At 33.4% G+C, this 57,671-nt stretch carries 54 protein-coding genes and 7 pseudogenes (2 of these 61 only partly in view); 45 read left to right on the top strand and 16 right to left on the bottom strand.

The window, feature by feature from the left end; genetic code table 11:
• Both ACZ76X_RS03365 and ACZ76X_RS03360 read right to left on the bottom strand, forming a co-directional pair.
• Positions 1–924 carry the beginning of an FtsX-like permease family protein gene (locus tag ACZ76X_RS03365; RefSeq protein WP_479849531.1) on the bottom strand. It extends 1,053 nt beyond the left edge of the window, so only the first 924 of its 1,977 coding nucleotides appear in the window; its start codon is at positions 922–924; its stop codon lies off the left edge, out of view.
• Positions 925–947: 23 nt separating this feature from the next.
• Positions 948–1,703 (bottom strand): ABC transporter ATP-binding protein, encoded by a 756-nt coding sequence (locus ACZ76X_RS03360; RefSeq protein WP_479849530.1) that lies wholly within the window; start codon positions 1,701–1,703, stop codon positions 948–950.
• Between the two features lie 345 nt (positions 1,704–2,048).
• Here ACZ76X_RS03360 and ACZ76X_RS03355 point away from each other — a divergent pair, with 345 nt between their 5' ends.
• A complete protein-coding gene (locus tag ACZ76X_RS03355) occupies positions 2,049–3,044 on the top strand; it encodes a CgeB family protein (protein WP_479849529.1) in 996 nt (331 codons plus the stop codon).
• A gap of 319 nt (positions 3,045–3,363) precedes the next feature.
• Positions 3,364–3,489, top strand: a pseudogene (locus tag ACZ76X_RS03350) (alpha/beta hydrolase); the annotation flags it as partial.
• A 376-nt stretch (positions 3,490–3,865) separates the two neighbouring features.
• Here the strand turns inward: ACZ76X_RS03350 and ACZ76X_RS03345 are convergent.
• On the bottom strand, positions 3,866–5,512 hold the full coding sequence (locus ACZ76X_RS03345) for an ABC transporter substrate-binding protein (protein ID WP_479849528.1): 1,647 nt from the start codon (positions 5,510–5,512) through the stop codon (positions 3,866–3,868).
• 102 nt (positions 5,513–5,614) lie between these two features.
• Between ACZ76X_RS03345 and ACZ76X_RS03340 the strand changes: the two genes are divergently transcribed.
• The 6 genes from ACZ76X_RS03340 (at position 5,615) to menA (ending at position 11,655) form a co-directional block, all read left to right on the top strand.
• Positions 5,615–6,868, top strand: coding sequence for an MDR family MFS transporter (locus ACZ76X_RS03340; RefSeq protein ID WP_479849527.1), 1,254 nt, complete (start codon positions 5,615–5,617; stop codon positions 6,866–6,868).
• A 92-nt stretch (positions 6,869–6,960) separates the two neighbouring features.
• On the top strand, positions 6,961–8,115 hold the full coding sequence (locus tag ACZ76X_RS03335) for a 1-deoxy-D-xylulose-5-phosphate reductoisomerase (protein WP_479849526.1): 1,155 nt from the start codon (positions 6,961–6,963) through the stop codon (positions 8,113–8,115).
• Between the two features lie 219 nt (positions 8,116–8,334).
• Entirely contained in the window at positions 8,335–8,907 is a 573-nt protein-coding gene (locus ACZ76X_RS03330) for a histidine phosphatase family protein (RefSeq protein ID WP_479849525.1), read from the top strand.
• A gap of 187 nt (positions 8,908–9,094) precedes the next feature.
• A complete protein-coding gene (locus tag ACZ76X_RS03325; RefSeq protein ID WP_479849524.1) occupies positions 9,095–9,478 on the top strand; it encodes a hypothetical protein in 384 nt (127 codons plus the stop codon).
• A gap of 441 nt (positions 9,479–9,919) precedes the next feature.
• Positions 9,920–10,306: a hypothetical protein gene (locus tag ACZ76X_RS03320; protein ID WP_000135755.1), complete on the top strand. Its 387-nt coding sequence runs from the start codon at positions 9,920–9,922 to the stop codon at positions 10,304–10,306.
• Between the two features lie 437 nt (positions 10,307–10,743).
• Positions 10,744–11,655: a 1,4-dihydroxy-2-naphthoate polyprenyltransferase gene (gene menA, locus ACZ76X_RS03315; RefSeq protein ID WP_046959892.1), complete on the top strand. Its 912-nt coding sequence runs from the start codon at positions 10,744–10,746 to the stop codon at positions 11,653–11,655.
• A gap of 428 nt (positions 11,656–12,083) precedes the next feature.
• Here the strand turns inward: menA and ACZ76X_RS03310 are convergent, their stop codons facing one another.
• Complete coding sequence (locus ACZ76X_RS03310; RefSeq protein ID WP_000218931.1) at positions 12,084–12,284, bottom strand: DUF1657 domain-containing protein; 201 nt, start codon at positions 12,282–12,284, stop codon at positions 12,084–12,086.
• Between the two features lie 211 nt (positions 12,285–12,495).
• Here ACZ76X_RS03310 and ACZ76X_RS03305 point away from each other — a divergent pair, with 211 nt between their 5' ends.
• The gene (locus tag ACZ76X_RS03305; protein WP_479849523.1) at positions 12,496–13,722 is read left to right on the top strand and encodes a phospholipase D-like domain-containing protein; all 1,227 of its coding nucleotides are present in this window, start codon (positions 12,496–12,498) and stop codon (positions 13,720–13,722) included.
• Between the two features lie 369 nt (positions 13,723–14,091).
• On the opposite strand, the gene ACZ76X_RS03300 is transcribed toward ACZ76X_RS03305, so the two are convergent.
• Entirely contained in the window at positions 14,092–14,391 is a 300-nt protein-coding gene (locus tag ACZ76X_RS03300; RefSeq protein ID WP_001191994.1) for a hypothetical protein, read from the bottom strand.
• Positions 14,392–14,942: 551 nt separating this feature from the next.
• Here ACZ76X_RS03300 and ACZ76X_RS03295 point away from each other — a divergent pair.
• The 5 genes from ACZ76X_RS03295 (at position 14,943) to ACZ76X_RS03275 (ending at position 18,221) form a co-directional block, all read left to right on the top strand.
• The gene (locus ACZ76X_RS03295; protein WP_000957102.1) at positions 14,943–15,851 is read left to right on the top strand and encodes an acyl-ACP desaturase; all 909 of its coding nucleotides are present in this window, start codon (positions 14,943–14,945) and stop codon (positions 15,849–15,851) included.
• A 216-nt stretch (positions 15,852–16,067) separates the two neighbouring features.
• Positions 16,068–16,529, top strand: a complete 462-nt coding sequence (locus ACZ76X_RS03290; RefSeq protein ID WP_479849522.1) for a CarD family transcriptional regulator — start codon at positions 16,068–16,070, stop codon at positions 16,527–16,529.
• A gap of 544 nt (positions 16,530–17,073) precedes the next feature.
• Positions 17,074–17,220, top strand: a complete 147-nt coding sequence (locus ACZ76X_RS03285) for a BC1881 family protein (protein ID WP_000738548.1) — start codon at positions 17,074–17,076, stop codon at positions 17,218–17,220.
• Between the two features lie 295 nt (positions 17,221–17,515).
• Positions 17,516–17,749, top strand: coding sequence for a hypothetical protein (locus ACZ76X_RS03280; protein WP_000340034.1), 234 nt, complete (start codon positions 17,516–17,518; stop codon positions 17,747–17,749).
• A 238-nt stretch (positions 17,750–17,987) separates the two neighbouring features.
• Positions 17,988–18,221, top strand: a complete 234-nt coding sequence (locus tag ACZ76X_RS03275) for a YuzF family protein (RefSeq protein ID WP_000120818.1) — start codon at positions 17,988–17,990, stop codon at positions 18,219–18,221.
• Between the two features lie 67 nt (positions 18,222–18,288).
• On the opposite strand, the gene ACZ76X_RS03270 is transcribed toward ACZ76X_RS03275, so the two are convergent.
• Positions 18,289–18,564 (bottom strand): hypothetical protein, encoded by a 276-nt coding sequence (locus ACZ76X_RS03270; protein ID WP_001087713.1) that lies wholly within the window; start codon positions 18,562–18,564, stop codon positions 18,289–18,291.
• A gap of 270 nt (positions 18,565–18,834) precedes the next feature.
• Positions 18,835–19,153, bottom strand: a pseudogene (locus ACZ76X_RS03265) (IS4 family transposase); the annotation flags it as partial.
• Positions 19,154–19,389: 236 nt separating this feature from the next.
• On the opposite strand from ACZ76X_RS03265, the gene ACZ76X_RS03260 reads away from it, so the two are divergent.
• The 14 genes from ACZ76X_RS03260 to ACZ76X_RS03195 all read left to right on the top strand — a co-directional run bounded on the left by ACZ76X_RS03260 (position 19,390) and on the right by ACZ76X_RS03195 (position 36,283).
• The gene (locus tag ACZ76X_RS03260; protein WP_479849521.1) at positions 19,390–20,076 is read left to right on the top strand and encodes a response regulator transcription factor; all 687 of its coding nucleotides are present in this window, start codon (positions 19,390–19,392) and stop codon (positions 20,074–20,076) included.
• The gene (locus ACZ76X_RS03255) at positions 20,073–21,857 is read left to right on the top strand and encodes a sensor histidine kinase (protein WP_479849520.1); all 1,785 of its coding nucleotides are present in this window, start codon (positions 20,073–20,075) and stop codon (positions 21,855–21,857) included. Before ACZ76X_RS03260 ends, ACZ76X_RS03255 begins: the two co-directional genes overlap by 4 nt.
• A 126-nt stretch (positions 21,858–21,983) precedes the next feature.
• Entirely contained in the window at positions 21,984–22,664 is a 681-nt protein-coding gene (locus ACZ76X_RS03250) for an N-acetylmuramoyl-L-alanine amidase family protein (RefSeq protein WP_479849519.1), read from the top strand.
• A 296-nt stretch (positions 22,665–22,960) separates the two neighbouring features.
• A complete protein-coding gene (locus tag ACZ76X_RS03245) occupies positions 22,961–23,803 on the top strand; it encodes a polysaccharide deacetylase family protein (RefSeq protein WP_479849518.1) in 843 nt (280 codons plus the stop codon).
• A gap of 194 nt (positions 23,804–23,997) precedes the next feature.
• On the top strand, positions 23,998–24,582 hold the full coding sequence (locus ACZ76X_RS03240) for a TetR/AcrR family transcriptional regulator (RefSeq protein WP_061659179.1): 585 nt from the start codon (positions 23,998–24,000) through the stop codon (positions 24,580–24,582).
• 62 nt (positions 24,583–24,644) lie between these two features.
• A complete protein-coding gene (locus ACZ76X_RS03235; protein ID WP_479849517.1) occupies positions 24,645–25,838 on the top strand; it encodes a YhgE/Pip domain-containing protein in 1,194 nt (397 codons plus the stop codon).
• Positions 25,839–26,234: 396 nt separating this feature from the next.
• Positions 26,235–26,984: an SDR family NAD(P)-dependent oxidoreductase gene (locus ACZ76X_RS03230; protein WP_479849516.1), complete on the top strand. Its 750-nt coding sequence runs from the start codon at positions 26,235–26,237 to the stop codon at positions 26,982–26,984.
• Between the two features lie 688 nt (positions 26,985–27,672).
• A complete protein-coding gene (locus tag ACZ76X_RS03225) occupies positions 27,673–28,035 on the top strand; it encodes a Na-translocating system protein MpsC family protein (RefSeq protein ID WP_061659178.1) in 363 nt (120 codons plus the stop codon).
• A gap of 602 nt (positions 28,036–28,637) precedes the next feature.
• Positions 28,638–30,170: an NADH dehydrogenase subunit 5 gene (locus ACZ76X_RS03220; protein ID WP_479849515.1), complete on the top strand. Its 1,533-nt coding sequence runs from the start codon at positions 28,638–28,640 to the stop codon at positions 30,168–30,170.
• Positions 30,170–32,794 carry a DUF2309 domain-containing protein gene (locus ACZ76X_RS03215; RefSeq protein WP_479849514.1) on the top strand — a complete coding sequence of 875 codons (2,625 nt, stop codon included), beginning with the start codon at positions 30,170–30,172 and terminating at the stop codon, positions 32,792–32,794. The genes ACZ76X_RS03220 and ACZ76X_RS03215 overlap by 1 nt, the downstream gene beginning before the upstream one ends.
• Positions 32,795–32,873: 79 nt before the next feature.
• Positions 32,874–33,386 carry a carbonic anhydrase gene (locus ACZ76X_RS03210; RefSeq protein ID WP_479849513.1) on the top strand — a complete coding sequence of 171 codons (513 nt, stop codon included), beginning with the start codon at positions 32,874–32,876 and terminating at the stop codon, positions 33,384–33,386.
• 85 nt (positions 33,387–33,471) lie between these two features.
• Positions 33,472–34,902 (top strand): cryptochrome/photolyase family protein, encoded by a 1,431-nt coding sequence (locus tag ACZ76X_RS03205; protein ID WP_479849512.1) that lies wholly within the window; start codon positions 33,472–33,474, stop codon positions 34,900–34,902.
• A 111-nt stretch (positions 34,903–35,013) separates the two neighbouring features.
• Positions 35,014–35,469: a TspO/MBR family protein gene (locus ACZ76X_RS03200; protein WP_479849511.1), complete on the top strand. Its 456-nt coding sequence runs from the start codon at positions 35,014–35,016 to the stop codon at positions 35,467–35,469.
• A 103-nt stretch (positions 35,470–35,572) separates the two neighbouring features.
• Complete coding sequence (locus ACZ76X_RS03195) at positions 35,573–36,283, top strand: alpha/beta hydrolase (RefSeq protein WP_479849510.1); 711 nt, start codon at positions 35,573–35,575, stop codon at positions 36,281–36,283.
• Between the two features lie 101 nt (positions 36,284–36,384).
• Here ACZ76X_RS03195 and ACZ76X_RS03190 read toward each other — a convergent pair.
• Positions 36,385–36,459: pseudogene (locus ACZ76X_RS03190) on the bottom strand (YxeA family protein); the annotation flags it as partial.
• 501 nt (positions 36,460–36,960) lie between these two features.
• Between ACZ76X_RS03190 and ACZ76X_RS03185 the strand changes: the two are divergent.
• Entirely contained in the window at positions 36,961–37,251 is a 291-nt protein-coding gene (locus ACZ76X_RS03185) for a hypothetical protein (RefSeq protein WP_479849509.1), read from the top strand.
• A gap of 113 nt (positions 37,252–37,364) precedes the next feature.
• Positions 37,365–37,663 (top strand): annotated as a pseudogene (locus ACZ76X_RS03180) (alpha/beta hydrolase); the annotation flags it as partial.
• A 119-nt stretch (positions 37,664–37,782) separates the two neighbouring features.
• Here the strand turns inward: ACZ76X_RS03180 and ACZ76X_RS03175 are convergent.
• Entirely contained in the window at positions 37,783–37,938 is a 156-nt protein-coding gene (locus ACZ76X_RS03175) for an acyl dehydratase (RefSeq protein ID WP_479849508.1), read from the bottom strand.
• 119 nt (positions 37,939–38,057) lie between these two features.
• Between ACZ76X_RS03175 and ACZ76X_RS03170 the strand changes: the two genes are divergently transcribed.
• The 4 genes from ACZ76X_RS03170 (at position 38,058) to ACZ76X_RS03155 (ending at position 41,239) form a co-directional block, all read left to right on the top strand.
• Positions 38,058–38,444, top strand: a complete 387-nt coding sequence (locus ACZ76X_RS03170; RefSeq protein WP_479849507.1) for a YflT domain-containing protein — start codon at positions 38,058–38,060, stop codon at positions 38,442–38,444.
• A gap of 85 nt (positions 38,445–38,529) precedes the next feature.
• A complete protein-coding gene (locus ACZ76X_RS03165; RefSeq protein WP_479849506.1) occupies positions 38,530–38,931 on the top strand; it encodes a peptidase U61 in 402 nt (133 codons plus the stop codon).
• A 36-nt stretch (positions 38,932–38,967) separates the two neighbouring features.
• Complete coding sequence (locus tag ACZ76X_RS03160) at positions 38,968–39,993, top strand: ParM/StbA family protein (RefSeq protein ID WP_479849505.1); 1,026 nt, start codon at positions 38,968–38,970, stop codon at positions 39,991–39,993.
• A gap of 295 nt (positions 39,994–40,288) precedes the next feature.
• The gene (locus tag ACZ76X_RS03155) at positions 40,289–41,239 is read left to right on the top strand and encodes a magnesium transporter CorA family protein (RefSeq protein WP_479849504.1); all 951 of its coding nucleotides are present in this window, start codon (positions 40,289–40,291) and stop codon (positions 41,237–41,239) included.
• Positions 41,240–41,408: 169 nt separating this feature from the next.
• Here ACZ76X_RS03155 and ACZ76X_RS03150 read toward each other — a convergent pair whose 3' ends face one another.
• Together ACZ76X_RS03150 and ACZ76X_RS03145 are read right to left on the bottom strand one after the other, a co-directional pair.
• A complete protein-coding gene (locus tag ACZ76X_RS03150) occupies positions 41,409–41,792 on the bottom strand; it encodes a hypothetical protein (RefSeq protein WP_479849503.1) in 384 nt (127 codons plus the stop codon).
• A gap of 459 nt (positions 41,793–42,251) precedes the next feature.
• A complete protein-coding gene (locus ACZ76X_RS03145) occupies positions 42,252–42,560 on the bottom strand; it encodes a hypothetical protein (RefSeq protein WP_479849502.1) in 309 nt (102 codons plus the stop codon).
• Between the two features lie 433 nt (positions 42,561–42,993).
• Here ACZ76X_RS03145 and ACZ76X_RS03140 point away from each other — a divergent pair.
• From ACZ76X_RS03140 to ACZ76X_RS03120, 5 genes and pseudogenes are all read left to right on the top strand, one after another.
• A pseudogene (locus tag ACZ76X_RS03140) lies at positions 42,994–43,164 on the top strand (Holliday junction resolvase RecU); the annotation flags it as partial.
• A 307-nt stretch (positions 43,165–43,471) separates the two neighbouring features.
• Positions 43,472–43,906 carry a sodium:proton symporter gene (locus ACZ76X_RS03135; RefSeq protein WP_479849861.1) on the top strand — a complete coding sequence of 145 codons (435 nt, stop codon included), beginning with the start codon at positions 43,472–43,474 and terminating at the stop codon, positions 43,904–43,906.
• A gap of 238 nt (positions 43,907–44,144) precedes the next feature.
• Positions 44,145–44,846, top strand: coding sequence for a YrrS family protein (locus ACZ76X_RS03130; protein ID WP_479849501.1), 702 nt, complete (start codon positions 44,145–44,147; stop codon positions 44,844–44,846).
• Between the two features lie 144 nt (positions 44,847–44,990).
• A pseudogene (locus ACZ76X_RS03125) lies at positions 44,991–45,149 on the top strand (IS4 family transposase); the annotation flags it as partial.
• 321 nt (positions 45,150–45,470) lie between these two features.
• A complete protein-coding gene (locus tag ACZ76X_RS03120; RefSeq protein ID WP_000214796.1) occupies positions 45,471–45,770 on the top strand; it encodes an ArsR/SmtB family transcription factor in 300 nt (99 codons plus the stop codon).
• A 43-nt stretch (positions 45,771–45,813) separates the two neighbouring features.
• On the opposite strand, the gene ACZ76X_RS03115 is transcribed toward ACZ76X_RS03120, so the two are convergent.
• Positions 45,814–45,966 (bottom strand): DUF2187 family protein, encoded by a 153-nt coding sequence (locus ACZ76X_RS03115; RefSeq protein ID WP_142306283.1) that lies wholly within the window; start codon positions 45,964–45,966, stop codon positions 45,814–45,816.
• A gap of 172 nt (positions 45,967–46,138) precedes the next feature.
• Here ACZ76X_RS03115 and ACZ76X_RS03110 point away from each other — a divergent pair, with 172 nt between their 5' ends.
• From ACZ76X_RS03110 to ACZ76X_RS03100, 3 genes and pseudogenes are all read left to right on the top strand, one after another.
• Positions 46,139–46,381 carry a hypothetical protein gene (locus tag ACZ76X_RS03110; RefSeq protein ID WP_000332001.1) on the top strand — a complete coding sequence of 81 codons (243 nt, stop codon included), beginning with the start codon at positions 46,139–46,141 and terminating at the stop codon, positions 46,379–46,381.
• 511 nt (positions 46,382–46,892) lie between these two features.
• Positions 46,893–47,257, top strand: a pseudogene (locus ACZ76X_RS03105) (MarR family transcriptional regulator).
• 219 nt (positions 47,258–47,476) lie between these two features.
• Positions 47,477–48,355 (top strand): LysR family transcriptional regulator, encoded by an 879-nt coding sequence (locus tag ACZ76X_RS03100; RefSeq protein ID WP_479849500.1) that lies wholly within the window; start codon positions 47,477–47,479, stop codon positions 48,353–48,355.
• Positions 48,356–48,676: 321 nt separating this feature from the next.
• On the opposite strand, the gene ACZ76X_RS03095 is transcribed toward ACZ76X_RS03100, so the two are convergent.
• The 4 genes from ACZ76X_RS03095 to ycaC form a co-directional block, all read right to left on the bottom strand.
• A complete protein-coding gene (locus ACZ76X_RS03095; RefSeq protein ID WP_479849499.1) occupies positions 48,677–50,512 on the bottom strand; it encodes an amidohydrolase in 1,836 nt (611 codons plus the stop codon).
• Between the two features lie 13 nt (positions 50,513–50,525).
• The gene (locus ACZ76X_RS03090) at positions 50,526–51,119 is read right to left on the bottom strand and encodes an antibiotic biosynthesis monooxygenase (protein WP_479849498.1); all 594 of its coding nucleotides are present in this window, start codon (positions 51,117–51,119) and stop codon (positions 50,526–50,528) included.
• Positions 51,116–51,760, bottom strand: coding sequence for a hydrolase (locus ACZ76X_RS03085; RefSeq protein ID WP_000067162.1), 645 nt, complete (start codon positions 51,758–51,760; stop codon positions 51,116–51,118). Before ACZ76X_RS03085 ends, ACZ76X_RS03090 begins: the two co-directional genes overlap by 4 nt.
• Before the next feature lie 179 nt (positions 51,761–51,939).
• Positions 51,940–52,584 (bottom strand): isochorismate family cysteine hydrolase YcaC, encoded by a 645-nt coding sequence (gene ycaC / locus ACZ76X_RS03080; RefSeq protein WP_479849497.1) that lies wholly within the window; start codon positions 52,582–52,584, stop codon positions 51,940–51,942.
• Between the two features lie 508 nt (positions 52,585–53,092).
• Here ycaC and ACZ76X_RS03075 point away from each other — a divergent pair.
• The 3 genes from ACZ76X_RS03075 to ACZ76X_RS03065 form a co-directional block, all read left to right on the top strand.
• Positions 53,093–53,929: an alpha/beta fold hydrolase gene (locus ACZ76X_RS03075; RefSeq protein WP_479849496.1), complete on the top strand. Its 837-nt coding sequence runs from the start codon at positions 53,093–53,095 to the stop codon at positions 53,927–53,929.
• 112 nt (positions 53,930–54,041) lie between these two features.
• The gene (locus tag ACZ76X_RS03070) at positions 54,042–55,682 is read left to right on the top strand and encodes a catalase (protein ID WP_479849495.1); all 1,641 of its coding nucleotides are present in this window, start codon (positions 54,042–54,044) and stop codon (positions 55,680–55,682) included.
• A 482-nt stretch (positions 55,683–56,164) separates the two neighbouring features.
• Positions 56,165–57,671: the 5' portion of a bifunctional metallophosphatase/5'-nucleotidase gene (locus ACZ76X_RS03065; protein WP_479849494.1), read on the top strand. It continues 83 nt past the right edge of the window; the window shows 1,507 of its 1,590 coding nt (coding positions 1–1,507); it begins with the start codon at positions 56,165–56,167; its stop codon lies off the right edge, out of view.

Below are 57,671 nucleotides of genomic sequence, written 5' to 3'. Positions count from 1 at the left end.
GAAAATAGCTAAAGTTCCAGCGGTTAATAAGGTTAACAAAATTAAAGTTTTTGCTTTTGAACGAATTTTAAATATAAAGTTTGGGGTGACGATAATATTGGATTCTTTATAAAACCATATTTTATTTTTCTTTAGCTTTTGAATCGCATATGGTAAAAATGAATGAATAAAGAAGATTGTCCCTAATATTACACTGAACATTGTTAAGAGAGCGATTGGTGAAAAGCCAATTGTTTTCCACAAGGATTGCACGCCTCGTGTAATATCGAGAGCTAAGAAATAGCCAATTAAAATTAAAAATAATCCTAGTAGTGAAAAAGCTGTATTAATTTTCACTTTATTTTCTTCCTTTTGTTCCATACGTACTAAAGTTAGTAAGGAACTTTTTCGAAGGATAATCCAATTTGATAAAGATAAAACGAAAAGAACAGCAAAGATAAAAATAAAGGTGAATAGTACTGCATCAAGGTTAATAAATGGTACTTTAGAAGTATCTATTTGTAATTTTAATATTTTAATTATCGCTCCTACAATTCCTTTATGAGAAATAGCACCAAAAATAATTCCTACAAATAGGGCAGCAAAGCAAATGATAATATTTTCAAAAGTTAACAGTGTTAGCATCGTTGATTTTCTATATCCTAAAAGGGAGTAAATGCCGAGTTCGTTCATTCTTTTTTTCATGAAAAATGTATTAGAGTATGACATATAGAATAGTACAAATGCCATAACAAAGATCGCCACCGTTTTTGACATTGTTTCTACTCTACCGTCAGACGAAATCTTTTCCATAACAATGTCGTTCATGGAAAAAGAGATAAAGGAGAAAAATACCATCAGTACAAAAGCTACTGAAATAAAATAGAATGAATAGAAGGAGAAGTTATTCTTTAAATTCTTTTTTGCGATTGTAAATAATCCCACAGTTCAATCTTCCTTTCATATTTCTAGTTATATCGATGTTCATCAATTTTAGAGATTTCTTTTAATATTTCTTCAAAAAATTCTTTTCGATTTTGTTTATTTCTCTTTAATTCTTTTATAATGTTCCCGTCTTTGAATATTAAAATTCTACTAGAAAAACTAGCTGCATAGGCATCATGAGTTACCATTAAAATTGTAGTTTGAAGCTCCTCGTTTACTTCTTTTAATTTTTGAAGTAGTTCTGTTGCAGAATTTGAATCTAATGCGCCTGTTGGCTCATCTGCAAATAAAATACTAGGCTGCTTCGCAAGGGCTCTTGCAGCTGCAACTCTTTGTTTTTGTCCACCCGACAGTTGACTAGGATACTTGCCTAATTGTTCAAATATTCCAAAGCGCCGTGCTAAACTTTCTATTGTTGATTCAATTTCCTTTGGTGATTTTTTTAACAGAGTAAGGGGAACCGCAATATTTTCCTTTACTGTTAAGCTATTAAGTAAAAAATACTCCTGAAAAATAAAACCTAAATAATCTTTCCTAAAATCAGCAGATTTATTATTGTTAAGTGTTTGGATGTTGAACCCGTTTATAAAAACATCGCCATCTGTAGGTGTGTCAATAGTGGATAAAATATTTAATAAAGTTGTTTTTCCAGATCCAGAGGCCCCCATGATACCTACAAATTCTCCCGCTTTAATATCAAATGACACTTTATTAAGTCCAGGTAATTGGTTTTTGTTATAAATCTTTGTTACATTCCTTGCAGATACTAATGCATTCATTTTATTTACTCCTTTTCATCTATTTATATATGAAGTGTATCTTTTGATATATATAGAAGCATGAGTAAAAAGCGCAATTTTGTATTACGAAATGGTGTAACTGATAATAAAAGGAGAAAAATAACTTTGTGTTTTCTTTTTTGAAGTTGTATAAGTAATAAAAAATTATAGATATATCATGATAGGGATATGCCTAAAAGAAGTATGGACGTTAGCCTGTGAAATGAGGGAAGTTCAACATAATGGACATATACGTTGCTTATACATGTAAAGTAAGATGTCATAAAATGAATAAAGACTTCTAATTTTCGTGCACTTTGATTATGTAGAAATAGGGGAGATGACATGAAAGACAATACGTCTAAGAAAATTTTATTTATTCAATCAGGCATTCCTTTTTATTACCCAATGATCGAAGAAGCAATTTTGCATAGTTTACAAAAGGTAAACAGTAATACAATTATGGTGAACCCAGAACGAGCGATAAAAACCGCATTAAAAATGAAACCGGATTTTATTTTGGTACTCGGTGGTTTAAACGAGGGAATTATTAGTGTCATGCCAGTACTAAAGAGTGCGGGTTTTACTACTGGGCTTTGGCTGACAGATGATCCGTATTATACGGATGTAACACAACATCTTGTGCCGCACTATGATTACATATTTACGCAAGATTTAAATTGTATCAAGTTTTATAGAGGATTAGGATGTAAGAATGTGTTTCATCTTCCGTTAGCAGCAAATCAAAATGTGTTTAAACCTTCTCAGAAAGAAGATACATATATGTATGATCTTAGTTTTATAGGTACAGCATTTGAAAATAGACTTACCTTTGTTGATTCCATTTCAGAATATTTGGCAGAAAAAAACACAAAAATTGTGGGGTTTGGTTGGGAGAAATTAAAAAATTATGAGAGATTAAAGGATAAAATACAACTCCTGCCACTTGCGAAGTATGAGGATGCGTTACAATTTTACGTATCGACTAAAATCAATATAAATTTACACCGTGCATCAAATGATCAGGAATTGAATTGTAATGCTGCAAATATCCAAGCCTATTCAGTAAATAATAGGACGTTTGAAATTAATGCCGTAGGTTCTTTTCAATTAACGGATATACGTCCGGATGTAGCAAAACATTACATACCCGGTGTTGAAATAGAAACTTTTAATAGTGCACGGGAGTTTATACAAAAAGCGGAGTATTATTTGGAACATGTACAAGAAAGAAAACAAATAGCAAAAAATGGACTGGATAGAACTTTGAGAAATCACACATATGATAAACGTATAGTGCAACTATTAAACTATATTCATTTCATAGGTGTGAAGATGTAGTCTAACCATTAACTTAAATGATCAGCGTTTCGTGCTTTCTAACTATCGTATTCTATAAAAATTATTTGCGAAAAAGGGATTTGAATAAATTTATCCCACTTTAATGGGCAGTAAGTCCCCACCTCAAAATGGAGCGAAAGCAAAGAAGTTAAGTGGGGGATCAACTGCCCATAAAAGTCCGATTGGTGAGGGCTAATAATCAGTGGGGGATGAAGAAAACCCCCACTGATTAAAGTTTCACTTTATAGAATTTATTTATTCTGAAAAAACAATTTTGCATGCAAACTAATTTATATCTAATAATTAGAGGAGAGTAAAAATGAATCACTTTTTTGTAGAATTTGGCGAATGTGAAGCGAGTGTTTGTGAATGGGGAGATAAAAGTAAACCTCAAATCATTTGTTTTCATGGTTTAGGAAGTACAAAATTAAGTTTTATACAGATACAGGGCACCTAATGCATTGGGATAGGCCAGAAGAGATTGCCGAGGATGTTTTACATTGGTTCAAATAAAGAAGGTCCGTTGTTCGCATTTGAGCAACGGATTTTCTTTTGAAAAATTGAATGTAGTTGTCATAACCAGTTCCTTGTAAATAAAGATAATAAAGCTAGCTATAAGTCCAGGAAAGTTTTTGGAGAAAAGTAAGCCTAATGCTCAAAACTGGCTCAGGGTTCTTGATATAAATGTGTGTATTCAGCTTCAACCGCGAGATGTAGTAGCCCCGTTATCATGAATAGTTTGTAAGTCTCCTAAATTGAAGTAACCAAGATTATGTAAACAAAAATCGCCTGCTTCTATTGGATTAGGTTTCTTGTGAATTTTAAATTAAAGGTCTTATCCAAAGTTGAGAAAAATCAACATAGCCAAAATATTTCATCTTAATATTCGTTAAATCTGATGAAAAAGGAATTTGACGTGTTTCATAGTATAAGGGAATCATAATAGAGGATTCTATCAGTTCTTTTTCAAGATTCTTATTTAATAAAGGCCACTCTTCAAAATGTGTATGTTTGTATTTAGATAGTTGGTTTCTTAGTGATTTATTTGTTTTTAAAACTTTAGCCAATGGTGAATATCTAGCTGTTAAAAAATAATAAAATGATATCTCTTGATTCATCTCGAATACTTCACCATGAATAAAAAGGTCGACTTGTTCATTAAGTTTTTCATCCCTAAGATAGTTTTCAAATGGAACCCATTTAACTTGAAAAGGTATATTTTCTTTTTCTAAGATATTCATTAACCATTTTGTGGTTGCTTCTGTATACTGAGTAGCTTTTATAATAAGTGGTTCTTTAAATTCAGGACGTTTTCTTTTTGGGATATTGATTTGGTGATCTATGTCTTTTAAACAGCTTTTAATATTTGGGATTTTTTGAGAATCATATTCATGAATATGATTTATATTGTTAGCGATAATAGAATGTAAGTAATTACGAACATCTATGTGCTGAATGGAAGAATCGCGCCAAGCATTCATAATTATAACGCCAAAACCGGAATTCCTTTCTACTTGAAAAGTAGAATTACATTTATGATGTTTGGAAGATTGATAAATAGTATCAAATTCCAGAGGGACTTGAATGAATTCTACTGTATCTAGCAAAGGTCTTTCTTGAAAATAATCATGAAATGCTATCAATGATGTTTTCTCCAGGCTATTCTCTCCTATATAAAAACCACCGTTTCCTATGATTTGACCGTTATTTTCTTTATAAATACTTGTATTTATCATACATAACATTTGTAAACAATAACTACACCCCTTTGGGTAATGGATATCAATAATTAGTGGTGATACAACTTCTATTTTTTCTATGGGTGCCCATAAGTCTTTATAGTATGTATGACTGCGTAATTTTGAGAGACATAATTTCACATCAGACGCTGTTAAGATGGAGCCATCATGAAATTTTATAGACTTTTTTAAATATAGTCTAAGCGTAGATGGAGTTAAATCCCAACTGTGAGCTATTTCAGGGAATATGTTCCCCTTTTCATCCATATAAACAAGTCGATTAAAAACATTCGCAACAATATGTGCACTATGTACATCGGCAGCCTCGAGCGGATGTGTTGTTAAAAGGGGCTTCCTTCTAGGAATAATTAATTTGTCATCTGAATTATGTATATAGCCAAATTTTGAATGAAACTTAGTCATTAAGCGTAGTTTACTGTTTGGAGACCAATTATATAGTAAATATTTACTACTTTTTTCAACAGGCTGTTGGTCCATAATTTTCATTACTTGTGACTCATAGATTTGTTCTACATTTTTCAACCATTGGAGAGAGGAGGGGTTTCCTCTACCTTTTCCAGGAATGAAAGTTAGCCAACCTTCATCCATCCATTTATGTAAGTAACGTACGGTTTGCTTTGTACTTAAATTTAAAAAATCTGCTAGGTCTTGTATTTTTATATTTCCAGAAGAAAATGATTGCCATAGATTCAGTAAAGTTTTATCCATTTTCCTATCTCCTTTTATAAGTGGACATGTTTTTCTGAAGGTGTCCATTTTTAATTTGATAAGTCTAGTTTAATATAACATTAGACAAGGGGAGGAGATACGATGAATTGGAAAGAATTTGAACAAAATATAAAAGTACGCTTAATTACATCATTTTTTAATCGTGCTGTTACATCAGCAGTAATGCCTTTTATGGCATTGTTTTTTGCTCAAGAAATAAATAAAGTATGGGCTGGTTTATTTTTAATCTTAACGGTTATGTTAAGTTTTTTTTCAAATTTAATTGGAGGTTACATTTCAGATCGATTTCAACGAAAGAAAATCTTATTGTTAACTTCTTTTTCTAGTACTTTGATGTTTTTATTCATGACTGTAAGCTTATATCCGACAGATAAGATGATTTGGTTATTTGCAATCGCTTATGTAGGTTTTATAATAACTAGCAGTCTTGGGCGTCCATCCATGCAGGCTATCATCATAGACTCAACTACACCGGAAAATCGAAAGGCTGTCTATACAATTGACTATTGGCTTATGAATCTTTCTATGGCAATTGGTGCAGCATTAGGTGGTTTTTTATACATTAATCATCAACAAGAGTTGTTTATACTACTGACTTGTGTTTCTGCTACAGTACCGATTGCTTATAAAATTTGGTTAGTTACAGAAGTTAAAGAGTGCTTAGAAAAAAGGCAGGAAAATATAGTACTTGATCTAATTCAAAATTATAAAATTGCTATTCAAGATAGAGCATTTTTAAGAGTCGTAATAGGGTCTACTTGCATATTTGCGGCAGAGTTTTCTTTAAACAGTTATATTGGTGTACGACTTTCAGAAACATTCAATCCAATAAACATTGGGAACTTTGAAATAGTAGGAGTGAGGATGCTAAGTATTCTTAACATACAAAATATGCTTTTAGTAGTATGTTTAACATTTATTATAAATAAATTTACAGATCATATAAGTGGGAAAAAGGCGTTACTTTTAGGTCTTGTGCTCTATGGGATAGGCTATGTGGCAGTAACATCTTCAAACACTTGGTACATACTAATTATTTTTAACTTTATTGCTACTGTTGGTGAACTTGTTTACTCACCAATCAGAAATGCAGAACAAGCTAATATGATTCCAGCTGACAAGAGAGGATCATATTCAGCCTTTGCGGGTCTATCAGATATTGGGGCGGACCTAATTGCAAGAATGACTATTATCGTCGGTGCATTCTTAATTCCTACGATGATGTCTGTTTATATTGGTATGATTGTAATAATAGGTGCATTTTTCCTATATAACGGTCTGTTTGTTAGAACTAGTAGTCAATCACAGGAAAGATTGAATAAAATTTCAATATAATATAATACCTAAAATGAAATATACACTATTCTTTCTATAGGATCGTAGGATAAGTGTGTAAAGAGGGATTATACAACTTTGGAGGAATTATCATGGTAAAATATATTTCGATTCTTGGTTCAACTGGCTCAATTGGTACGTCTGCATTAGATGTAGTCACTTCTCATCCGGAACATTTTAAAATTATTGGTTTAACAGCAAATCACAATATTGACCTTCTCGAACAACAAATACATACATTTCACCCTCAGATTGTAAGCGTAAGTACAAAAGATTTAGCAGATGCACTTCGGAAGCGAATTTCTACGGACACAAAAGTCACATATGGAACAGATGGATTAATTGAAGTTGCAACTTACCCTGATTCTAATCTTGTATTATCTTCAGTTGTCGGTGTCTCTGGTCTCCTTCCAACAATTGAAGCATTAAAAGCGAAAAAAGATATAGCAATTGCGAACAAAGAAACATTAGTTGCAGCAGGGCATATTGTGACAGATTTAGCGAAACGAAACGGCTGCCGCTTAATTCCAGTAGATAGTGAGCACTCTGCCATTTTTCAATGTTTAAATGGGGAAAATACTCAAGAAATTGAGAGGCTTATTGTTACTGCTTCAGGCGGTGCATTTCGAGATAAAACACGTGAGGAAATGGAAATCTTACAAGCTAAAGATGCCTTAAAGCATCCCAACTGGTTAATGGGAGCAAAACTAACCATTGATTCAGCTACATTAATGAACAAAGGCTTTGAAGTTATGGAAGCACGTTGGTTATTTGATATCCCGTATGAGAAAATTGATGTTTTAATTCATAAAGAAAGTGTTATTCATTCTTTAGTTGAATTTATAGACGGATCCATCATGGCACAGCTCGGTGCCCCTGACATGAGAATGCCAATTCAATATGCATTCCATTATCCAACTAGATTACAATCAAACTATAAAAAATTAAACCTACTAGAGATAGCTAGCCTACACTTTGAAAAACCAAATTTCAAAAAATTCCCTTGCTTACATTATGCGTATGAATCAGGAAAAATTGGTGGTACAACACCAGCTGTCTTAAATGCAGCAAATGAAATTGCAAATTCGCTATATTTACAAAATAAAATTTCATTTTTTGATATTGAAAAAACAATTTATTCTACTCTTGCAGCTCATCATAGCATTGCAAATCCAGATTTGAAAACAGTATTAGACGCCGATCGTTGGGCTCGTGAATATGCAAACGAATTATTAATTAGAAAATGAAATACGAGCTAGAACAGAACTCGTCTTTTTTAGCTCTCCATTTTATGTGTTCTTTTGTTTTCATACATTTACATTCACGGAATTGTAAAGAAATGTGTTTAAGATATCGCATGCAGAAGGATTTATAGTAATTATTAGTTATGCTCATTGGGAAAGTCCTTTTTAATTAATATAAGCTATATACGGAATAAAGAAACCTAAAAAAAATTGGAGGTAATTATGAAAACTTTCATATATATGGTTAGACACGGAGATTCACCAAAGTTTGGAAAAGAAGCAACAAGAGGATTAACCGAAAAAGGAAAATTAGATGTTCAACGAATAACAGATATATTACAAGGTGAGGGAATCGACGTTGTTATCTCGAGTCCATACAATCGTTCAATTCTAACTGTTCAGCAGTTAGCGAAGCAAATAGGACAAGAAGTTTTAGTATTTGAAGACTTAAAAGAGAGAATTTTTATTGCTGAAGAGGAACGAATGTCGGATAAAGAATTATTTCCTTTGATAGAAAAGTCATTTTTAGATCCCGACTTTGCTTTAACGGGAGGAGAGTCTAATGTCGACTGTCAGAAACATGCTATAAAAGTCTTAAAAGAATTATTAAACACCTATCGAGGACAAAAAGTAGTAGTAGGCACTCATGGAGCTATTATGACGTTGATGATGGGGTATTATGACAGTAAGTATGATTTGAATTTTTTACTACAGACATCAAAGCCAGATATATATAGAATGGAATTCAATGGACAGGAATTGGTGGAGGTTAAAAGATTGTGGGAAATTTCATAGATTGACTTTATTCATCCATAGCTTTTCCTAGTGATGTGTATTATAAGCAATAGGGTTACTGCGGTAACTCTTTTTCTTATGGCACTGACGGGGGACTGATTTCAACAATCTAAAAAATTCGGTTTCTTAGCGTACAAAATTCACGTTTTGTTCTTGCTATCCCGAGGTGAAATGGGAGGGAATGTTTTTGAACAGGATATCTTTAAAGCTATTTTTTAAATCAATCCTATTTCTTTTCATGTGCGGTATTGTTGTTTATTCTATATTTCAGATTATTTTTGTCTGGAGTGTTTCGACAGGATTAGGAAGGGATGATATAGTCGGATTTTCAGATAATAAGTATGTAATTGGACGTCCACCTGTTAGCTATAATTTATATAAAAAAGATAGTGGAAAAACTATATTAGATAATGTTATTGGTTATAAAAAGGGAAAAACTAAAAGCTATGTTCGAAATGAAGTTGAATTTGTAGTGATAGATGAGATACAGGGTAGCTATGAACTGTATAAAATAGAAAACGCTTCAGAAAAGGAGATAGCATGGCTGAAAGAAATGAAGAAATTAGAATAATAGAGACTATCTGAAAGGTAAAGAAGCACACTTGTTATTGTTAGATCTAAAAAATGGTTTAGGCTGATAACTGGGTTTTATTTTATGAAAAGAATTATTATTAAAATAAAGCATTAGGGGTTCAGTCCCATGCCCTCAAGCTAATATTTTGAAGTGTCCTCAAAACGAAAATGGGGAACTACCAATTTCTTAAGTTGATGGGCATGGGGTATCGCTAGCATTTGGGAAAAAATCAAGCTAAGCAAAAATAAAATAAGCCATCCGTTTGGACAGTTCATTTACATAATTCTCGTTAGCGGGAGTTATCAATAATTCATATATGATAAAACTCTTAATTTAGTAATTTGCGTAGTACAAGCCGTAACCAAATCTATTAATCTGACATACCATATGAAGGTAACTTTAAATTGATAAAAAAGTTGCAAAGGAGGTGAATATAAAGTGGCATCATTTGAAATTGGAGCAAGATCTCTTTTCAATTTTCGAAACCAACGTTTTTTCTTATTAGTTGAAGATGAAATTACAATTCCAGATAAAGGTGTAGAAATTGATCCAGTTAATATCTACGAAATTGACGAGCAAACTTTCAATCTTATCAGAGATGAAGGTGATACACCTGTAATTGTACCAAGTGATGAATTTCCAACTGTACCACCTGGATTTAAATTAGAACGAAAATGTATTTTTACAGTCGATAATGCATACTTTGTAATCTATGATTTAGAAGATGGAACTGATAACAACGTCCTATTAAGAATCAGTGCAGCTTTATTTAACTCATTGAAAAATTCCGGTGTTCGTGAATGTGTACCTCAAAATTTCATTTGAGAACATAATTTGATTAAACCTCAAATGGAATACCCTTTGAACAATTTAACCCTTAGTAGAAAACTACGAGGAGTTAAATTGTTATGTAAAAAGTTTTTTTAATTATTAGCAGTTTTTGGCGGTTCGGCAGGTACAATTGCTAGTCCAAGTCGAGCAACCTAAGAAAAGCAAATACCCCAAAACGAGAAAATTAGCATATTCAGGTGAAAATGTACAATTTTTTTGTTTTGGGGGTATTATGAAATTCTTAAGTTGATGGGCATGCAACTGTACCCCATATTAGAAAAAACGATATTTTGATGCAAAGTTATCGTGCAAGCAAGAGCATTAAAGTTCTATCGCCAATTCTTTTTTTGCTATAATGGATGCATGGCAGAAAACAGATAGAAAGAAACTGCTAGTAATTTATACTTAAAGTAGGGAGTTTGAACAAAGTTATGGGAACAGAAAAAGAAATTAGTTCCGCTAAATTAATATGGAAGATGACGCGCCCGCATACATTAACGGCGACGTTTTCTCCTGTAATTTTAGGGACAGTGGCATCACTTTATGTTGCCGAAATTGATTGGCTTTTATTTATTGCGATGATGGTTGCATGTTTAGCATTGCAAATCGCGACGAACTTATTTAATGAGTACTATGATTTTAAACGTGGATTAGATACCGCTGATTCTGTTGGTATCGGTGGGGGAATTGTCCGTCACGGATTGAAACCAAAAAATGTGTTAACAGTTGCACTTTTATTGTATGTAGTAGCAGCAATTATTGGATTTTATATTTGTATGAATAGTAGCTGGTGGTTAGTCGTTATTGGTTTAATTGGAATGGCGGTTGGCTATTTATATACGGGTGGTCCATTACCAATTGCGTACACTCCATTTGGAGAATTAGTATCTGGATTGTTGATGGGGACATGCTTTGTACTTATTGCTTTCTTTATTCAAACGAATACGATAACGACTGAAAGTGTATTGATTTCTATTCCGATTGGAATTTTAGTCGGTGCAATCAACATGTCGAATAACATCCGAGATATCGAAGAAGATATTAAAGGTGGAAGAAAGACATTAGTAATCCTCCTTGGAAGAGAAAAAGCAATAGTAACATTAGCTGTAGCCTTTTTCATTGCTTATTTATGGATCGCAGTAATTGTATTGATGGGTTATATAAGCCCTTGGGCATTAGTTATGTTCTTAGGTTTGAGAAAGCCAATCTCTGCCATTCAAAGTTTCCAAAAAGGTGCAAAGGATCCCGGGTATATGCGCATCGCAATGAAATCAACAGCGATGACAAATACGATTTTTGGCTTTTTATTATCGGCAGGATTATTAATCAGTTACTTGTTTTAAATAAAAAATATTATTACGTGACTAAACCCGAATTTCTCAATTTTAATATAGAGAAATTGGGGTTTTATTTTTATAGCGTGTATTTCCCTTTTAATCAAAAGCAAACTTTAAAAACAAATAAAAATATCAAGCATGTGAGCATCAAGAACGGAAGTGCATGGAATATACATCTTTAGCTTGATGGGTATGTGGCGGTACCCCTATGCCAATCAAGCTAACATTTTGAAGTGCCCCAAAAACGAAAATTTCATCTTCTCATAGGTGTCTATGAGAGTTGAACTCATCTTTTCGTTTTGGGGTAATTTTGAATTCTTAAATTGATGGCAATATGGTGAGACCCTTTAATCATAATTAGCATTATGATAATAGTTATTTAAGCTGGGCACTCGTCCATGGGGACGATATTCTATGTGAAAGGTATTATGTTATTACTTGTATTGAGGCTCTTCATGTTCAATTTGTTGAAGACGAGGATTTAAAGATTCAATAATTTCTTGAGCTTGTTGTGCTGCACCTTTATATAATTGTTTTGCTTGCTTGTTATCAGTATCAAGAACAAATCCTTCTAGGCATGCTTGAGCACTCTTTAATCCAGCGATAGTTTGTTTCAGTTTAGTGCTTACTGTCATGTAGTATTCCTCCTTGTAAATGTATTTCAAAATATAGAATGCCTATTTTGTTATCATCGTACGACTTCCAATTTTAGGGTTATGCGAATGAGAAATTTTATAGTTAATCATTCAAAGAAGGATTTTTTTAGCTAATAGATGCATGGAATAGTTTTGTCCTAATAACAAAAACTAGCAGAAATAAAACGATAATATATAAAGGAGATTAAATGTGCTGAAAAAGATAAGGAGAATTTTCCGAGTGTTCCTCTTTTTATTTATCGGTGGATGTTTAGTTCTGTTTGTTTGGGGTGAAATTGACAGAACGATAGCCGAAAAAAATGGGGTATTTAGCCAAAATTCTAGTCAATACCCTATGCGTCAAAGTGATATTACTTTGTATACAGATGGGAAACAGTTAAACAATCAACTATTCTCAGATATAGAGAAAGCAAAGCATTACGTGCATGTTAACTTTTTTTCTATTGCTGATGATAAAATAAGCCATCAGTTTCTAGAGTTATTGCGGAAAAAAAGTCAAGAAGGTGTAGAAGTATACTATGCTTTGGACAGGTTAGGTGGAATTTTACTAAAGAAAAAGGAAAGAGAATTATTAGTTAAAAAAGGAGTTCATTTTACATATTACAATAAACCCGCTTTCCCTTATCTTTTTTCTTCTTTGGATCATCGGAATCATCGTCGTATTTCAGTTATTGATGGAAAGGTTGGTTACATTGGTGGATTCAACATTGGAAAGAAGTATTTGGGGGAAAAAGAAAAACTTGGTTATTGGAGAGATTATCATCTTCAAATACGAGGAGAAGGAGTTCAAGATTTAGAACAACAATTTGTATTAGACTGGAAGAGAAACTCAGAGAAACCGATTCCGATACACAATGCGGTAAAGGAAAAGGGAGCAATCTCGCAACGATTTACTGCATATTATAGTGGAGAAAAACTTGGGCAAGATTATAAAATGCTGTTTCAACAAGCAAAAGAATCCATTATTATATTAACACCTTATTTTATACCAAAAGACAGAACTATTTGGAACGCATTAGTAGATGCAAGAAAGAGGGGAGTCCGTGTCAAAATTCTATTCTCACCTCATTCGGATGCACTATTAGTTAAAGAAGCAGCATATCCATATATCCGAAAAGCATTAAAACAGGGGATGGAAGTATATGGTTACAAAAATGGGGTGTTACACGGTAAAGTATTTTTGATTGATGAAAAAGTATTGATGGTTGGGACCGTGAATTTTGATTCACGCTCGTTTCATTTAAATGAAGAAATGAACTGTTATATTCATGACCCTATCTATATTTCGAGAATAAAACCAGTGATTAATGCAGACTTACAAAATTCAAAGCAAGTAACATCCTCTGACGTCAACCAATTATCTATAAAAGAAAAAATAAAAGAAAAGGTTGCAAAAATGTTTGAGTATTATTTGTAAAGACAATGTATTTTTATACTTGGATAACAGGGGCTATATGCTTAGTGATTTTACATATTTTCCATGGAATCAGCTGGGCAGTTGCTACAAGTTCGATAGAAAAGGCTGTGATTGATGTATTCCACGATCTCTTCGTGGAGAAGCAATGGTATGGTTAGATCTTTGGGTAATCTTAGGTTGATGGCGGTACCCTATCGCCATCAACCTAAGAAAACAGGTCACCCCCAAAACGATAAATAGGCTTTTTCACAATAAAACCTAAAAATTTCGTTTTGGGGGTGTTATAAAACTTTATCTTGATGGAAATGGGGCAGTACCCCTGGTTTTAAGTTAAAAAAATCCCCGGAAATAAACCTTTTATAAATATGATTATTTTATTTCGAGGGGCTCCTTATAAATCTTAGCTATATATTTTACGAAATCAATGACGGGATAGTGTATGAGTGAACGGTGCTGCGTAAAACGGATCCCTTCTTTTTCCATTTTTGAAATGAGTTGTTCAATTTCCAACTCTTTTTGTTGTATCCTATTATAATTTTGATATACAATGTTTTTCCATTGATAGGAAGAACCGTGAAAAAAATTCTCTCCTTTTACCCTGTGACTAAATATAATTTCTATTTTTTCTCTACGTTGTTTTTCCTTCATATGCGCTTCCGTTGACTGCATGTTTATCGCCTCTTCCCTTTTTGTTGTATACTGTTTCACAAAGTTTGGTCTAACTCATCATAGCCAATGTACATTAAGCTTGTTGGGAATTGTCGTTTAAGGCTATCTCATCAACTGTATTTTTTTCAAGCGCTTAACCTAATATATTGGATTATAATCTTACGTCTAAATAAGTTGATAGTGTACATAAAACACTATCAATCTTTATTATAAAACGATTCTTTATAGGCATGCACCTTTTTACACTCACTAAAATTTACAACATGACGAGTATCTTTATCCATGAATGTTATTCTGTATTTACTGAGGTTAGTTTTTTATTTTGACTAACTAACATATTGTATGCCTCATTATCTATTTTATAAAAAAGAAAATAGCTATAACGGTCCCTCTTTTGATAAAAAAATCTTATGAAAATATAGCGCTCTTAAAGAGTTTTGTTACAAGTTTGTTATGTTTGATTTAAAAAAAGGAAAGTAATATTTATTTGTAGAAAATTTTTAAGGATAAAAATAAGCTGAATATTCATGGTAAGAAAAGGGGGCACTTATATGCTAACAAATGATTTAGATTTCCGATTAGAACCACGTTTAAAAGAACTGTATGAACAACATAAAATAAGAGCGCAGAAGATAGACTGGGGTTATCATGAGTTTTTACCATGGGATAAGGGAATGGACTTTAAAAGAGTTCCTTGGGATGAAAGTCAAGTTACTCTCCCTTCTGGTGTAATTACGGCCATTGAAACAGCTTTATTAACAGAAGTGAATTTACCATGGTTTACAACGTATTTATCTGCGACTTTTAAAGGTTCCCTTTCTGTTATTACAGACTTTATTCATACTTGGACCTCAGAAGAGGATCAACATTCGAATTTATTAGAGACATATTTACTACTCACTCGAAGTGTAAACCCTAAACGTATACATGAATTAAGAAAATCAGTCGTTGAGTGTGGATTTGAGCCTGATTTTCATACACCAATCGAAGCCATGACATATACGACGCTACAAGAACTTGCAACAATGGTGTTTTACAATAATGTAGCTAAGGTGGCAAGTAAGCATGATCCAGATCTTGCTACATTATTACGCCGTCTTGCAAAAGATGAAACACTTCATTATGCGTTTTATCGAGACGTTATTCGAACACATTTAGAATTGGAACCAAATTATTGCTACTATATTGCCAATGTGATTAGGAATTTTAAAATGCCAGGTGCCGTCATGCCTGATTTTGAAAATAGAATGGCTGTGATTGCAAAAGAAGCAAACTATGGGCCACTACAATATTTTGATCAAGTACTTGATGTAGTGGTTGAGTATTGGGGGTTAAAAGACTTACGACCAATTGCCCCTCTAGCAGAAAAAGCAAGAATTGAGATTTTAGAGTATCATATAAGATTGAAAAAAATACGGGATCGATTTGGCCGTTTTCAAGGAAAAACTGATCTACGTTAATGAGTAGAGATTTCAGAATATACGCGTGGGAATTCCCTTTTCTTTTATTTGAAATCTAGAAAGCTCTCTATTATTTTGAGGCTGTTTTCCTTAATTTAACTTCTGAAGAAAAAAGTGATTGACACCAAAAATAAACTCATGATATTATTGAATTTTTGATAAAAAATAACATATGTGTTAAGCTTGAGAAGGTTACCACATATGGAGGTGGGTTATATGTTTCAAATTGGCGATAACATTGTTTATCCAATGCACGGAGCAGGTATAATTGAAGCCATAGAAGAAAAAGAATTCTCAGGGGAAAAACAACAGTATTATGTAATAAAAATGTCAATCAGTAAGATGCAAGTCATGATTCCTACGGGTAAAATATTGAATTCGAATATACGCCCAGTTACTGATATACTTGCATTAAAACACATTATACACATTTTTCAGCATGAAGAATCATGTAAATTACTGCCGTGGAAACAAAGGCATAAAGTAAACACGGACAAAATAAAAACGGGTGAAATACAAGAAGGTGCTGAAGTTGTACGTGATTTAATGCGTATGAAGAAAGAAAAAGCACTGAATACAAGCGAAAAAAAATTGTTGGATGATGCATATAAGTTTTTGGTTAGTGAACTAGAATTAATTAAAGGAATCACTGAAAATCAAATAAAAAGTTTCTGTTAAGATTTATTATAAATAATGTATGACATCTCTCGGAAATATCCTGAATTTTCTGGTCTATAATGATTATTAAAAGGAAGGTATTTCAAAGATATTCAATTTCTTCAACGCACTTTTAGAGTAGATACCTCTTTTGTTATTACTTCAATCTAATCCATTTTTATTTTTAAATTTCTTTTACGAACGTTTGAAGTTTCATCAAATAACTCGATTAAATAGTCAATTGATTTTTACAATCCTGATTCACACTGGCACGGACAAGGAGCCGTAAGGATGAAAGAGAGGTAGGGCTTTCATTGTTTTAGGTAATATACTATCTAAGTCATTATTTCTAGAAGAAAAAACAATCAATCTCACCACTATCTGTAAGAGTCCTTATATCTACTGAGACGGTGAATAGTAATTGTTTATCTTCTTTACGTAAAATTGATAAACGAACTGGTAACACCATATGGTCAACTACAAAAAATTGGTTTCCAGACCAGGAAACCAATTTAAATTTTATTTACATACCAATAGTAAATTAAGCAGTAAGAAGGAGACACACATGAAAAAAATGTTAACAAAAGAATTAAGTAATGAATTAAAGAAGCGAGAAGGGATCATCTCTATTACAGTTGAGTCTTATGAAAAAATCGAAGTTGGTGGAATTCGTGTAGATGGACCAGCTATTATTCTAATTAATCAAGAATAGGTAAAAATAGTTGCATACAAGGAGAAAAGGATCGGCCTTTAAGAGAAGGGGGATCCTTTTTGTTTGTTGCAGCTAATATGGGATATACATAACTTTTATCTGATTTGTTGGGATTAAAAGGAAGGAGAGGGTCGGGATTATCATGGTGGAGAGCTTAATATTGGTAGGATTTCTTTTTACGTTATATAAATTAGTTGATAAAAAACAAACTAATTATTTAAAACAATAGATTGTTTCCTTTTTAAGGGCTAGATTTATTTGAGAGTGAAATGGATTATTTAAAGGAGGAATTTAGATGGATGCAAGGAAAGAACGCATAAAATACGAGAAGATGTCAAAGAATTATGATCGTATTTATTTAGTTTCGTTTATCCTATTAATTGTACTTGTTTGTAGTAGTGTGATTATCATAGGAGCTACAGGGGGGAAATATGGAGTGTTTTTATTGTTAGCAATTTTACTTAACGCACGTATTACGAAAGAATCTCAAAAAAAGTATGAGTACTATTCTAATAAAGGGCGTATTTAAAATGATACATATCCTGAAAGGAACAACCTAGATGTACATTCAAAATATCCCTATATCATCACCTATTAACTAGTAAAAGTAACTTTATATAAATAATTTTTTAGCAATTTAGGAATAGAAACCGTATCTTATTAAAATGTTATTTCCGTTCATATAATGAATTATCCTTCTAGCATATTTATAAGATTTACATCATATATTAGGAGAAAGAATGCGAGTTAGAAAGGAGTCTTATAGAATGAGTTATTTGGAGGGAAATGACTTTAGTAAACAAAATATGGTAAGTGTACCTAATCCCTATGTATATCAGACATTACAATCAGTAATTGGTAAACATGTGGTTATTGAAACTGTAAGAGGAAATATAAGAGGTAAATTAAAGGATGTGAAACCCGATCATTTGCTCATTGAAGATACGGTGCCATATATTGTACGCATTCAACAAATTGTATGGATTATGCCAAAACAATAATCAAATTACATGTAATTTGATTTATAACAGATTAGCGTCATAGAGCATCAAATAAAAACACAGGGGTTTATCTCTGTGTTTCTTCAAATTTTCGTTTTTGGATATATGCTTGAGCATGGATAATTTCTTTCTGAAGTTCTTTTAATTCTTTCGTAGATCCAGATTCAATCCTCATGTACGTAGTAACTAGACTAATCATCATATCCATCTTCTCTACTATATTTTGAATGACCTGTTCAGATTGCTCTTTTTTAGGGTGTTGTATTGCTATTAAAGCATTTTCTATATAATTGTTCTTTCGTTGCTGGATATCATAAATAAACTGTTTTGTGTTTGAGTTCATTTGTTATTCCTCCGTTTTGGATATACTTCTATTCTATCATATTTGAATGGGAAATATGATATTACCCTAAATTCACACCTGTCTCGTATATCTCCTCAAATATATAACCTAATCTCTTAACGTACAGGGAACTAATCGAAATGTGTCAATTTTGTGTGAAACTTATAATTTTTTGACATAGTGCCCCCTTGTTGCAAGATGGAGCTGCAGCACCGTTCTATCAAATGGACCGTTTTTACTTGTAACGTTTTAAAGATGTATTGATAACTAAATGTTCATACCAGTTAATCGTTTGCTTTTCTCTGAGTACGTAATACCCTTTTTCTTTTCCGTATACACTTGTTTTTTCTTACGCTCTCCAAGTTGTTTTTCAGTTAATCGATATATAATAACTCGTGTAAATAGTTTTTTATCCTTTCCGATATAAGCATCTGATATTTCATAGACCTGTCCCGGTTTTAAGGTATTCATAATGTGTTCTAAATCAACTTTGATGTACTGAGACTGTTTTTTTTACTGTTCCATTTCGAAAGTATTCAGGAAACTCACTTTTGATATACACCATATTATTTAGTTTAAGTCGCGATATCATAGTATTTCTTTTGGTTTTTTATTTGATTCAAATTCATTCCAATTACAAAATTATAATAGCATTTCAATAGTAAGGCTATCTCTGCATTTTATCTTTATACCGTCATGCTATTATCTTGATATAATTATGTGGTATGTAGTAGTGACGGAAATAGTGAAAGATTTCTAATTGGTTAACATATAAAATGAACTATTTCTTCCTTACAATAAAATAAATCGTGGAGAAGATAAAAGATGCAAAGAACAATATTAATTGTAGAAGATGAAGATATTTTACGTGAAATTATGAAAGATTACTTATTAAACGAAGGGTATAACGTCTTAGAGGCGATTGATGGGAGAGAAGCGTTATCTATATTTGAAGAGTATGAGGTGCATTTAATTATTTTAGATATTATGTTACCGGAATTAGATGGTTGGACGGTTTGTCGGCGAATTCGGAAGAAATCTAATGTACCTATTATTATGCTAACGGCTCGGGTGGATGAGGATGATACTTTACTTGGATTTGAACTAGGAGCAGATGATTATGTTACAAAGCCATATAGTCCTCCTATTTTATTAGCAAGAGCAAAACGATTAATGGAAAGCCGATATTCTTCCGCTGCTAATGTACCAGCTGAAGACACATTAACGAGTAGTGGTATCCATGTACATTTTCCTTCTCGTACAGTAACTATAGATGGGGAAGACATAAATTTGACGCATACAGAATTTGAAATAGTAACGTATCTCATGCGAAATCAAGGAATTGTAATTTCGAGAGAACAACTAATCAATAAAATTTGGGGTTATGAATTCGCTGGGGATGATCGCACTGTTAATAGTCATATTCGTAATTTGCGTCATAAATTAGGACAAAAAGCAGCTTGTATTGTAACTGTTGTACGAGCTGGTTATAAATTTGAGGAACAAGTATGAAAAAAGGAATTGTATTAAAGTTATTTATGTTAACAACAGCATTATGCACACTTATTTTAGTAACTATTTTTATGGGACAAACTATATTTTTTAAGCAATACTACGCAAATCGAAAAGTGAATGATATTAAAACAAATATTCAATTCTTTGAAAAAGCATATATAAAAGCTGGAGATGATGCGAAAGTAATTCAAGAATTAGAACAAAATTTCTATCAAGAGAATGCGACATGGATTACAACGTTAGATCGTGTAGGAAATATAAAATATGCAAATGATTTTTCTATAGAAATTCAATTAGACCCTAACGAAAATAAGATATTTTCTGAACGTTCCATTCACATACCGTTGTATAGTTTTATCAATTTAGAAGATATACAAAGGATGAAATATAGTTTAGAACAAGGGAGTCATATTATTATCGACGGAGTACAGAAGGGGAATATAGTAGTCCCTGCGATGTTAACAATAAAAGAGAAGAATGTTGGGCTAGAGAACAAGCAACTTTCAGAAAGGTTGTATGGACCAAAAGCCGTATCTTCAAAAGAAAGTTCACAATTATATTTAGCAGGAATCATTCAAAACGTGCAATTACCGGAGGGAACTGTAGGAACGAACTTTATATATGGAAATCGTGTGCTTATAGATAGAATAAAGCAATTTCAGGTTGATTTATTATTGAATCAAAAATTTAATGATGTTACTTCTACAGAAATAATGGATTACGAAGAAAATGATATTAAATATAAACTTTTAATCAAGCCAACAAAAGACGCAGAGGGTAAGACAAACTATATATTTGCTATGACATCATTGCAACCAGTTGATGAAGCGGTGCAAATGATTAAGGATTATTATGTATATTTAATTATCTTTGTACTGATTTTAATTGTTTTAATATCGTTCTATTACTCAAAAAAAATCGCCAAGCCATTATTACAAATAAATGATACTACAAAAAAAATTGCGGGTTTAGATTTCTCAGAGACGATACCTATTACTACAAAGGATGAAATAGGTGATTTATCACAAAATATTAATACACTTTCTAAAGCTTTGCATTCGTACATTCATCAATTACAGCAAGATATAGAGAAAGAAAAACAATTAGAAAATACCCGTAAAGAATTTATTGAAGGTGTTTCACATGAGTTGAAAACACCTTTAAGTATTATGAAAAGTTGTATTTCCATTTTGGAGGATGGTGTTGCTAGTAATAAAAAGGATTATTACTTTAAAGCAATGTCAAAAGAAGTAGATAAAATGGATATGCTCATTATTGATATGCTGGAGTTAGCAAAATTCGAATCTGGTACGTATAAAATGGAAATGGATGTCTTTCATATTGATGAGATAATTGATTATATATGTGAGCAATTAACCGCAGATATAACAGCTAAGCAATTACATGTCCATAAACAACTTTCTAAAATTGAAGTTGTTGCAAACCAACATCGAATAGAACAAGTTATAACGAACTTTATTACGAATGCGATTCGTTATACACCAGAACAGGAGAATATTATTATTTCTACAATAGAAGAGGATGAACGTGTAAAAGTATGTATAGAAAATAAAGGGGCTCATATCGCGCCAGAACACTTAGAAAAAATATGGGACCGTTTTTATCGAGGAGATACGTCTCGTCAACGTTCTAAAGGTGGCACAGGATTGGGTCTTGCCATTTCAAAAAATATATTAGTGCTGCATGACGCGGAGTATGGTGTTTCAAATACAGAAGATGGAGTATTATTTTATTTCTATTTAAATAAAAACGTGTAGAATTTCTGTTCTACACGTTTTTATCATTTTTAAACAAAATCGACATTATCTGCATTTTATCTTTATCAGCATTTATTACTATTTTCATTAGAAACGGAATGAAAAGTTGATAAGGAGATTGTTAAAATGAAAAAAAGAGCGATATTACTTTTGCTTATAATAATAATGGGTACAGGCGTTAGTTTCATACATGCTAAAGGGTACAAAAATATATCAAAAGAGGATCTACGATTAAAAGGAAAAACAATTGTAATTGATCCGGGACACGGTGGAGGAGATAGAGGGACGAAAGGAAAGAAATTTGGAACGATTGAAAAAGAACTTAATTTAAAAGTAGCACAAAATATAAAGAAAGAATTAGAAGAAAGAACGGATGCAAAAGTTATATTAACACGTGAAAAAGATACGAGTTTACTTCCAGAAACAAAGCAAAAGGAAGAATTGCAAGCGCGTGTCAAAGTAGCGAAAGAACATGCGGCGGATCTTTATATTAGCATTCATCATGATGCTTTTGAGGATACAAATGTAAAAGGAATAACAACTCATTATGGAGCGAATAAAAGGAAAGATAAAAAATTAGCTAAGGTCGTACAAGAAGCTATTTTTGATCAAAATATAGACAGCCGAGATAGAGGCGTTCATGGCAGTGATTTTCTTGTCTTACGGGAAAATCCTTCTCCGGCTATCTTAATTGAATTAGGATTTACATCTAATGCGAGTGATGAAAAAAGAATGAATTCAGAAGAATTCCAAGAAAAATCGCAACAAGGTATTGTGGATGGCGTTATTAATTATTTTACGATGTAATAAAATAGGCAAATAGAAAAATACTATTCTTTCTAAATCTTAATTAGAAAGAGTAGTATTTTTTATTTTGGGTGTATATTTATTTTTCAAATTTAACAGTATTAATGAAACAAGTTCTTTTTTAAAAGTAAACACAATACGCTATTCTTTAACTGATTTCGACACTATCTGCATTTTATCTTTACCTGTCTCTATTAATCTATTTATTGTAAACATCGGTTGAAACGAATGATTCAGTCGAATAAAGGCTCAGCCTTATAAATAATGAAAATTAATAGGGAAAGGATCGGAAAATAATGAAAGAATCACAAAATAAGAAAAAAACAAGTGTAGTAACGAAGGCAATTATATCTTTAGGAGTTGTTTTAGCAACGACCTTTTTCACATTCTTTTTAATTGGGAAATGGAACTCTACCCCAGCGAAGGGAGTAGCTAATGAAAGTAGTAAACAAGTTAGTATGCAACAACAAGAAAAGAAAAAAGAGACACCACCGGCAAAACAGAAAAGACCTGATGGAAAACCGGTAGGAAAGGTTGTGTATTTAACATTCGATGACGGTCCTAGCGAATTAACTGGGAAATTTTTAGATGTACTAAAAGAGCAAAATGTCGCCTCGACATTTTTTATGCAAGGTAGCAATTTACAAAATACAGGTTTTCAGGAAAACGTAAAGCGAGCAGTAAAAGAAGGGCATTATATTGGTGCTCATAGTATGACACATAATAGTGATAAGTTATACAAAAAAGGACAATTTGTACCGGAGATGAAAGAAACGTTAGCTCTTATCCATAATATTACGGGCACAACGCCTAAACTAGTTCGTCCGCCATATGGATCTGCCCCAGGATTAAAGAGTGAGGAAATTCGTAATCAAATTGTAGAAGCAGCAATAAAAGTTTGGGATTGGACAATAGACTCAAACGATTGGAAATTAAAAGATAATCCAACTCAGATTATCGAAAATGTAAAGAAACAAACAACAGAAGAAGTTGAAGTTGTATTAATGCATGAAAAGGCGCAAACATTACAAGCTCTTCCTGAAATTATTAAATTTTATAAAGAGCAAGGGTATGAATTTGGGGTATATAATGATGAGGATTATTTTCGTCTAAACTTCCAGAAAGATCAACGTCTATAGTATAAACATAAATATCTTAAAAAGGTGTTTTTATTACTAAATCAATAATTAAGCCAAAAGTCGATTTCTTATACGATAAAGAAATCGACTTTTTTTATAAAGTTGACTTTTTGTTCAAAAAGGTTTATTCTACTTGTGCAAGTAACGACTTGCATTCGGGTTTGGATAAAGATTATGTGAAAGTTGGATGAAACGTGAATGAAATGACAAATACATCAGAACGTATTATTGAGGCTTTTTTAGAACTATTCCGCACTCATGGCTATAAGGGAACGACGACCCGCTCGATTTCGGAACTAGCGGGTGTAAATGAAGTAACGATCTTTCGGAACTTCGGAAGTAAAAAGAATATTATGGAAAAAGCCGTCGAATCCTTATCGCGTGGTATGGAATTGAATAAATTAATGCCTGGAGAGATGACTTGGAATCTTGAAGAGGACTTGCTGTCTATTGCAGAAGGGTATCTTGCATATATAGAAAAGTTAAAGGATTTAATTTTGATTAGTTTTCAGGAAGCTGAGATGTTTCCAGAGCTCAAAGAAAAAATTGCATTAATTCCTAATCAATTAAAAGATAATTTGGTTTCATATTTCATTGAGATGAGAGAAAAGGGTAAGCTTATTGAAACTGATATGGAAGCCCAGGCCATGAACTTTATCTGGATGAATTTCGGTTACTTTCTTTCTAATTCTCGCTTCGGCGACAATCTATTTTCAAATTCAAAAGAGACGTTTTTAAAACATAGTGTCCAACTATTTTCTAGGGGGTTAACTCCCTAGGTCTTTTTTTAAACCAAATGCAAGTAAGTACTTGCTATAATAAAACAACAAGGAGTACGACAATGAAAACTTTAAAAAATTTCTTTAAATTCCCCCCAACATTCATTGGAATTGCAACAGCATTTGCCTTTCTGTTAATTTTCTTTTGTGTGTGGATGACTGCATACGATGGTGTTACTGATCGGGTAAACCAATTAAAAGTCGGATTAGTTAATGAAGATAATCAAATGGGAACCGATATTGAAAAAAGCTTGAAGGAAAATCTGCCCTTTAAAGTTAAAAGCTATAGCTCGGTAACGCACGCCCAAAAAGACATGGATAACAGGAACTTAGATATGGTTATTCAAATTCCTGCAAATTTCTCAAGCCTATTGAAAGAAAATAATACTACAGAGATTAACTATTTCATCAATCAAGCAAACTCATCTTTGGCAAAACAGATTATGGAAGGCGCGGCAAAGGATATTACGCAAACAGTTAATAAAAATGTATATGCGTATAAACAAAAGCTTATTTCATCTAACCTATCTAACGAACTAAGTACAGTGATGCCGTCAGAAGAATTGGCCCAAAAGTTATCAGAAAACATTACGAAAGCTGTGAGTTCATTAAACATTGATTCTGTGCAATCATCTGTCGAAAAAACAAACAATACAGATGGCTTTGCAGCAACCATGATTCCATTTTTAATTGTTCTTGCTTCATGGGTTGGAGCTATGCTTATGAGTTTAAATCTTAATATTGTTGCAACAATATTAAAAAACACGCACGGAAAATGGTCTATATTTTTATCAAGACAAGTTATTAATATTGTCGTATCTGTTATTTTAGCTATTATAACGTTATTATTGATGACCGTATTTAACGTTAAATTGAATACAAGCTTGTTTGAAACATGGATATTCCAAACCCTTGTCTTTTTCTCTTTCTTAAGCGTAACACAAATGTTCATCGTTCTATTTGGCCCTGCTGGTATGATGTTTAATATCATATCACTGTCAGTACAATTAGTTACTTGTGGGGTAATTGTTCCAAAAGCGTTACTATCCAATTTTTATCAAACTGTAGGTTCTCTTTTCCCTGGAACTTATGTAGCCAACGGATATCAAACAATAATTTTTGGTGGGGGAAATCTATCACACGATATGAATATTCTTCTTTGCACTTCAATCATTACCATTCTTATAGCGGTGGGGAGAATCATACTGCAAAGAAATAGTAAAAGTGAATCAATCAAACAAACGGCCAACAGATAAAAAGCTTATGGTCATTAGATGATGATACATTTATAGCTTTCTTTTACAGGTAGCACCATACCAGCTGAAAATAAGAAGGATTCTAATGAACACAATTAACGTTTACATTATCTTTTTTGAATGAAAAGGGTGAAGAGATTAAAAAAATATTTTACCTGTAGTTAAAAATGTTCACGATTTTACGGTAAGCAATGTAACTAAAGAAGAGGTTCAACAGTTAAATAATTTGTTAAGAAAATTATTTAATGTAAGTTATTAATCAGTGGTTCCTTATAAAATTTTTATCTTTTATAGGGAACCGAAATTTTAAATTTTATATGTTATAGCATATAAAATTTCACCTCTTACCTTATAAACATGTAAAGTCCAAAATCTACATAAAGGAGTGGATACATTATGATGAATGAAAAGGTAGCAATTATAACTGGAGCTAGTAGAGGAATCGGAGCCGCGGCGGCAAAGCTGTTTGCTGAACATGGAGCGAAGGTAGTTGTAAACTATGCCAATAATAAAAAAGCTGCACAAGAGGTAGTAGAATCTATTCGTGAAAAAGGTGGTGAATCTATAGCCATTCAGGCAGATGTTAGAAATCAAGATGAAGTAGATTCTTTAGTAAAAGAGACAATTTTACAATTTGGAAAGGTTGATGTTTTAGTAAACAATGCAGCCATTTCTTTTGCTATGAAATCCCTCTGTGATATGGAATGGGATGAATTTAGATCTAAATTAGAAGAAGAAGTTAAGGCAGCTTTCATTGCAACAAAGTCAGTACTACCTTTTATGAAAGAACAAAAATATGGAAAGTTAGTGTATATTTCAAGCAATTTAAGTCATCTACCTTTGCCTAATTTTATTGCTCATGGAACAGCAAAAGGAGCACTTAATTCTTTCGTAAAGTATGTAGCACAAGAGTTAGGTCCGTTTCATATCACAGCAAATGTAGTAGCGCCGGCTATGGTTGAAACGGATGCGACTTCACAAAACCCTGTAGAGATAAAAGAACAGGTGAAAATGTCCACTCCATTAGGGAGGATTGCTAAACCAGAGGATATTGCACGTTCTGTATTGTTTTTTGCAAGTGATCAAAGTGCATTTGTTACAGGTACATATGCTCCTGTATCGGGTGGCATGGAAATGAACAATTAGTTATTAAAAAGTCTTAACATAGCACGTTCACTCGCAGCTTATAGGTGGTAATCCAATTACATTAATATCTGATCCAAACAATTCCAAAAGAATGTAATATGGTATTTTTGATAGAGGGTTATGGAGAAGAAAAGATGGAGTGGAATCTATAGTGCAAGAGGGCTTGTATCTGGTAGCTATCAAATTATATACATTGAAAAAGGCCACTTTAACGTAGTATTTTAATCAATGATTTTATTATGGAGAGAAATTCCTTCTGAACCGTGTCTCTAATCGTTAGTTAACTGTCTAACAATTGGAGGCACGGTTTTATTGTGTCTATAAAGTATAAATTTGAATTAAGAAGACAAGCCTTTGAACATTATTTAAATACAAATATTTTAATAAGATTTACCCTAGAAAATCAAAAAACAGGAATATATACAAAGATTTGCGAAATAACAATACAAGAACTTTCTCATCTTCTCCGGAATGTCCTTTTTAGAAATCTATGCAAAAGAGCCTTTATTGTAAGAGTATCTTGTTGGTAATGATCAAAAAAATCTATATTGTAACATAAAAAAACACTATGATATGAAAGGATACCTTGCAACAATCCCAATAAATTCTTCTCAATAATTGAAAATAAAATCAATCCAGATTATTATATTGTTATTGTAAATTTATTTTATTGAAGGAGGATACATTGATGAAAAGCTCAAAAGGCGCTATTGAATCAGAGATAAGCAAAGCAATTACTCACTGGGAAAAGGATTACTTAGGACGCGGGTCTATATCCGTTAAGACAGATATATTACGGGATATGATTATTGTAAATTTACAAGGTATTTTAACACCGGCTGAATATACTGTTTGCGAAACAAAAGACGGTATGCTAACGATAAAGAAAAATCGTTCGGAGCTAGTTGAATCTGGAATCGATGATCTGAAAGAGATTATACTAGAATTAACTGGAGAGAAAGTGAAAAGCTTTCATACCGATATAAGCTCCCGTACAGGCGAACGAGTAATGATTTTTAAATTGCTTCATAATCTTGAGGAAAAATTTTAAAAATACCTTAAGGTTAGTGAAAGGATTAAGAAACCTACAAGTTTTGTACTTTATTAACAGGCTAATAATTAAAAACTTGAAGTTATTTAGGTATAATAAATCTTAATTCAAATAACTCTAAAAAAACGGATTAAGAAATTGACAAACTGCTTAATATGGTTTATCTTATAATTGTTTTAAAAAATTGATAGATGCTCATTTTAACAGTTTGCTATAATTAAGGCTTTAGCATTTTTTTAATATGTAATATTGACTAAATGAAAAAGTTTCTTAATGAAAAGATAGCACATAACATAAATTGATATATTGATTGCATAATCTAGGAGATCAGAAATATATTTTTCTTTTTAACAGGAGTAATACATACATTATTATCCTCTATAAAATGGGAGCTCTTCAAAAAACTTTACTGAAGTTAGTTGAAGGGAAACCGACAATCTCCATAATTCAATGATGATATAAAATCATTGAATTATGGAAGTTGTCGGTTTTTTTTATGGAAAAAAACGATGTACTAAAAAGAGTGAATAGAAATTGAAATTAAAAAACTATCTTAAAAGAAATTTTTATAGGTTATTTTCGTTGGGAAGGGAGTATTGTACATGTTAATTTCGCTGAGTTCATCAACACTGTTAACATTATTTTTTATGGCGCTTAGTGCTTCTTGGCTAAGTGGATTATTGTTTTTACATGCAAGGATGCCTTTACGTTTTGTTCATATCCATATCGGTATCGCTGCACTGCCTTCATTGGTTTCTTTACTCGCACTTGTTAATCACAATGGAGATAGCGTTGTGGGCCCTTGGCATTTAGATACTTTAGCTTGGTTCATGGCTTTCTTTGTTCTTACAATTGGTTTAATCATTCAGCGTTTTTCTGTACGTTACTTACTAGGAGATCGCTCATATCGAAAATACTTTGCACTTTTTACATGTACTACAGGTGTATCTTCGGTTGCATGGTTAAGTAATGATTTTCGTTTCATGATTATTTGTTGGGGAGCAACTCTTATAGGATTGGTTCTACTTATAGGGCTAAATAAAGGGTGGAAAGTAGTTAGCGAAGCAACAAAAATTTCTAGTTATTTATTTACAATAAGCTGGATCGCCTTGCTAGCAGCTATCATTTGGCTTTTTCAAGTCACTGGACAGTGGCAGTTCACATCAGTTTTAACGAATGAAAATGTAGCTCAATTTGGAACATTGGAGAAAACAGGAATTAACTTATTGATTATAGTAGCTGTGATGATTCCAGCAGCACAATGGCCTTTCCAAAGGTGGTTAATTGAGTCAGCTGTTGCTCCAACTCCTGTTTCTGCTATTATGCATGCGGGGTTAGTAAATGCTGGTGGTATCATGTTAACTAGATTTTCACCTCTTTTTCATGATGATATTGCACAAATTATTTTACTAATTTTCTCTAGTATTTCTGTCTTAATCGGAACAGGAATTAGCCTAGTTCAAGTTGATTATAAACGTCAGCTAGTGGGGTCAACTATTGCGCAAATGGGGTTTATGCTTATTCAATGCGCATTAGGAGTCTATTTGGCGGCTGTTATTCATTTAATTTTACATGGTTTGTTTAAAGCTACGCTGTTTTTACAAGCTGGTTCTTCCGTACAACGTTTTGGGGTAGTGAAGCCGTCCAATGAAAAGATATCTAATTTATGGACTATGGTCGGACGTGTTTTCGGATTATTTATAGCGATTGCTTTTTGGTTTACGACTTCTGGAGAAGGGTATCAATTCGTTAGTGCGTTCATCTTAGGTTGGTCATTAAATGTTTCATGGAAACAGCTTGTTGTTTTTGGAGAGGGAAGAATGGGGCGAATTGTTGGCGTATTTATTTTAGCTGGATTTTCTCTCATTTACTTTACCGTTCATAACTCTCTTTATAAATGGTTGCATACTGACATGTATCAAAATGTTCAACCTTCAGCTCCAGCCGTTATTTTTGTTATATGTCTCTTATTATTTGGTAGTGCTATTAGTACTCTCGTTACTCGTAATCAATCCTCGACAATATTTGCTGTAATGTATCTTTGGTTCGTTCGAGTAGGTGAGGCGAGACAAAAGTCAGTAGAAAGTCATCCAAGCTATCTGAAACATTATGTATCAAAGGGAGGTAATCAGTGATGAGCATACAGTCAATCGTAACGAAAGAAACTTTAAAAAAGAAAGATACAAACATTGAAATACAAGAAAAGAATATGAATGATTTAGTGGAATCTGCTAGCCGAGTGATTGCACCACTTTGGCCGATTGCTACATTTGCAGCTCATCATCCTTGGATGGGACTTGAAAAACAATCATTTGAACAAGTTGCAGATTGGTTAAAAGAAATTCGTAATGTGGATATATATCCTAGTGCTGCTATGATTCATTCGGCAAAGGCAAAAGGTGAGATTGAGGAATCATTTTTACAAAGTGGCTTGTCTCGTTGGCTTGATTCACAATCTTTTCATATCCCGCGAAAGAAAGCGGAGCAGTTTTGCCAAGCAGCTTTAAAATTAGAGGAATTACCTTCTAGTCTATTATCATCGCCACAATTAAATAAACTGGCAGAAGAAATGAGTTATATAAATACAGGAAGTATGAAAGACTCCTCTATGCAACCTGTAAGTACACTGATAGAGAATCAAAAGGGTGACAACCTATCTGATATTCTTAATTATCATATTATTAAATGGTGTAAATTATATCTTGATGGCTCCGGGTCATGTTGGACGATGCCAAATCGAGAAAAAGGTTTGTATCGTGCATGGCATCACCTTATTAAATTTGATCCAGCGCTCAGTAAAAATGAGCGTAGCGTTTTAAAAGATTGGCCAGAGGATGCCGAGGTAGCTTTAACAAGAGCGTTATCTGAACTAGGAATTTCTGAATCTAACATGCAAGCTTACCTTGAGGGGCACTTGCTTGCTTTGCCTGGGTGGGCAGGAATGATACTATGGCGTTCCCGACAGTCAACTCAGGAGCAGGAACTCGTTATAGAATATTTAGCAGTTCGAATTTCTATGGAGCTGGCCATTGTAAAATCTTATTTACCTATAAAAAATCAAAAGGCTGAGAAAAAAGTTGCGATTGTCCCACTTATAGCTTCTTGGATCTATTGGGGGAATATTTCAACCCTGGAATGGTCACAAATGTCTGCAGCTGAACAAAGCGAATTATTAGCATTTGCATATCGTTTTGATGAAAATATTCGCAGAAAACTTTGGCTAGAAGCTTGGGAACAGACGCATGCAGAGCAATTAAGGGAGAAGATTGCTTCTAAGCAACGTGCAACTAATGATAAAAAACGTGTACTAGCTCAATTAGCATTCTGTATTGATGTCCGTTCAGAACCGTTTCGTCGCCACCTAGAAAAATTAGGTCCGTTCGAAACGTTTGGAATAGCTGGTTTCTTTGGGTTACCAATTGCGACTAGTGAACTAGGTAGTAATGACAGCCATCCTTCTTTGCCAGTTATATTAAAACCGAAACATCAAATAAAAGAGCTCACGGATGAAAATGAATATAAATCTTATCAACAACGTAAGAAGATAGATAGCTCAGTAAGCTATACGTTTAAAACGATGAAACAAAATGTACTGACAAGTATGTTACTACCTGAGGTAAGTGGCCCTTTACTTGGTCTACAAATGGTGACAAGGAGTTTTGTGCCAAGAAGAGTAGGTAGTTTCCTTCGTAACCTTCGTAAAACGATGTTACAAAAACCTGATACAACATTCTCACTTAATCATGTTCATGATACAAAATGTGAGATACCTATCGGTTTTACGAAAGAAGAAAAAGTGAACTATGTGCGTCAAGCTTTAAAAATGGTGGGATTAACAGAAAAATTCGCGCCTTTAGTTGTAATGTGCGGACATAGTAGTCAAAGTACGAACAACCCTTATGCTGCAGCGCTTGAGTGTGGTGCTTGTGGCGGAGCAGCAGGGGGATTTAATGCAAAAGTTTTCGCTACTTTATGTAATCTTGCAGAAGTAAGAGAGGCTTTGTCTGCTGAAGGCATTAATATTCCGGAGGATACCATTTTTGCAGCAGCTGAACATAAAACAACAGTGGATGAATTGGAATGGATTTACGTCCCAGAACTTTCGGAAACTGCGCAAGAAGCATTTGATAGTATTGAGTCGGTTATGCCAAATGTCAGCCAACATGCAAATAGAGAGCGTTTAACACAATTACCTAATTTTAAAACGAAAATAAAAAATCCGAGTACAGAGGCACATCGATTTGCAGAAGATTGGAGTGAAATACGTCCGGAATGGGGATTAGCCCGTAATGCATCTTTTATTATCGGGCAACGTGAATTAACTCAGGATTGCGACTTAGAAGGTAGGGCTTTCCTTCATAATTATGATTGGAAACAGGATGAAAGTGGAGATATATTAGCTAGTATCATTGCAGGACCAGGAACAGTAGCTCAGTGGATAAATCTCCAATATTACGCTTCAACTGTAGCTCCTCATTATTATGGTAGTGGAAACAAAACAACCCAAACTGTAACGGCAGGTCTCGGTGTTATGCAAGGGAATGCAAGTGACTTGTTGCCAGGCTTACCTTGGCAATCCGTTATGCAGTCAGATAGTGAGACGTATCATTCACCACTTCGTTTACTAATTGTAATTCAAGCACCTATTGAATATATAGAGCGTTTGCTAAATAAGGATTTCACATTTCGAGAAAAAGTTCAAAATGGATGGGTTAGACTGGCAAGTGTTGATCCAGAAGGACAATGGAAAAATTGGTAACAATCATGTCATAAATAATCAACTATCGTTACTAGTTTAAAAGTTTCATAGCTATAATCATGAAGAAGGAGTGCTCCATATGAATTCAAAGAATAAAAAAGTATTAGTATTAACAGACATTGAACACAGAATAGAGCCTATTATCCAGCAAGTAACTAACATTCAACAAGAAAACATGTTGACTATACACAGCTATGATTCTGTAATTGTACATCCTTATGGAGATATAATGAGATCTATTATTATTGCTATTTATGAAGAAAATGTGGAAGAAATTTTTGTTGTCGGAATAGAGGATAAAGAAACTGATGTAGTTAATCTACAAATTCAACGTGATTCCATCAAAAATAACAGAGAAATAGACTATCTCTTTAAAAATTGCATGCCTGAATTTTCAAGTGGTAGCCTGAATGCATGGTTAAGTGGACAAGAAAATGTTAGTGAAAATATTGAAAAGAGTATAGATATGATTCGTCATCATCCGTTAGTACCTTCTGATATTAAAGTTCATGGTTTTATGATTGATAGAACAGGTGAAAAAGAAACGGTTGTTAAAATTGCTACTAATAAAATAGTTGGAAAAGTTAATTAATCTATGAAAGACAAATAAATTCTTATGTATCAATTGCTGTTGTATAATAAATTTTATTATGTTTTTAGAATCAGAAGAGGTAGCCATGCAAAATAAAATTATCGTTATGTTTCAAAAAGATTTTCGTTTATATGATAACCCAGCTTTATTTGAGGCTGTTCAGTCTGGTGAGGTTGTTCCGGTATATGTACATGACGAAGCTTTTCCAATAGGAAGTGCGTCAAAGTGGTGGTTACATCATGCTATAATAGATGTTCAAAAGCAACTTGAGACATTGGACTCTACTTTAATAATTCGCCAAGGAAATACACAGGAAGAAATACTTTCTCTCATAGAACAGTTAGGTATAACGGCTGTATATTGGAATATTTGTTATGATCCGGACAGATTACAATCTAATGAAAAAATGAAAATAATGTTAGAAGGTAAAGGTATTATCTGTAAGGAATTTAATTCACATTTATTATTAGAACCGTGGATTATAAAAAAGAAGGATAACACTGAATATAAGGTGTTTACGCCTTTTTACAATGCATTTCAAAAGCAGGTATTACCTAAACCTATTAGCAGAGTGCAGAGTATAAAGTGGGGAAGCTCTTTACCAGCAAGCTTATCTGTTTCAGAATTACGTTTGCTGCCGACTATACCGTGGACATCTCATATGGAATCAATATGGGATCCTACAGAAGAAGGGGCATACAAAACATATAAGAAGTTTTTCTCTAGCAAATTAGCGTCTTATAGTGAAGGAAGAGATTTTCCAAATGAAAATGCTCATTCGATGTTGGCACCTTATCTTTCATTCGGCCAAATATCAGTGAGATGGATATATCATTACTTAATCAATAAAAGTACCGAAAGACAATGTAGTCTTTTTGAAAAACAAGTGAATAGCTTTATACGTCAATTAATCTGGCGAGAGTTTTCTTATTATTTGCTATATCATTATCCATCTACAGTATATAAACCTCTTAATAAGAGCTTTGAACATTTTCCGTGGAATAAGGAAGAGGAGTTATTAAGAGTATGGGAGAAGGGTGAAACTGGCTATCCGTTTATTGATGCGGGAATGCGAGAACTATGGCAAACAGGTTTTATGCATAATCGCGCAAGAATGGCTGTAGCCTCTTTTCTTGTAAAGCATTTGTTAATTCCGTGGCAAGAAGGAGCAAAATGGTTTATGGATACACTACTAGATGCTGATATTGCAAATAATACAATGGGATGGCAATGGGTTGCTGGAAGTGGGGCAGATGCATCACCGTATTTTCGTATTTTTAATCCCATCACACAAGGAGAAAAGTTTGATAAAGAGGGGGAGTATATAAGAAAATGGGTACCAGAATTAAGAGAGATGCCTAATAAATATATACATAAACCTTGGGAAGCACCTGAGTATATTTTACAAAAGGCCAATATACAGCTCGGTCATACATATCCTTTGCCAGTTGTTGATCATAAGGCAGCACGTGAGAGAGCACTTTGTGCATATAAAAGTATGAAAGAGTTCGTATAAAATAGGTTAAACAATATGTATTTTAAATTTTAATATTAGAATGTTATCCATTACAAAGACATACTAATCATATGAATTTTCCATAATATTCTAGTGAAAAGGAGGATGTTTATGAAAAAATCTAGTATTCTAGTATTTTTACTAACATATGGTTTGTTTTATGTTTCTGGTATTTTATTTCCAATTGATCGTATGTGGTACGATGCACTAGAAAAGCCGTATTGGACACCTTCTGGTATGACAATCGGAATAGTTTGGGCTGTATTATATGGATTTATTGCATTATCAGTTGCAATTATTTACAACAAATATGGATGTAAGCCAAAAACATTTTGGTTTATATTCCTTTTAAATTATATGTGCAATCAAGCTTTCAGCTATTTTCAATTCAGTCAAAAAAATTTGTTTTTAGCAACAGTAGATTGTTTACTAGTCGCTATTACTACGTTACTCCTCATAGCGGTTTCTTCCAAATTATCTAAAGCATCGGCATGGTTGCTAATTCCATATTTTTTATGGTCTACATTTGCTACATATTTATCTTGGACCATTTATAGTATAAATTAAAGGCGTAAATAAAAACTTGAGCATAATAAAAATGCTCGAGTTTTTATGTGTATGAATGTTAATTTAAAATATAGAATATATACATCTTAGGGAGGTCACCTTTGTGAAGAAATGGATAAAAATTACGCTGTACTCTTTACTAGGTATTTTACTTATAGGAAGTATTACTTTTTTTACTTGGTCTCAGTTTACATACAAACCAACGAAAGAGGCTATGTCGTTAGTGGATGATAAAAAAGATGAAGATCATATCGTTTTTGGAGAGAAAGATGCTAAAATAGGGGTTATTCTTTATCAAGGAGCTAAAGTAGAAGCTGAGGCTTATAGTTACTTAGGAGAAGCACTTGCAAAAGAGGGGCATTTTGTAGTGATGCCTAAGTTGCCATTAAATTTAGCGATATTTGGAATCAATGCAGTAGACAGTGTAATGGAACAGTATCCTGAAGTTCAGAAGTGGTATGTTGCAGGGCATTCAATGGGCGGAGCTATGATTTCTAAATATGCCTTTCAACATGAAGACAAGGTAGACGGGATCATTTTCTTAGGCTCGTATCCTGCAGGTGACTTCTCTACGAAATCGATTCCGATGTTATCAATTTATGGGGAAGTAGATGCTTTAGCAACTGTAGAAAAAATAGAGAACAATAAAAAGTTCATGTCAAAGAATACGACTATGCACATGATAAAAGGTGGAAACCATGCTCATTTTGGCATGTATGGTGAGCAAAAAGGTGATAATGCGAGCTTAATTACGCCAAAAGCACAACGAGATGAAACAGTGAAAGTAATTGAGGAATGGTTGTTAAAACAATGATAATGAATGTAATAAAGCGATCGAAGAATTCTCCTTCCTCAAGATATCCTAATGATAGGTTGGAGAGGTAATCAAGAGCCCCCTCATAAGAGTGGGCTCTTTTATTTAATTTCTACCTCTAATTGCTTCCTTATTTTCTCCGGAACATCCTTTTCAGAAATAACGTCGTAAGAATATTTCTTTTATAGAAGCTATTATTAAGATTTTGCATAAATGGGAAGTACCAAAGGAATTGATTCATTATGAATCTTTAGCCCTATTGCAATTTTAGGTGAGTAACTAATACCGGATAGGATTATAGTCATAATAATGTAAGTAGATAGTTTTTTTGCGATACTTCAATAGTGAAGTATCGTTTTTCCTTGTATAACTAAAGCCCAGCTATGGATTCTGATATAATGTTGAAAAATAATCCCAAGTAATGATTTGTTTGTTGCAATACTAAGACTATGATGAATTTGAATCTAAAAAGTATGCTGATAAAATATCGGAAATTTTGAAAGTAAAGTAAAGAACAATAGAGCTTAGATTTGCAATGATAAATGTTTTTTCATTAGATAATTACTTTACCAATAATCGAGATGTTTGCGGATACATTTATTTTTGGGATACATAATTATATTTAGAGAATACCCAGTTACAGTATTTGAATTTTTAATAAGAAGGGATGCGAAGGAATGAACTCACAGAGACAAGGCTATGTAGGCTGGTGGCAAGGCGGGCACGGTGGTGGTTGGCCGGGTGGACACGGTGGTTGGCAAGGTGGACACGGCGGTTGGCCGGGCGGACACGGTGGTTGGCAAGGTGGACACGGTGGCTGGCAAGGTGGGCATAGTGGTTGGCAAGGCGGACACGGTGGCTGGCAAGGTGGACATAGTGGTTGGCAAGGCGGACACGGTGGTTGGCAAGGTGGACATAGTGGCTGGCAAGGCGGACACGGTGGTTGGCAAAGTGGGCATGGATATTAAAAAGAGGCTATAAAATCATTTTTTTATGCAAAGTTTGTATATTTAGTATCATTGTATATTTTCATTTGTATAGTAAGTATATAGTGAAAATAGAAAAAATTCTGTGAAGTGAGAATTCTATCCGTAAAATTAAAGCAGTGAAATGTCAAAAGAACGAAAGACACTGCTTTTTATTATTCAAAGAGAAAGAGACTATCAAGTTCAATCAAAAATCGAAATCTCTCCATGGAAAGAACAATTAAAAGAACGAGATAACATTGATTATCGACTATATCCAAAGTTAAATCCCTTATTTACAGAAGGTTATGGAGAAATAAGTAAACCGGATGAATATTATAATCCTGCTAATATCCCTGAGTATGTTATAAATGGTATTGCTGCTTGGATGCAAGGAAGATTGCAATTAAATTAGCAACCATATGTTTTAATAAGGACTTTCTTTCTGTAATCAAAGTAGAAACATTTTTATTAGGCTATATATTTTTTAAAAGCACTCTTTGAAAAGGAGTGTTTTTTTATTTTTCTTTTGATTTAATTAACGAAAAACGTATCTTGTACTCCTTTTTTAACTTTTTCTAAATAGACTTTTTCTATAAAATAAGGGGATTGCCTTCCAAACAAATCATTATTTGTAACACTGCTATCAAAGCAAAGTGCTCGTGACATTTCTTTGATATTCAAAAACATTAATAACTTATTGTATAAAGTTTTTTGAAAATTTAGGTTTAACATCTTTAAAATAGGTGTATTACATATTACATAACAACTAAATAAAAAAATAAAAAATCTAAAGGAGGAAAAATACAATGCATGAGAATGAAAGAAAACCGGTGGTTCATGAATATGATAATGAACATGAAGTAGTTATGAAAGTAAAAGAGCTAGAATTGCAAGGGATTCACCAAGATGACATTTACGTCTTAACACATGAAAAACATCTAACAAAAAAGATTGCGGATGATACAAATACAAATACGATTGGAGTAAAAGAACAAGGATTGGGAACAAGTATTATTAACTTTTTCTCCAAAAAAGGGGACGAGCTCCGAAATCAAATGGAGGAAATGGGGTTGTCGAAGGAGGAAGCTAACTTATATGAAGAAAAACTAGATCAAGGGAGAATTTTACTCCTAGTAACAGATGAAACACTAACGGCGAGTGATAGGCAGCCGCAAAACTATCATTCTCTCTAATAGATTGCAACATTTGATAAATAGATAAGTTAATTATTTTAGGTTGTAGCATGGAAGAAAACAAAAGTAGAGAAGGGTGAGAAAAATGAAACATACAATATTTAAATATGCTGTGATTGGGATTACGACGGGAGTCATGGTCTCTCTGTTAAAAAAAGAAAATCGGAAAGCTATACAAACAAAAGGAAAAAGCGTAAAAGACAAACTACAAGAAGGAAACATAAAGGAAACATTAGAGAAGGTAACCGAGACAAGTAAACAATTCTCTGTAACTGCAGCTAATGTTGCAAAACAAACATTACCACAACTACTTACAGCCACACCAGTTGTCATTTCTACTATTAAAGATTTAACAGAAAACGAAAGTAACAAAAAGAAAAAAGATGAAAAGGATAATGAAATAAATCAAAATAGTAAGGACATAGACGGAGAAAAAACGGAAAATGAAAAGAAATATATGAAAGAAGGGAAAGAAGAGAGTGCTTAGATTGAATTCTAAAAAAGAGAAAGTGAGGAAAAAAGTATGAAATCTCTGTATGCAATTGATGTAGGAATTGGTTTTACTAAGCGGGCATATCGACAGGATGTAGATTCTGAGGTGACGATTAAGAGTGAAGCTGCCACACTAGCTCCTGTACCTAATCATGCTGAAAGTGAAGATTTAACAAAGGTAAGTTTTATAGACTTAGACTTTGCATACTACATGGGAAATGAAGCACATCAATCTGATGCTTCATTTCTTCCTCCATTTGACGAAGAAATAGAAAATTATTATGAAAGCGAAGAGTTTAAACAACAAATATTTGGTTGCATTGCAAAGGATTATAAAGAAAATGTCGTGTTATCTTTAGTTGTTACCGGGCTTCCCGTTACTTGTTTTGGTAGTCAGCATGAGCAATTACAACGTGCACTAAAAAAAGAAACTTCCGTACAAATTGATGGGAAATTTATTAATATTACGGTGGAAAATGTTTTGATTCTTCAGCAACCGGTCGCTTTACATGCCTATTTCTTAAAAGAGGGAATCATTCAGGAACAAGATCGTATCTTAATTATTGATGGTGGATTTCGTACATTAGAAATGACAGATATGAAACAGAATGTCATTTTAAATCATTATGAGACGGAACTAGGATGTAGCAAGCCTTTGAAAAATATTAAGAATATCCTGCAGAATCATGCCGGTGAAAGTGATCACTTGCACATTAACGACATGCCAAAAGTCTTAGAAAAAGGATATGGAGGTCGAGAAGAAAATACTCAGACAAGTCAGGTCGATACTTTGATTCAAAAAGAGTTGGATACACACTTCCAAGACGTTATGTGTGTATTACAAGAACAATTTAAGTTAGACCAGTATGACACTATTATTTGGACAGGAGGAATAGTAGACATCCACAAAAAACGAATTGAAAAAATGCAAGGTGAAATTTCTTCTTTCCGTATGGTAGACGCTTCAAAAGAGGCTGCACTTCATGGATACTTTATTATTGGAAGTCAAGTATTCGACGACATCACTAATCAATCTGCATATGAATCTAAATTATAATAACGAACGAAATGGAGTTCGTTAAATAGACGTGCCAAATTATGTGGCTTCTTTGCCACATATAAATAAGAAAAGATAAAAAGTGCTTGTATAGAGGAAATGTTTAAAATTTAGAATACAAATAACTAATATATAGGGGGTCTTCCTTGTAACAGAAGAAGACCTCCTATGCCATTTAGTTTGTAATGTAGAGGATCTAAAAACTTTTCCTCCAAGACATGAATACCTACATATAAATTTCATATTAAGGATATTATTCGAAGAAACATAAAACTATTCAGAAAGGAAGGATAATATGGAATGTATAAAAATGCCGAAATGGGATTGGTATCATGTGAAAACTAGTGAACTTGAAAAACTTTCTTCTATAATACCTCGTGATGTAACATCTTATTTCTCTCAATTTGTAAAAAAAATAAGTTCTCCTTGTGAAAATGGATTATATGTTTATACGTTATCACCAAGTCAAACTTGTGTATATGGTTCGTTTTTATATGATCAAGATAAAAAGGACGCCAAAATCCAAAAATTTCTTCATTATTTTGTAGCTCATGGAATACTGATAACGGTCCAAGAAAAAGAGGAAGAGGATTTTCAAAAATTAATACATAATTTCTCTATGGGTATAAAAAATTGTAATAGTTCTGCTGAAGGAATGTGTGCTATCTTATCAATATTTATATCTCACTATTTACGAAAGGTTGACTATTTTGAAAACAATTTCAGAAATGTGTTATGGGATTTTTATCATCATAATAACATAGCAGTTTTAGAAAGAATTTATCATATTCGTCATGAATTATTTATGAACACACATGTGTTTCGCTTAATACAAGAAGTGTTACAAGGTTTGGAGGAAGCTTGGTTAGAAAACCTAACAAACACCCTTTGTTATAAACAAACACACGTAAAATTAGAGCGTGGATTACAACTCGTTAAAGAGTACCAAGAAGAATTAGACACGATGATTCATTTACAAGAAGTTGTTTCTTCTCATCGTGGGAATGAAATTATGAAAGCTCTTACGGTATTAACTGCTGTAAGTACGCCTTTGACAGCTTTAGGAGCATTGTGGGGGATGAATTTTAAATACATGCCTGAACTAGAATGGAAATATAGCTATTTAATCGCTCTCTTATTTATTATTTTCACAACAGGGGGTATGTATTTGTATATGCGATTCAAAGGATGGACAGGTGATTTATTACGAGTAAAGAAAAAGAAATCTTTTTTTAAATCTAATTAATCTTATTTTTTTAAATATGATAGATATTAACCTAGAAATATGGTTAGTAATATTTATTAATAGGGGCAGTGCCACATGCCCATCAAACTAACAAAACAAAAAAATTCGTTTGGGGGATGTTCTTTTTTTATAATTAATAGATATAAAACATAAAATTTTAAGAAAAGTATTAACGATTTGCAAATTGAGTTGCTATATCTGTTGCATCTTCTTTATTTAGGTGGTAAATGGAATCATCTCCTATACGTTGAACATACGCTTCATCAAAGTATGGTTTCACACTAAAAAATAATACTTTGAATTTGATTTTTTTACCATCATCTAATACAAAGTCAATGTTACGTTGAGAAGATTCCTCAAAAAATTTCTTCTTCAAAAAATCTTTTTTTGTTACAACATCTTTCTGACAACTTAGTTTTTCAAACACTGATTTTGCTTCTTCGCCATAATCTCTAAATGTACCTCCAGCAACAGAATCAGTTTCTAAATATTTTATTTTTGAAATCAGATTAGGAGTTAAAGAACCCTTATTCTCATCTCCTACTAAAGACATGTACATAAATAGAAATAGAAATATAACTAATAAACCTAATTTGATTTTTTCTATTTATTGTCTCCTGTTCTAAAAAATAGTTCCTGTCTATCATACCAAAAATAGGGAATGTACTTTTAGAATTTATAAAAAATATAATTAGGATTAAATTAAAACCTTCGAAAAACCCTGTTTTAAAAATGGAAAAAGCGTTAACCTTTCTTTAGAATCAAAAGAAAGGATGTTTTTATAATGTGCTTTTCAATTCATGATGAGCTGCCATTGTATTCCTAAGAGTTACAACGATATATGTTATCTGATGCTTTAGAGCAATTAGTTAAAAATATAGGATTTGTTAAACGAACTAGTAAGTATCAAGCAAAAGCTAACTGCTCGGTTCTCCAAGGGGGAACAAGGAGAAAATCTAATGTCATATATAGTGTTGACGGAATATTTAGTTTTATTCACAAGGAATGACGTTTAACTCAATGCATAGCCAATGATCAAAGTTAGTGTTAAAAACACTGATAATAAAAGTGTTAGTAGAACTGTCGCTATGCTTCTAAGCATAGCAACCCAATTATCTATTTTAGAAAATCCTATCATACCAGCAAAAAAAGTTCCTATTGTTAAAACTAGTAAAAAAAATAAAGGATGGATAGGTAGCGAATTCATAATAAACAATTTCTTTTCAGACGAGGCTATCGAACCAATTTCAAGATATAAGAGGAATAAACCAATGCAAATAAAAGAAAAAATAAAGGACCACAGATTAATGTTAAGTTTCATTGCTTTCTCCTATGTAATTAAAATATTTACATTTGATTTTACTGGAAAATTAAAGAAAAAGATAGCGATTATAAATTGAAATAAATTTTTTAACAAAATAATCCTTTTACGAAGAAAGGACCTGTTGTCTCCAACAGGCCCTTTCCTAAAATGGTAAAGAGTAACTCTTACCTTACTCTTCTGCTATATAATATACAAAACAAGTATAGATGTATAGAACAAGAAATTCCAGTATGATTATTTAAATATACAAAATTAACGTGTTATAACAGGATTAAACATCAGGAATTAAATTACAAATGTTAGTTTATTAATGAATTTCAATGATAGGATCGAAAGTGATAAATAATAAATCAATATTATAATAATGAAATATGAAATATTGCATATTTTATTGAAGTAGAAATTTACAAGTAGGAAGAGAGGAATAACAATGGGACTAGGAAACCATGGGATGGCATTTGAAATGCTTATCAATTTAGCAAACAAAATGTATCAAAGAGGGGGCGTGTCGCTTATCGACAAGTGTCCCACTCCTGTGAAGGTGTTATTTTCGAATTCCCACAGAAAAGTACGCTATTTTATGCAAATGACGTCCTACGTGAAAACACCGCATATCATTTTAAGAAAAGGTATTTAGAAAACGAAAAATCAACTCATCCGGCTGACACGCTATTTCCCCTGTACAAGGATTCTCCCACCACAATACTATAAAATTATCGAAGAGAATTATGAGCCTTACTTGACGAAACCAATGATAGGAAATTCATGTTGAGATATACATATTCATTATTGAAATTAGTAATAATAAAATGTATTATTGAAAAGCACTATTTATAATTCAAGTAATCAAGGTTATGTATTCACAAAAATTAGAACATTCAGAAATTATAATATTATCTAAAAATGAGGTGAGATTAATAGAAACAGTACATATTAAATGGTATGGATTGTATAGTTTAAATGATTTTTATAATAGAGAAGAAGCTTTTAAGAAGGGAATATTTGCAATCTCTAGAGTATATGCTAAGAATGAAACATTGATCTATATAGGAAAAACCAAAAGAAGCTTTATACAAAAGATAAGGGAACTTAATAAGGATTGGACTTTTGATGAAAGCGAATTAAAGATTACATTAGGAATAATAGAGTTTCCTAGTGGTAAAAGTTACTCTGAAAAAAAGGTAAAAGAGATAAAATCCCTTCTGATTTTACGACATACCCCAGTAGAAAACAACACATCTTTATTGTACTATAGAGGGCAGTTTAATTTGAAAATTATAAATAAGGGAAGAAGGGGCTTAATTGTGAAAAGGATTTCTACAGGAAATCTAATGTGGACGTAATTGGAATCATCTTTGAATAAAATTGAAGGTTTCTTACGAACGTGTGTTTGTCAATTTTTAATGTATTAAAATATTTTTGAATAACATATGTCAGATGCTTGAAACAACACAAATTTTATTATGATATGAAATCTTGTATGGGAATTTTGATTTATTTCCATCGTTTAATAAAAATATTAAGAATTATAAGAATAATGCATAATTATTAGAAAAGAAAATAAACTCGGGGGTTTAAAAAATGGGACAAGTAAGCAGGTTTCAAGAAAAACAACAAAATCGTCGTAAAAAGGTGGTTTTTAATATTGCATTTACTTTGGTATTAGTGACAGTTGGTATAGTGACATACCAGTTGTTTTCCCCTTCTGATACATCAAAGAAAGCAATTGCTCAAGAAAAGAAAGCAACAAAGATAGAAGAGAAGAAACGTAAAGAGAAAGAAGCAGTGCAGTTAGAAGAGAAGGAACATGAGGAGAAAGAAGCAGCGCAGTTAGAAGAGAAGGAACGTGAGAAGAAAGAAGCAGTACTGCTAGAAAAGAAGAAACGTGAGGAGAAAGAAGCAGCACTGTTAGAAGAGAAACAAAAAGCAGAAAAATCGGTAAAAATAAACGGAAATGAAAATAAAGAGGGAGAAAAAACGGCATCTCAAGAAAAGGGTTCTCAAACTAATCCTTCTTGGAAGCCAATTGGTACAGTGCAAGGAGCAAAACCTGAAATGAAATTTAAAGAAGGAACAGTAGATTGGAGTGAGATGAAACAAGCAATTTCTTATGCTGTTGATGTTCCAGAGAGCCAATTGATTTTCGATTTTATTGGGAATAATGGTGATAATAAAGCCTACGGTAATGTACGAGATAAGCAAAGTAATAAAAAATATAAGGTTGATATTGAATGGGTAGAGAATCAGGGGTGGAAACCAGCATCTGTTCAAGTGTTGAAATAAATAATGGAAATGTAATTATGTGTTTAAAAGTTTACTTTTGTAAAAACTCACAAAAGAGTCCGTATCAATCAGGACTCTTTTTGTTATGTTGACAGCATTAATTACTTGGACTCATTTGTTAAATCATGATGCGGACCAACTTTGATAACCAATAAAGTCTCATCTCGTGTGAGCGTTCACCTATTAACCAAAGAACAACAAAAAACGATTACAGGATTAAGTTGTACAAGAAAATAGAAAGGAAAGAAATATTCTCCTCGTAGTAAACGACTTAATAGTATCAATCTTTATATGACCAACACTTCTGCACTTAGAGAAAATAATGAAAAGCTCAAGGAAAGAAAGCAACAAAGATAGAAGGGAAACACAAAGCAGAAAAATCGGTAGTTACATGTGAATGATTTGAAAAATCTTCATTATAAATTTAGGCTAACTTCACATAGAGCACATATTGATATTTTATTATTTATATGTAATGAAAGAATAAATAAAGTGAATTGTATTTCGTTCTGTTTTTAAAAATTTAAAATTCCCTTATTTTTATATAAAGGTTTTGCATCGGAGTTTTAAATATTTTGAAAATAGATCAAACTAAAAGGAGTTCATATAAAAGGGGAATGTCCTATGACAACATATACAAGTGAAATGAGAAAAAGTTTAGTTTCAGAAGAAGATGTAGATATTTTAAAAATTATGGCGCATCCAATCCGCTTACAAATTGTAAATGAATTAAGTACGAGAAAAACGTGTAATGTAACACAATTAACAGAATTACTGAATATTCCACAATCGACAGTTTCACAACATTTATCAAAAATGAAGGGTAAAGTGTTACGAGCTGAGCGAAAAGGTTTAGAAATTTATTATCATATTCATAATTTAAAAGCGAGTAAGATTGTAAGTGTTTTAGGATATATAAACTAATGAAGTATTTTCATATAAAATAGCCGCTGCTGGTGAGAAGGGGCTATTTTGTGTTGCTTTGTGTATTTACATTTGAAATTGTATAGTTTTTATGATTTACAATGGTTCGATCAAATTCAAAAGTACCACCGCTTCCTACAATCATATCCCATAATAATAGTTCCTCCTTTTTAGATAAGGGGGGATTAGAGCTCATTTCATGGACTATAACAGGTTCACTTTACCTTGTGTTTTTAAGGATGAATTGAGCGGGTATCTGTAAAAATAGAAAAAACATCTTAATGCGCTTTTATTTAAAATTTTTTTGTGTCATTAGCCCATTTTACTACATAGCTTATTATAAATTGTTTTAGGAAGGGGTATAAGTAATGGCATATACTTTAAATGATATTTGTATCGATGTGTGTCTTATAGTTACGTTTACTCCGAGTGGTGGCGTAGAATCAATTGTAAGTGGTGGAGAAGAGTGTGGATCTAGTCCTAGTATAGTGATTAATTCTGATGGCTCAATTACTATTACATTACCATTAGTAGCTTGTTTAGCCCTCGTATTAAATGATGACTTAAGTGTTGGGACATCATTAACAAGCTTGTCTTTTAAAACTTCTTAAGTGAGGTACTAATTTTATCCCGCGTTAACGGACAGTAAAACTCCCACCTCAAAATTCAGTTGGAGCAAAGAAGTTAGGTGGGAGTCGGGCTGTCCGTAAACGTTCGATTGGTGAGGGCTGATAATCAGTGGGGGGGAACAAAACCCCCACTGATTAAAGTTTCACTTTATATGAAAGATTAGAGCTCTCCTTTTTGTAGGAGGGCTCTAATTTTTGTTTAAAAACTATATCATATACATAGGCAGACTCATCATCTGAAATTTGCCCGGATTCAATTTAGAATATGGCAAAAGAGAACTTGTGTTAGAAAACAAGCCCTCTTTAAAAAAATAACGTAATTGAGATACTTATATAGTAACAATTGTTTTCTTCTAATTCCATATGTCTTATGTTGAGAAATAAATTATAAGTGGCTTGATAAAGCTAAAATGAATGATTGACATAATATTTTGACGATAATATAATAAATCTCGAATTCAAGATAACTTGTAAAGGATTGGTAATTACGAGCGTGATTAACGATGAGAGCCTATCTTTAACGTTATTTGTTATATTATGAAGGCAATTACAGTCAATCACTAAATGTATTGCAAAGGATATAAAAAATTATGGACTTAATCCAACTGAATTTACAGTGCGTGAGCTATTATACAGTAAAAGTGATCAGTCTATACAAAAACTTGGAGACAAAATATTACTTGCAAGTAGTAGTATCACGTATGCGTCAAATATTTCAGAAGGTATTGAATTAATGGACACTATTTTTCCTCAGCATACAGAGGGGATTCGGCAAATATTTGATAGTTTGGACTATATGGAGAAAAAATGATAATTAAACAGTTGAAAAAGTTAGGATGTTACACACAGAAATTGTAAGTTTTTAGAGGTTATTTCTGCTTAGTAATATCCTAATTAAATATAAATTAAATAAATAGGAGGAAAAATTAATAAATAGTAGTAAATTTATTGTAATGCAAAAGAAAGAAATTATGTAATTGCAATTGATATAGTAAGAAAGGTAGTTGTTATGTTAACGATATACATATCGTCCTTTTCATTATAAATCTTTCATAAAGCGGAGAGTGGGTATCAAGAATGGAATTACGTCATTTAGAGTATTTTATTCAAGTTTGTAATAATAATAGTTTTACTAAAGCTGCGGAAGTTCTAGGTATTTCACAGCCGACTTTAAGCCAACAAATCCGTGTGTTAGAAGGTGAACTTGATACACCCTTGTTTCATCGAGTTGGAAGAGGTATCAAAATGACAGAAGCGGGTAAGCTGCTATTTGATAAAGGAAAATTTATCATGCAACAATTTGATGACGTTTATAATGAAATTTTTGAATTAAAGGGTGTAAAAAGAGGTGTAATTACTATAGGAGGTTTATTAGAGGATCTCACCTATTTAACACCTTATATTATGAAGTTTCAACAACATTATCCGAACATCGTAGTAAAAATTATAGAATCCGAAGTTGCTGTAAATCAAATCGTTGATAAAAATATTGATATAGGCATCACACGTAGTAATCAAATTCCAGACACATTAACAAGCACTCTTTTGTATAGCGAAGAGCTCGTCCTTGTCATTCCAAAAAAGCATCCTTTGAATGAAACATCATCGGTTTCTTTTCGAGAATTAGTAGGGCTCAGTAGAATAATGGTTTCATGTAGTTGTCGTGAAACTATTAAAATATATTGTGAGAGTTTAGGCCTATCTTTATCTGAAGCAAATATAGAAACAAAATCTTCCATTTCTCTATTGAGCCTTGTATGCAATGGACATGGGGTTGCTATAATACCTCTTTCACTAGTTGAATTTGTTAATAATGATAATTTGAGCATAGTTCGTATTAATGATCCGACCCCAAGTCAAGATATTAATCTTATTCACTTTGATGATAAATTTTTAAGTTTTGCAGCACGCATCTTTATGCAGAAGTTACATGATCCTGAAAAAGTATTAGTATAATAGAAATAATAATGATTATAGTGTGAGAATTAAAAATGATACATAAATCTTGGGATAAGACCTAGATTACAGTCAAAGGGCAAGTAGATTTATATGTGTGGTATAGTTGCTTCAAATGGGAATACCATTGACTTTTACTAAAAGGAAAAAGGGCAGATTTTACAAGGAGAGAAGGCTGTGAAAAAGAAGTCAAGTTAATCCATCAACTCTTCGGTCTTATCGAATAGTAATAGATTCCAATAGGGATATACAATGCTATTTCGAATTTACATATCCTTATCGCATAAAGAAAACCACCGGCATTATACCGGTGGTTTTGACTTAGAAAGCAAAGCAAGTACAACCAATACCCCATTTAGTCCCATCTTTTCCTATTACGGTATGAGTGTGTTGATGGAGAGGGTTACTACAACTATGTAATTTGTGATCATGGGCATCTTGGGCAAGTATAGTGTGGGCTAAGTTAGCACCACCATAACCATAAACTCCCGTCGGTGCCCAATCAGGTGATGCTGGCGGCAATTCAGGTGATAAATTTTTAAATTCATCATTTCCATAAACAACCTGCCCACCCATAATGGTGAGTAATGATTCAAGGTTCTTGATTTCTTCTTCTGGCACAGTAAAGTAGTCAGCAGACAATACAGCAAGATCAGCAAACTGACCTACTGCAAGGGTTCCTTTTTTACCTTCATCACCAGAGAACCACGCACTTCCTTTTGAATATAATTCCAGTGCTACTTTTCTATCAAGTTTATTTTTTTCATCGTATATCGAAAGTCCACCGATGGTTTTTCCGGCAACCATCCAGTAAAGAGCGACCCAAGGGTTATAGCTAGAAACCCTAGTTGCATCACTACCGGCGCCAACAGGTATACCTAGGTCTAACATACGATAAATTGGCGGAGTACGCTTTGCAGCTTCCTTTCCGTATAAATCAACAAAGTATTCACCTTGAAAAGCCATGCGGTCTTGGATGGCAATACCGCCATTTAAAGCCTTAACACGTTCCATACTACGATCTGAGATTGTTTCTGCATGATCAAACCACCATCGTAGACCATTAAAAGGAATTTCTTTATTGACTTCCTCAAATACATTTAAGAAACGTGTGATTGACTCGTCATAAGTTGCATGTAAACGGAATGGCCAACGGTTTTCCACCAATAGAGAAATTACTTTCTTTAAGTCAGCTTCCATCATCGTAGCTAGTTCAGGCCGTGGCATTTGAAATTTTTCAAAATCGGCTGCCGAGAATACTAACATCTCTCCAGCACCATTCATTTTATACTTATCAGTTCCTTGACCTGGAGAAACAATTTTTGCCCATGAAGCAAAATCTTCATATTCATGATTAGGATTTTGCGTAAATAGATTATAAGCAATACGCAAAGTTAATTGTTCCTTCTCGGCTAAATGTTCAACAACTTTGTAATCATCAGGATAATTTTGGAATCCGCCACCTGCGTCAATAGCACTTGTAATACCCAATCTATTTAATTCGCGCATAAAATGGCGAGTTGAATTAATCTGGTCGTCAAAATTAAGTATGGGAGCTTTACCCAAACTTGAATAAAGAATAGAAGCGTTAGGATTCGCAATTAAAAGGCCCGTTGGATTACCTCGTTTATCCCGCTCGATTAAGCAGCCTGGAGGGTCTGGGGTATCTTTTGTGTATCCCAGTGCACGCAGCCCCGCACGATTTACAAGTGCTCTATCGTAAAGATGTAGTACAAAGACAGGTGTGTCTTCAGAAACAGCATTAATCTCTTCTAGAGTTGGCAACCGTCTCTCTTTAAATTGAAATTCAGACCAACCTCCAACTACTCTTACCCACTGAGGAGCAGGTGTACGCCTTGCCTGTTCTTTGAGCATTTCGAGAGCTATGGCAAGTGAAGGCACGCCTTCCCATCGTAATTCCATATTATAATGAAGACCGCCACGAATAACGTGTATATGAGAGTCATTCAGGCCTGGGATAGCTCTCTTTCTTTTAAGGTCTATTTTTTTTGTTTTTTCTGTGGCACTATTAAGAATCTCATCTCCGCCTACTGCAGTTATTAAACCATCAGTTATGGCGATAGCAGATACCTCAGGTTGAGAGGGATCAAGGGTAGTAATTTTTCCGTTATATAAGATCATATCCGGTAAATTCATATTCACACCTCGTCTACTTCCTATTATTTTGTAACCATGGATGAAATAATTTACCGAAAATCGGCATAACTACCCATGATAGCAAGGACACTATACATACAGAAACGAAAAAAGCGGACATAATAGGATTCATATGTTTTATAATAGGTCCTATCACTTTAGGAACTAACATGCTAAGAGGCCATACACCCAGAAGGGTAACGATAGACATTTTCCATTTTGGCGGTGGAACTGGCGTTTTGGGAGTAACAAACCAATAGGCCAAACTGCTTTCAGTTTTGTAACTCGGATTAGTAGCTTGAAATTGTTCTGCCGTTTTTAACAAATCTCGGCGAATGTCTGATTCTTGCCAAACACGTAGATGCTCATATGTATCAAAGCGAAAAATAACGGTATACTCTCTCGATTGGTTATTTGGGACTATTAGATTTACACCTAAATGCCCTGGGAATTTAGTAGCGGCAGCTTCGATTTCATGTCTCCATGTTTCAAACTGTTTTTCTTTACCTTGTTGAATCTCCCATGTAACAAGCGTTGTTACTGGATTAGCAGCATCCATTGTGTTCTCTGTATGAGTCTCTTCGACAGCTACTCCTTCTAGTTTCATATTTTCCTGCTTGGAAGCGCGCCATGCACCATAGTATATGCGTATTCTACACCTTGACCATAAGCACCAGTGTGTTCCTTTACAATCTCCATTACAGCATCATAAGTGTCTTTGTGTGCCCAGTCACGTTGGTATTCAAGTAAAACTTGAATTGCTGTCACTGGAATTGCACCAGCTTGTTCTACACGACGCATAGCAGCGTTATGTGCTGTCAAACTAGTACCACCTGAAGCATCATCAACTGCATACACCTCATAGCCAGCTTTAATTGCTTCAAGCACAGGGAATGCAAGGCAAACTTCAGTCCAAAGTGCTGCAAATATTAATTTCTTTCTACCTGTTGCTTTAACTGCTTCAACAAATTTTGGATCTTCCCAAGAGTTCATTGAACTGCGTTCTATAATTTCATGGTTTGGGAATATGTCAAGAATTTGCGGCCAAAAATAACCAGAAAAGCTGCGTGTCTCAACTGTAGTAAGGATAGTAGGTACGTTAAAAGTTTTTGCTGATTTAGCAAGCAACATAACGTTATTAATCAATGTTTGTCTATCAATACTTGCAACTCCAAAAGTCATTTGAGGTTGAAAATCAATTAAAATTAAGGCACTGTTCTCCGGATTTAACAGTTCTAAATTACTCATAATAAAACGCTCCTTTTTTAATTGTTTAAAATCAAGTTTTTGAAAGTAATATATTTTCTATTGACTAAAGCTGTAATCATAAAAATAAAAGCTTTGTTGTACTGTTTAATTTAAAATTTAGTGCCGATTTAATCGGCACTAAATTTATACTAGAAATTTTTTGAAAAGTGATAATACATTTATGCATTTTGTTTACTAAGATCGCGCTGAGCTCCTATATAACTTCCAATTATATTTTGATAACCTGGAAGATTACTAGCAAGCAAATTGCCAAAACCTTCAACATCGTTGCGCCAATCGCGTTGTAATTCGCAAGCTACGCTAAACCAGTTCATAAGTTGTACGCCATTATGTGCCATACGCGTATTGGCAGCATCTGCAACTTGTTTGCTGAAAGTTCCTGAAGCATCAGTAACAGCAAATACTTCATATCCAGCTTTTATAGCGGAAAGTGCCGGGAAAGCAACACAAACGTCTGTAACTACGCCCGCGATGATAAGTTGCTTCTTTCCAGTTTCTTCGATTGTTTTTACAAAATCATCATTATCCCATGCGTTAATTTGTCCAGGCCGAGCTATTTTGGGTGCGTGAGGAAAGAGATCAACTAATTCTTGCATTAAAGGTCCATTAGGTCCGTTTTCAAAGCTAGTTGTTAAAATAACTGGTAAATCAAAAAACTTAGCAGTGTGAGCAAGAGCTAAAACATTGTTCTTAAATTCATCAACACCATAGTCACGTACTAGTCCGGACATAAGACCAGTTTGATGATCTACTAAAAGTACGACAGCATCATCTTTGTTAATACGAGAATAGAGATCAGTCATTATGTATTCCTCCTAAAAATTAAGTAATCGAAGAAATTTTAAACAGTGGGATATTATCCTAAATTTCTTCGTTTGTTACGATTAGTTTGTAACGAAACTGACAGTTACTATGTCTTATAGCAGCATTCACGGAACATGAAGCGCTATACAAATTTATAGTATTTGAAAACTAATTGGTTAATCAATTCTAAATTATCTATAATTTGTATAGGTGGTAACTATAGTTATTTTTCACTATAAAATGGATTGATTTTACCTATACATTCTATAGATAGAACCATATTGATAGACACCTATTTTTGTTATTAGAATTGAATAGGAGGAATTTTCAGCAAATACTTCATGATGAAAAAAGTATGAGATGGGGAATTGTTCCATAAACAGAAAATGAAATCATTGGAACAATAGAGTTTCATGCACAGAGTTCACAATATAAATGGGCATAAATAGGTTATGAGATTCATCGGGAGTATGAAAGAAAAGGATATATATTAAAGGAGGTAGGAGAATGGCAAAAATTACTGTAGGAACCGAAAATCAAGCACCAATTGAGATATATTATGAGGATCATGGTATAGGGAAACCAGTTGTACTCATTCATGGTTGGCCGTTAAGTGGTCGATCTTGGGAATACCAAGTTCCCGCTCTTGTTGAGGCTGGATACAGAGTTATAACATATGATCGTCGAGGTTTTGGAAAATCATCTCAGCCATGGGAAGGGTATGAATATGATACCTTCACTTCTGATTTAAACCAACTATTAGAACAGTTAGAGCTTCAAAATGTCACACTTGTTGGTTTTTCTATGGGTGGAGGCGAGGTAGCCCGGTATATTGGGAAATATGGAACCCATAGAATAGAGAAGGCTGTATTTGCAGGAGCTGTACCACCATTCCTTTATAAATCAGCAGATCATCCTGAAGGTGCATTAGATGATGTAGCAATTCAAGGATTTGAAAATGGAGTGAAAAGTGATCGCCTAGCATTCCTTGATGAGTTTACGAAAGGATTTTTTGCTGCTGGAGATCGAACTGACTTAGTTAGTGAACCATTTCGACTTTACAATAGGGATATCGCTGCAGGTGCATCACCTAAAGGAACACTAGATTGTATCGCTGCTTTCAGCAAAACAGACTTCAGAGGCGATTTAGCTAAGGTTAATATACCTACCCTTATTATTCATGGTGATTCAGATGCGACTGTACCATTTGAATATAGTGGGAAATTAACACATGAAGCAATTCCTAATTCTAAAGTAACGTTAATAAAGGGTGGTCCACATGGGCTAAATGCAACGCATGCCAAAGAATTTAATGAAGCACTCCTATCATTTTTAAAGGACTGATTACAACTATATAATTGTTAATTGATACATTATAAATAAGTTGCAATTCTATCATATTTTTTCTAATAAATGGAAATACCTAAAATGAATAATTTTGAGGAGGTTTTCAATTATGGCAGAAAACCAAGATATGAATTCTCTAGATGAACAAGACGTGAATCGTGAGACATTAACAACACGACAGGGGCACCCTGTGAAGGATAATCAAAACATCCGAACAATTGGAAATCGTGGTCCAGCAACACTTGAAAATTATCATTTCATCGAAAAAATTTCTCATTTTGATCGAGAAGAGGTTCCGGAACGTGTAGTACATGCACGAGGAGCTGGAGCATTTGGGTATTTTGAAACCTATGGAAAAGTTGGAGATGAGCCGGTAGAAAAATATACTCGTGCGAAAGTATTTTCAGGGGCTGGCAAAAAAACACCGTTAATGGTTCGTTTTTCTACAGTAGCTGGAGCCAAGGACTCACCAGAAACAGCAAGGGATCCACGAGGTTTTGCAGTGAAAATGTATACGGAAGATGGCAACTGGGATTTAGTAGGGAATAATTTGAAGATTTTCTTTATTCGTGATGCGATGAAGTTCCCAGATATGATTCACGCATTTAAGGTTGATCCAGTTTCAAATGTGCCGAATCCACAGCGGATGTTTGACTTTGTTTCTCGTACTCCAGAGGCAACACATATGATTACATTTTTATTTTCTCCATGGGGTATTCCAGCAACATATCGCCATATGCAAGGATCTGGTGTAAACACTTATAAATGGGTAAATGAAAAAGGCGAAGCTGTATTGGTGAAATATCACTGGGAGCCGAAGCAGGGAATTCGAAATTTAACACAAGAAGATGCAAACAGTATTCAAGCAATGAATGTTAGTCATGCAACACAAGATTTATATGAAGCAATTGAGCGCAAAGATTATCCAGAGTGGGAGCTATTTGTACAAATTATGGAGGATGATTATCATCCAGAACTTGATTTTGATCCTCTTGATGATACGAAGCTTTGGCCAGAAGAGCAGTTCCCATGGTTACCGGTAGGACGTATGGTTCTTGATCGTAATCCAGTTGATTACCATTCAGAGATTGAACAAGCCGCTTTTGGTACAGGAGTACTTGTTGATGGCATGGACTTCTCAGATGATAAAATGTTACAAGGTCGTACTTTCTCTTATTCAGATACGCAACGCTATCGCGTTGGTGCAAACTATTTGCAATTACCTGTAAATGCGCCTAAAGCGCCTGTTCGTACAAATCAACATCGTGGTCAAATGGATATGCGTAATCCGAAAGAGTCTGGAGAAAATCCGCATATTAACTATGAACCATCTATGCTGGGTGGTTATAAAGATGCAAAACAAGAAAAGCACCATCCACACCAACCTACTTACAATGCAGCTGCTATGAGTGCACCAATCGATCGTCCTAATAATTATGGTCAAGCAGGTCACACGTATCGTAGTTTTGAGGAGTGGGAACGAGATGAGTTGGTTAAAAATCTATCTGAAGCACTTGCAGTATGTGACAAAAGAATTCAGAATGCAATGATTGAACACTTCACACAAGCTGATGAAGATTATGGCCGTCGTGTAAAAGAAGGTATTGAAAAGAAAATGAAAGAAGCTAAAACGGAAAACAAACTTCCAGGCCGTGAAGTAAGTAAGTCAAAATATGGACAAGGTTCATTAGCTGCAAACGAAGCAACAAAAGATGCGGTGAAGAAAAGCCATGAATCAGATCCTTATTAATTAGACGTAAGCACAATAGGATATATTTAGAGGTGCCGTAAAATGGTTAGGCAGCCTTTCATACGATTACTAAGTAGTTATGTTTAAAAATATGAGAGGTACTAAATATCATAAGATAGTTGATAAACAAGTAAAAATAAAGCTTTATAAAAGATGCTTTTGGGTAAATCCAGGAGCATCTTTTTAAATAGTGATATTGAGATGTTAGGTTGATAAACCTCCATTAGTTTCGAATTGAATATTCTTCTTAACAGCTAACCTGTATGGATTAGCTTTTTTTAGGTCTTATATATGCATTTGTATATTGTTATATTAATATACAAATAACACTTTAAATAACCCTCAAAATAAAGTTTTTTTGTCAGAAAACAATAAAATCTTATTAATTTTTATAATTAGTTGAATTTTTATAGAAATAATTCTCTTAATATATTAAAATAACATCGTATTATGTCAGATTTTAATTAGGGGAGAGAAATTTTATGTTGAAAAAAATCATTCCAGTTGCTTTAGCAATAAGTACAGTTACTTTTACTAGTGTATTTGCTGCGCCTTCAGTACAAGCGAGTACAGAACCAAACCGCTACATAGATGTGCAAATGCTCGGTATTAACGATTTTCATGGGCAACTAGACACTGTAAAAAAAATTAACAATAAAGATGCAGGGGGAATTGAGTACTTAGGGGCTTATTTACGTGATCGTGAAAAACAAAATCCGAATACATTAAAGGTACATGCTGGCGATGTTGTTGGAGCAAGTACTCCTGTTTCAGCATTATTACAAGACGAACCTACGATTGAATTTCTAAATGATTTGAAATTCGATGTTGGAACGATAGGAAATCATGAATTTGATGAAGGTGTTGCGGAAATGAACCGCCTTATTTATGGTGGATACCATGAGAAAACAGGGAGTTTTAAAGGAGCAAAATTCCCATATGTTGCTGCAAATTTCTATAATAAATCCACCGGTCGTTTATTTTTACCACCATTCACTATAAAAAAGGTGCAAGGAGTTCCAGTTGGATTTATCGGAGTCGTAACAACGGATGTTCCTAATCTTGTTATGCCTACTATGCTAAAGAATGTAGAAATTACAGATGAAGTTGAAGCTATTAACAAATCCGTAAAGCAATTACAAAAGCTAGGCGTTAAATCTATCGTTGTTCTTGCACATAACGGAGGTACAACAGATGGGAACGGCGTAACAAATGGTGATATTGTCCGATTAGCAAATGAGACTGATCCAGAAGTCGATGTTATTTTTGGTGGGCATAGCCACACTTATGTAAATGGGACTGTTAATAATAAACTTGTCGTACAAGCAAATTCTTATGGTATGGCTTTTGCTGATGTTGATGTAAAGATTGATCGTAAGACACGAGATATTGTTGAGAAAAAAGCAGAAATTGTTACAACTTACCATGAAGGCATGGAGCCTGATAAAAAAATAAAGAAGAAGATGGAGAAATATCAAGCAAAAATCGCACCTCTTGTTAATGAAGTTGTAGGTAAGTCTATTGCTCCACTAGATCGCAAACTAAATACGGCGGGTGAATCTACTCTTGGAAATTTAGTTGCTGATGCCCAACGTACAACAATGCAATCTCAAATTGCACTTATGAATCCTGGTGGTATTCGTAATGACTTAGATGCTGGTGATATTACATGGGGCGAGATCTATGGTATTCAACCATTCGGAAATCAATTAATAAAAGTAAATTTAACAGGCCAGGACATTCGTGATATTTTAAATCAACAATGGCAAAAAGACATAACAAGAATGCTTCAAATTTCAGGGATCCAATACACTTGGGATGCGAACAAGCCTAATGGAGAAAAAGTCACAAGTATTCGCCTAACAAATGGAGAAGAAATGATTCCTTCTCAAACTTACAGCGTCGTTGCGAACGCCTTTCTAGCTTCAGGTGGAGATGGATTTGTATCCTTTAAAAACGGGAAAGATGCTGAAACAGGACCAACTGATT

The organism is Bacillus sp. BC05(2025) (genome assembly GCF_056725905.1).
The sequence above is the reverse complement of the archived record's forward strand: the minus strand, read 5'-3'. Positions and strand labels throughout refer to the sequence as shown.

Coding starts and splice junctions, on each gene's coding strand:
- ACZ76X_RS03360 (WP_479849530.1), bottom strand. CDS start 1,703: ATGAATGCATTAGTATCTGCAAGGAATGTAACAAAGATTTATAACAAA.
- ACZ76X_RS03355 (WP_479849529.1), top strand. CDS start 2,049: ATGAAAGACAATACGTCTAAGAAAATTTTATTTATTCAATCAGGCATT.
- ACZ76X_RS03345 (WP_479849528.1), bottom strand. CDS start 5,512: ATGGATAAAACTTTACTGAATCTATGGCAATCATTTTCTTCTGGAAAT.
- ACZ76X_RS03340 (WP_479849527.1), top strand. CDS start 5,615: ATGAATTGGAAAGAATTTGAACAAAATATAAAAGTACGCTTAATTACA.
- ACZ76X_RS03335 (WP_479849526.1), top strand. CDS start 6,961: ATGGTAAAATATATTTCGATTCTTGGTTCAACTGGCTCAATTGGTACG.
- ACZ76X_RS03330 (WP_479849525.1), top strand. CDS start 8,335: ATGAAAACTTTCATATATATGGTTAGACACGGAGATTCACCAAAGTTT.
- menA (WP_046959892.1), top strand. CDS start 10,744: ATGGGAACAGAAAAAGAAATTAGTTCCGCTAAATTAATATGGAAGATG.
- ACZ76X_RS03310 (WP_000218931.1), bottom strand. CDS start 12,284: ATGACAGTAAGCACTAAACTGAAACAAACTATCGCTGGATTAAAGAGT.
- ACZ76X_RS03300 (WP_001191994.1), bottom strand. CDS start 14,391: ATGCAGTCAACGGAAGCGCATATGAAGGAAAAACAACGTAGAGAAAAA.
- ACZ76X_RS03295 (WP_000957102.1), top strand. CDS start 14,943: ATGCTAACAAATGATTTAGATTTCCGATTAGAACCACGTTTAAAAGAA.
- ACZ76X_RS03290 (WP_479849522.1), top strand. CDS start 16,068: ATGTTTCAAATTGGCGATAACATTGTTTATCCAATGCACGGAGCAGGT.
- ACZ76X_RS03285 (WP_000738548.1), top strand. CDS start 17,074: ATGAAAAAAATGTTAACAAAAGAATTAAGTAATGAATTAAAGAAGCGA.
- ACZ76X_RS03280 (WP_000340034.1), top strand. CDS start 17,516: ATGGATGCAAGGAAAGAACGCATAAAATACGAGAAGATGTCAAAGAAT.
- ACZ76X_RS03275 (WP_000120818.1), top strand. CDS start 17,988: ATGAGTTATTTGGAGGGAAATGACTTTAGTAAACAAAATATGGTAAGT.
- ACZ76X_RS03270 (WP_001087713.1), bottom strand. CDS start 18,564: ATGAACTCAAACACAAAACAGTTTATTTATGATATCCAGCAACGAAAG.
- ACZ76X_RS03260 (WP_479849521.1), top strand. CDS start 19,390: ATGCAAAGAACAATATTAATTGTAGAAGATGAAGATATTTTACGTGAA.
- ACZ76X_RS03255 (WP_479849520.1), top strand. CDS start 20,073: ATGAAAAAAGGAATTGTATTAAAGTTATTTATGTTAACAACAGCATTA.
- ACZ76X_RS03250 (WP_479849519.1), top strand. CDS start 21,984: ATGAAAAAAAGAGCGATATTACTTTTGCTTATAATAATAATGGGTACA.
- ACZ76X_RS03245 (WP_479849518.1), top strand. CDS start 22,961: ATGAAAGAATCACAAAATAAGAAAAAAACAAGTGTAGTAACGAAGGCA.
- ACZ76X_RS03235 (WP_479849517.1), top strand. CDS start 24,645: ATGAAAACTTTAAAAAATTTCTTTAAATTCCCCCCAACATTCATTGGA.
- ACZ76X_RS03230 (WP_479849516.1), top strand. CDS start 26,235: ATGATGAATGAAAAGGTAGCAATTATAACTGGAGCTAGTAGAGGAATC.
- ACZ76X_RS03225 (WP_061659178.1), top strand. CDS start 27,673: ATGAAAAGCTCAAAAGGCGCTATTGAATCAGAGATAAGCAAAGCAATT.
- ACZ76X_RS03220 (WP_479849515.1), top strand. CDS start 28,638: ATGTTAATTTCGCTGAGTTCATCAACACTGTTAACATTATTTTTTATG.
- ACZ76X_RS03215 (WP_479849514.1), top strand. CDS start 30,170: ATGAGCATACAGTCAATCGTAACGAAAGAAACTTTAAAAAAGAAAGAT.
- ACZ76X_RS03210 (WP_479849513.1), top strand. CDS start 32,874: ATGAATTCAAAGAATAAAAAAGTATTAGTATTAACAGACATTGAACAC.
- ACZ76X_RS03205 (WP_479849512.1), top strand. CDS start 33,472: ATGCAAAATAAAATTATCGTTATGTTTCAAAAAGATTTTCGTTTATAT.
- ACZ76X_RS03200 (WP_479849511.1), top strand. CDS start 35,014: ATGAAAAAATCTAGTATTCTAGTATTTTTACTAACATATGGTTTGTTT.
- ACZ76X_RS03185 (WP_479849509.1), top strand. CDS start 36,961: ATGAACTCACAGAGACAAGGCTATGTAGGCTGGTGGCAAGGCGGGCAC.
- ACZ76X_RS03175 (WP_479849508.1), bottom strand. CDS start 37,938: ATGTTTTTGAATATCAAAGAAATGTCACGAGCACTTTGCTTTGATAGC.
- ACZ76X_RS03170 (WP_479849507.1), top strand. CDS start 38,058: ATGCATGAGAATGAAAGAAAACCGGTGGTTCATGAATATGATAATGAA.
- ACZ76X_RS03165 (WP_479849506.1), top strand. CDS start 38,530: ATGAAACATACAATATTTAAATATGCTGTGATTGGGATTACGACGGGA.
- ACZ76X_RS03160 (WP_479849505.1), top strand. CDS start 38,968: ATGAAATCTCTGTATGCAATTGATGTAGGAATTGGTTTTACTAAGCGG.
- ACZ76X_RS03155 (WP_479849504.1), top strand. CDS start 40,289: ATGGAATGTATAAAAATGCCGAAATGGGATTGGTATCATGTGAAAACT.
- ACZ76X_RS03150 (WP_479849503.1), bottom strand. CDS start 41,792: ATGTCTTTAGTAGGAGATGAGAATAAGGGTTCTTTAACTCCTAATCTG.
- ACZ76X_RS03145 (WP_479849502.1), bottom strand. CDS start 42,560: ATGAAACTTAACATTAATCTGTGGTCCTTTATTTTTTCTTTTATTTGC.
- ACZ76X_RS03130 (WP_479849501.1), top strand. CDS start 44,145: ATGGGACAAGTAAGCAGGTTTCAAGAAAAACAACAAAATCGTCGTAAA.
- ACZ76X_RS03120 (WP_000214796.1), top strand. CDS start 45,471: ATGACAACATATACAAGTGAAATGAGAAAAAGTTTAGTTTCAGAAGAA.
- ACZ76X_RS03115 (WP_142306283.1), bottom strand. CDS start 45,966: ATGAGCTCTAATCCCCCCTTATCTAAAAAGGAGGAACTATTATTATGG.
- ACZ76X_RS03110 (WP_000332001.1), top strand. CDS start 46,139: ATGGCATATACTTTAAATGATATTTGTATCGATGTGTGTCTTATAGTT.
- ACZ76X_RS03100 (WP_479849500.1), top strand. CDS start 47,477: ATGGAATTACGTCATTTAGAGTATTTTATTCAAGTTTGTAATAATAAT.
- ACZ76X_RS03095 (WP_479849499.1), bottom strand. CDS start 50,512: ATGAATTTACCGGATATGATCTTATATAACGGAAAAATTACTACCCTT.
- ACZ76X_RS03090 (WP_479849498.1), bottom strand. CDS start 51,119: ATGAAACTAGAAGGAGTAGCTGTCGAAGAGACTCATACAGAGAACACA.
- ACZ76X_RS03085 (WP_000067162.1), bottom strand. CDS start 51,760: ATGAGTAATTTAGAACTGTTAAATCCGGAGAACAGTGCCTTAATTTTA.
- ycaC (WP_479849497.1), bottom strand. CDS start 52,584: ATGACTGATCTCTATTCTCGTATTAACAAAGATGATGCTGTCGTACTT.
- ACZ76X_RS03075 (WP_479849496.1), top strand. CDS start 53,093: ATGGCAAAAATTACTGTAGGAACCGAAAATCAAGCACCAATTGAGATA.
- ACZ76X_RS03070 (WP_479849495.1), top strand. CDS start 54,042: ATGGCAGAAAACCAAGATATGAATTCTCTAGATGAACAAGACGTGAAT.